This is a genomic window from Nocardia albiluteola (assembly GCF_018860155.1).
GTDB classification, from domain to species: domain Bacteria; phylum Actinomycetota; class Actinomycetes; order Mycobacteriales; family Mycobacteriaceae; genus Nocardia; species Nocardia albiluteola.
In genome coordinates this window covers 1,078,979-1,135,019 of the sequence record NZ_JAHKNI010000001.1, presented here as the reverse complement: position 1 = coordinate 1,135,019, position 56,041 = coordinate 1,078,979, and the positions used below count along the sequence as shown (strand labels likewise).

The 56,041-nt window shown below is 66.5% G+C and carries 54 protein-coding genes, 4 tRNA genes and 3 pseudogenes (2 of these 61 cut by a window edge); 20 read left to right on the top strand and 41 right to left on the bottom strand.

Going from position 1 to position 56,041, the window contains the following annotated elements; all coding sequences use genetic code 11:
• Both KO481_RS05230 and KO481_RS05225 read left to right on the top strand, forming a co-directional pair.
• Positions 1–965: the 3' portion of a polymorphic toxin type 34 domain-containing protein gene (locus KO481_RS05230; RefSeq protein WP_215915703.1), read on the top strand. It extends 292 nt beyond the left edge of the window; the window shows 965 of its 1,257 coding nt (coding positions 293–1,257); its start codon lies off the left edge, out of view; the stop codon is at positions 963–965.
• A 22-nt stretch (positions 966–987) separates the two neighbouring features.
• Positions 988–1,746, top strand: coding sequence for a HEAT repeat domain-containing protein (locus KO481_RS05225; RefSeq protein ID WP_215915702.1), 759 nt, complete (start codon positions 988–990; stop codon positions 1,744–1,746).
• Between the two features lie 7 nt (positions 1,747–1,753).
• Here the strand turns inward: KO481_RS05225 and KO481_RS05220 are convergent, their stop codons facing one another.
• A complete protein-coding gene (locus KO481_RS05220; RefSeq protein ID WP_215915701.1) occupies positions 1,754–2,302 on the bottom strand; it encodes a hypothetical protein in 549 nt (182 codons plus the stop codon).
• Positions 2,303–2,361: 59 nt separating this feature from the next.
• Between KO481_RS05220 and KO481_RS05215 the strand changes: the two genes are divergently transcribed.
• Positions 2,362–3,231 (top strand): alpha/beta fold hydrolase, encoded by an 870-nt coding sequence (locus KO481_RS05215; RefSeq protein ID WP_215915700.1) that lies wholly within the window; start codon positions 2,362–2,364, stop codon positions 3,229–3,231.
• An 18-nt stretch (positions 3,232–3,249) separates the two neighbouring features.
• Here KO481_RS05215 and KO481_RS05210 read toward each other — a convergent pair whose 3' ends face one another.
• Positions 3,250–3,705 (bottom strand): alpha/beta hydrolase, encoded by a 456-nt coding sequence (locus tag KO481_RS05210; protein WP_215915699.1) that lies wholly within the window; start codon positions 3,703–3,705, stop codon positions 3,250–3,252.
• 92 nt (positions 3,706–3,797) lie between these two features.
• On the opposite strand from KO481_RS05210, the gene KO481_RS05205 reads away from it, so the two are divergent.
• Positions 3,798–4,031 carry a hypothetical protein gene (locus tag KO481_RS05205; protein ID WP_215915993.1) on the top strand — a complete coding sequence of 78 codons (234 nt, stop codon included), beginning with the start codon at positions 3,798–3,800 and terminating at the stop codon, positions 4,029–4,031.
• 150 nt (positions 4,032–4,181) lie between these two features.
• Here KO481_RS05205 and KO481_RS44675 read toward each other — a convergent pair.
• The 3 pseudogenes from KO481_RS44675 to KO481_RS44665 all read right to left on the bottom strand — a co-directional run.
• A pseudogene (locus tag KO481_RS44675) lies at positions 4,182–4,295 on the bottom strand (SDR family oxidoreductase); the annotation flags it as partial.
• A 58-nt stretch (positions 4,296–4,353) separates the two neighbouring features.
• Positions 4,354–4,584, bottom strand: a pseudogene (locus KO481_RS44670) (SDR family oxidoreductase); the annotation flags it as partial.
• A 112-nt stretch (positions 4,585–4,696) separates the two neighbouring features.
• Positions 4,697–4,816, bottom strand: a pseudogene (locus KO481_RS44665) (MmyB family transcriptional regulator); the annotation flags it as partial.
• A gap of 401 nt (positions 4,817–5,217) precedes the next feature.
• On the opposite strand from KO481_RS44665, the gene KO481_RS05190 reads away from it, so the two are divergent.
• The 3 genes from KO481_RS05190 to KO481_RS05180 all read left to right on the top strand — a co-directional run bounded on the left by KO481_RS05190 (position 5,218) and on the right by KO481_RS05180 (position 7,102).
• Positions 5,218–5,667: an SRPBCC domain-containing protein gene (locus KO481_RS05190; RefSeq protein ID WP_215915698.1), complete on the top strand. Its 450-nt coding sequence runs from the start codon at positions 5,218–5,220 to the stop codon at positions 5,665–5,667.
• On the top strand, positions 5,664–6,011 hold the full coding sequence (locus KO481_RS05185) for an ArsR/SmtB family transcription factor (RefSeq protein WP_215915697.1): 348 nt from the start codon (positions 5,664–5,666) through the stop codon (positions 6,009–6,011). Before KO481_RS05190 ends, KO481_RS05185 begins: the two co-directional genes overlap by 4 nt.
• Before the next feature lie 287 nt (positions 6,012–6,298).
• The gene (locus tag KO481_RS05180; RefSeq protein WP_215915696.1) at positions 6,299–7,102 is read left to right on the top strand and encodes an SDR family NAD(P)-dependent oxidoreductase; all 804 of its coding nucleotides are present in this window, start codon (positions 6,299–6,301) and stop codon (positions 7,100–7,102) included.
• 91 nt (positions 7,103–7,193) lie between these two features.
• On the opposite strand, the gene KO481_RS05175 is transcribed toward KO481_RS05180, so the two are convergent.
• The 3 genes from KO481_RS05175 to KO481_RS05165 all read right to left on the bottom strand — a co-directional run bounded on the left by KO481_RS05175 (position 7,194) and on the right by KO481_RS05165 (position 10,886).
• Positions 7,194–7,712: a hypothetical protein gene (locus KO481_RS05175; protein WP_215915695.1), complete on the bottom strand. Its 519-nt coding sequence runs from the start codon at positions 7,710–7,712 to the stop codon at positions 7,194–7,196.
• Positions 7,713–8,272: 560 nt separating this feature from the next.
• Entirely contained in the window at positions 8,273–10,186 is a 1,914-nt protein-coding gene (locus KO481_RS05170) for an LpqN/LpqT family lipoprotein (protein ID WP_215915694.1), read from the bottom strand.
• Positions 10,187–10,454: 268 nt separating this feature from the next.
• On the bottom strand, positions 10,455–10,886 hold the full coding sequence (locus tag KO481_RS05165) for a hypothetical protein (RefSeq protein WP_215915693.1): 432 nt from the start codon (positions 10,884–10,886) through the stop codon (positions 10,455–10,457).
• 229 nt (positions 10,887–11,115) lie between these two features.
• Between KO481_RS05165 and KO481_RS05160 the strand changes: the two genes are divergently transcribed.
• On the top strand, positions 11,116–12,237 hold the full coding sequence (locus KO481_RS05160) for an aminotransferase class V-fold PLP-dependent enzyme (RefSeq protein ID WP_215915692.1): 1,122 nt from the start codon (positions 11,116–11,118) through the stop codon (positions 12,235–12,237).
• Here KO481_RS05160 and KO481_RS05155 read toward each other — a convergent pair.
• From KO481_RS05155 to KO481_RS05145, 3 genes are all read right to left on the bottom strand, one after another.
• Positions 12,228–12,752, bottom strand: a complete 525-nt coding sequence (locus KO481_RS05155) for a hypothetical protein (RefSeq protein WP_215915691.1) — start codon at positions 12,750–12,752, stop codon at positions 12,228–12,230. The two genes, KO481_RS05160 and KO481_RS05155, sit on opposite strands and share 10 nt — an antisense overlap.
• A 188-nt stretch (positions 12,753–12,940) precedes the next feature.
• Entirely contained in the window at positions 12,941–13,732 is a 792-nt protein-coding gene (locus KO481_RS05150; protein ID WP_245400269.1) for a dioxygenase family protein, read from the bottom strand.
• A 9-nt stretch (positions 13,733–13,741) separates the two neighbouring features.
• On the bottom strand, positions 13,742–14,365 hold the full coding sequence (locus tag KO481_RS05145; protein ID WP_281066000.1) for a GTP cyclohydrolase II: 624 nt from the start codon (positions 14,363–14,365) through the stop codon (positions 13,742–13,744).
• A 96-nt stretch (positions 14,366–14,461) separates the two neighbouring features.
• Between KO481_RS05145 and KO481_RS05140 the strand changes: the two genes are divergently transcribed.
• Genes KO481_RS05140 through KO481_RS05130 form a run of 3 tightly spaced genes read left to right on the top strand, consistent with a single transcriptional unit; the run spans position 14,462 to position 15,785 of the window.
• The gene (locus tag KO481_RS05140) at positions 14,462–14,923 is read left to right on the top strand and encodes a MarR family winged helix-turn-helix transcriptional regulator (protein WP_215915690.1); all 462 of its coding nucleotides are present in this window, start codon (positions 14,462–14,464) and stop codon (positions 14,921–14,923) included.
• Between the two features lie 52 nt (positions 14,924–14,975).
• Positions 14,976–15,452: a carboxymuconolactone decarboxylase family protein gene (locus KO481_RS05135; protein WP_215915689.1), complete on the top strand. Its 477-nt coding sequence runs from the start codon at positions 14,976–14,978 to the stop codon at positions 15,450–15,452.
• Positions 15,453–15,785: a GNAT family N-acetyltransferase gene (locus tag KO481_RS05130; protein ID WP_245400268.1), complete on the top strand. Its 333-nt coding sequence runs from the start codon at positions 15,453–15,455 to the stop codon at positions 15,783–15,785.
• Here the strand turns inward: KO481_RS05130 and KO481_RS05125 are convergent.
• Positions 15,776–16,636: a helix-turn-helix transcriptional regulator gene (locus KO481_RS05125; protein WP_215915688.1), complete on the bottom strand. Its 861-nt coding sequence runs from the start codon at positions 16,634–16,636 to the stop codon at positions 15,776–15,778. The genes KO481_RS05130 and KO481_RS05125 overlap by 10 nt on opposite strands.
• A 101-nt stretch (positions 16,637–16,737) precedes the next feature.
• Here KO481_RS05125 and KO481_RS05120 point away from each other — a divergent pair, with 101 nt between their 5' ends.
• On the top strand, positions 16,738–17,742 hold the full coding sequence (locus KO481_RS05120) for an aldo/keto reductase (protein ID WP_215915687.1): 1,005 nt from the start codon (positions 16,738–16,740) through the stop codon (positions 17,740–17,742).
• A 132-nt stretch (positions 17,743–17,874) separates the two neighbouring features.
• Positions 17,875–19,386, top strand: coding sequence for a transglycosylase SLT domain-containing protein (locus KO481_RS42750; RefSeq protein ID WP_245400267.1), 1,512 nt, complete (start codon positions 17,875–17,877; stop codon positions 19,384–19,386).
• An 80-nt stretch (positions 19,387–19,466) separates the two neighbouring features.
• Here the strand turns inward: KO481_RS42750 and KO481_RS05110 are convergent, their stop codons facing one another.
• The 26 genes from KO481_RS05110 to KO481_RS04985 all read right to left on the bottom strand — a co-directional run bounded on the left by KO481_RS05110 (position 19,467) and on the right by KO481_RS04985 (position 47,469).
• Complete coding sequence (locus tag KO481_RS05110) at positions 19,467–19,934, bottom strand: PaaI family thioesterase (RefSeq protein ID WP_215915686.1); 468 nt, start codon at positions 19,932–19,934, stop codon at positions 19,467–19,469.
• 326 nt (positions 19,935–20,260) lie between these two features.
• Complete coding sequence (locus KO481_RS05105; protein WP_215915685.1) at positions 20,261–24,214, bottom strand: DNA-directed RNA polymerase subunit beta'; 3,954 nt, start codon at positions 24,212–24,214, stop codon at positions 20,261–20,263.
• Positions 24,215–24,308: 94 nt separating this feature from the next.
• A complete protein-coding gene (gene rpoB / locus KO481_RS05100; protein WP_308166322.1) occupies positions 24,309–27,815 on the bottom strand; it encodes a DNA-directed RNA polymerase subunit beta in 3,507 nt (1,168 codons plus the stop codon).
• A gap of 468 nt (positions 27,816–28,283) precedes the next feature.
• The gene (locus tag KO481_RS05095; RefSeq protein WP_215915683.1) at positions 28,284–28,994 is read right to left on the bottom strand and encodes a hypothetical protein; all 711 of its coding nucleotides are present in this window, start codon (positions 28,992–28,994) and stop codon (positions 28,284–28,286) included.
• Positions 28,995–29,006: 12 nt separating this feature from the next.
• Positions 29,007–30,041 carry an Rv1363c family protein gene (locus KO481_RS05090; RefSeq protein ID WP_215915682.1) on the bottom strand — a complete coding sequence of 345 codons (1,035 nt, stop codon included), beginning with the start codon at positions 30,039–30,041 and terminating at the stop codon, positions 29,007–29,009.
• A 199-nt stretch (positions 30,042–30,240) separates the two neighbouring features.
• A complete protein-coding gene (locus tag KO481_RS05085) occupies positions 30,241–31,482 on the bottom strand; it encodes an MCE family protein (RefSeq protein WP_215915681.1) in 1,242 nt (413 codons plus the stop codon).
• A complete protein-coding gene (locus KO481_RS05080; protein WP_215915680.1) occupies positions 31,479–32,723 on the bottom strand; it encodes an MCE family protein in 1,245 nt (414 codons plus the stop codon). Before KO481_RS05080 ends, KO481_RS05085 begins: the two co-directional genes overlap by 4 nt.
• Positions 32,720–33,958, bottom strand: a complete 1,239-nt coding sequence (locus tag KO481_RS05075) for an MCE family protein (RefSeq protein ID WP_245400499.1) — start codon at positions 33,956–33,958, stop codon at positions 32,720–32,722. Before KO481_RS05075 ends, KO481_RS05080 begins: the two co-directional genes overlap by 4 nt.
• A gap of 440 nt (positions 33,959–34,398) precedes the next feature.
• Complete coding sequence (locus KO481_RS05070) at positions 34,399–35,394, bottom strand: MCE family protein (RefSeq protein ID WP_215915971.1); 996 nt, start codon at positions 35,392–35,394, stop codon at positions 34,399–34,401.
• A gap of 14 nt (positions 35,395–35,408) precedes the next feature.
• Entirely contained in the window at positions 35,409–36,488 is a 1,080-nt protein-coding gene (locus tag KO481_RS05065) for an MCE family protein (protein ID WP_215915970.1), read from the bottom strand.
• 8 nt (positions 36,489–36,496) lie between these two features.
• Entirely contained in the window at positions 36,497–37,849 is a 1,353-nt protein-coding gene (locus tag KO481_RS05060) for an MCE family protein (protein WP_215915679.1), read from the bottom strand.
• Positions 37,850–37,979: 130 nt separating this feature from the next.
• Positions 37,980–38,837 carry an MlaE family ABC transporter permease gene (locus KO481_RS05055; RefSeq protein WP_215915678.1) on the bottom strand — a complete coding sequence of 286 codons (858 nt, stop codon included), beginning with the start codon at positions 38,835–38,837 and terminating at the stop codon, positions 37,980–37,982.
• Between the two features lie 2 nt (positions 38,838–38,839).
• Positions 38,840–39,556: an MlaE family ABC transporter permease gene (locus tag KO481_RS05050; protein WP_245400498.1), complete on the bottom strand. Its 717-nt coding sequence runs from the start codon at positions 39,554–39,556 to the stop codon at positions 38,840–38,842.
• 87 nt (positions 39,557–39,643) lie between these two features.
• The gene (locus tag KO481_RS05045) at positions 39,644–40,720 is read right to left on the bottom strand and encodes an ABC transporter ATP-binding protein (RefSeq protein ID WP_215915969.1); all 1,077 of its coding nucleotides are present in this window, start codon (positions 40,718–40,720) and stop codon (positions 39,644–39,646) included.
• Positions 40,721–41,081: 361 nt separating this feature from the next.
• Complete coding sequence (rplL, locus tag KO481_RS05040) at positions 41,082–41,462, bottom strand: 50S ribosomal protein L7/L12 (protein WP_215915676.1); 381 nt, start codon at positions 41,460–41,462, stop codon at positions 41,082–41,084.
• 60 nt (positions 41,463–41,522) lie between these two features.
• The gene (gene rplJ, locus KO481_RS05035) at positions 41,523–42,086 is read right to left on the bottom strand and encodes a 50S ribosomal protein L10 (RefSeq protein ID WP_215915675.1); all 564 of its coding nucleotides are present in this window, start codon (positions 42,084–42,086) and stop codon (positions 41,523–41,525) included.
• 445 nt (positions 42,087–42,531) lie between these two features.
• On the bottom strand, positions 42,532–43,245 hold the full coding sequence (gene rplA, locus KO481_RS05030; RefSeq protein WP_215915674.1) for a 50S ribosomal protein L1: 714 nt from the start codon (positions 43,243–43,245) through the stop codon (positions 42,532–42,534).
• 72 nt (positions 43,246–43,317) lie between these two features.
• Positions 43,318–43,752, bottom strand: coding sequence for a 50S ribosomal protein L11 (gene rplK / locus KO481_RS05025; RefSeq protein WP_215915673.1), 435 nt, complete (start codon positions 43,750–43,752; stop codon positions 43,318–43,320).
• A 155-nt stretch (positions 43,753–43,907) separates the two neighbouring features.
• Positions 43,908–44,690 carry a transcription termination/antitermination protein NusG gene (gene nusG, locus KO481_RS05020; protein ID WP_215915672.1) on the bottom strand — a complete coding sequence of 261 codons (783 nt, stop codon included), beginning with the start codon at positions 44,688–44,690 and terminating at the stop codon, positions 43,908–43,910.
• Between the two features lie 76 nt (positions 44,691–44,766).
• The gene (secE, locus tag KO481_RS05015) at positions 44,767–45,150 is read right to left on the bottom strand and encodes a preprotein translocase subunit SecE (RefSeq protein WP_308166321.1); all 384 of its coding nucleotides are present in this window, start codon (positions 45,148–45,150) and stop codon (positions 44,767–44,769) included.
• 72 nt (positions 45,151–45,222) lie between these two features.
• Positions 45,223–45,295: transfer RNA gene (locus tag KO481_RS05010), tRNA-Trp, on the bottom strand.
• 208 nt (positions 45,296–45,503) lie between these two features.
• Positions 45,504–46,499: a fused (3R)-hydroxyacyl-ACP dehydratase subunits HadA/HadB gene (locus KO481_RS05005; protein ID WP_215915968.1), complete on the bottom strand. Its 996-nt coding sequence runs from the start codon at positions 46,497–46,499 to the stop codon at positions 45,504–45,506.
• Between the two features lie 274 nt (positions 46,500–46,773).
• Positions 46,774–46,944 (bottom strand): 50S ribosomal protein L33, encoded by a 171-nt coding sequence (rpmG, locus tag KO481_RS05000; protein ID WP_011211653.1) that lies wholly within the window; start codon positions 46,942–46,944, stop codon positions 46,774–46,776.
• Between the two features lie 45 nt (positions 46,945–46,989).
• Positions 46,990–47,062: transfer RNA gene (locus KO481_RS04995), tRNA-Met, on the bottom strand.
• Positions 47,063–47,129: 67 nt separating this feature from the next.
• Positions 47,130–47,202, bottom strand: a tRNA-Thr gene (locus tag KO481_RS04990).
• Between the two features lie 186 nt (positions 47,203–47,388).
• Positions 47,389–47,469: transfer RNA gene (locus KO481_RS04985), tRNA-Tyr, on the bottom strand.
• 206 nt (positions 47,470–47,675) lie between these two features.
• On the opposite strand from KO481_RS04985, the gene KO481_RS04980 reads away from it, so the two are divergent.
• On the top strand, positions 47,676–48,167 hold the full coding sequence (locus tag KO481_RS04980) for a YajQ family cyclic di-GMP-binding protein (protein ID WP_215915670.1): 492 nt from the start codon (positions 47,676–47,678) through the stop codon (positions 48,165–48,167).
• Here the strand turns inward: KO481_RS04980 and htpX are convergent.
• Positions 48,164–49,042, bottom strand: a complete 879-nt coding sequence (htpX, locus tag KO481_RS04975) for a zinc metalloprotease HtpX (RefSeq protein WP_215915669.1) — start codon at positions 49,040–49,042, stop codon at positions 48,164–48,166. The genes KO481_RS04980 and htpX overlap by 4 nt on opposite strands.
• A 260-nt stretch (positions 49,043–49,302) precedes the next feature.
• A complete protein-coding gene (locus tag KO481_RS04970) occupies positions 49,303–50,319 on the bottom strand; it encodes a polyprenyl synthetase family protein (protein WP_443677986.1) in 1,017 nt (338 codons plus the stop codon).
• A gap of 388 nt (positions 50,320–50,707) precedes the next feature.
• On the opposite strand from KO481_RS04970, the gene KO481_RS04965 reads away from it, so the two are divergent.
• The 3 genes from KO481_RS04965 (at position 50,708) to KO481_RS04955 (ending at position 53,176) form a co-directional block, all read left to right on the top strand.
• Entirely contained in the window at positions 50,708–52,045 is a 1,338-nt protein-coding gene (locus tag KO481_RS04965) for a geranylgeranyl reductase family protein (RefSeq protein ID WP_215915667.1), read from the top strand.
• A 186-nt stretch (positions 52,046–52,231) separates the two neighbouring features.
• The gene (locus KO481_RS04960; protein ID WP_215915666.1) at positions 52,232–52,672 is read left to right on the top strand and encodes a helix-turn-helix transcriptional regulator; all 441 of its coding nucleotides are present in this window, start codon (positions 52,232–52,234) and stop codon (positions 52,670–52,672) included.
• Between the two features lie 54 nt (positions 52,673–52,726).
• Positions 52,727–53,176, top strand: a complete 450-nt coding sequence (locus KO481_RS04955) for a VOC family protein (protein ID WP_215915665.1) — start codon at positions 52,727–52,729, stop codon at positions 53,174–53,176.
• A 78-nt stretch (positions 53,177–53,254) separates the two neighbouring features.
• Here the strand turns inward: KO481_RS04955 and KO481_RS04950 are convergent, their stop codons facing one another.
• Entirely contained in the window at positions 53,255–53,761 is a 507-nt protein-coding gene (locus tag KO481_RS04950; RefSeq protein ID WP_215915664.1) for a DUF2505 domain-containing protein, read from the bottom strand.
• A gap of 39 nt (positions 53,762–53,800) precedes the next feature.
• On the opposite strand from KO481_RS04950, the gene KO481_RS04945 reads away from it, so the two are divergent.
• The 3 genes from KO481_RS04945 to KO481_RS04935 all read left to right on the top strand — a co-directional run.
• Positions 53,801–54,277 carry a DUF3592 domain-containing protein gene (locus KO481_RS04945; RefSeq protein WP_215915663.1) on the top strand — a complete coding sequence of 159 codons (477 nt, stop codon included), beginning with the start codon at positions 53,801–53,803 and terminating at the stop codon, positions 54,275–54,277.
• 114 nt (positions 54,278–54,391) lie between these two features.
• On the top strand, positions 54,392–55,531 hold the full coding sequence (locus tag KO481_RS04940) for a glycosyltransferase family 4 protein (protein ID WP_215915662.1): 1,140 nt from the start codon (positions 54,392–54,394) through the stop codon (positions 55,529–55,531).
• Positions 55,532–55,738: 207 nt separating this feature from the next.
• Positions 55,739–56,041: the 5' end (the start) of a serine hydrolase domain-containing protein gene (locus tag KO481_RS04935; protein ID WP_215915661.1), read on the top strand. It continues 1,107 nt past the right edge of the window; only the first 303 of its 1,410 coding nucleotides appear in the window; the start codon lies at positions 55,739–55,741; its stop codon lies beyond the right edge, outside the window.

Here is a 56,041-nt window from a genome sequence, read left to right as displayed (position 1 = left end):
ACAAAGGGGGACCACCGGACAAACCAACCCCATCGGGCCTTCAATACGGCGACGATACCCCGTTTCCATCCTCTGCCTTCGGCGGGAATGCCGTAGGATTGGACACAAAGATACCAGGCCTGCTGGACAAGATAGGATTTGCACTGCCCAACGGCGATACCACCCTTCTGGACGGCGCCGCATCCGCTTGGGAAAAGTTCTCCGGTCACGAGGCTATCACCGGGGCTTCGGGCGAAATCAAATCCATCATGGCCACATTCACAGCCGCTGACGCTAGCTCGCCAGATTTAGAAGATGTAGAGACGCATCTAACGACCCTAAGTAAGGGGGCGGATGCGATAGCGGGCGCATCAAAGGCCTTGGCAGGTCCGGTCAGAGCCCATCAGCAGGCACTGACTTCATTTCGATCCGATCTGAATGATCACGTCGACTCGTTGATGAAGGACCTTTTCTGGATCGCGTTGGGAACAGCAGCAGCAGTTGGATTGACCGAGCTACTGACTGTCGGCGTCGCGACGCTGGGACCAGTCGAAGCAGAAGCCGCAGGAGGGACAGCGGCAGGTGTCACCGCTGTTGGTGAGTCTGCCGAGACGATCGCCAATCTCTGGCGGGTCTGTCGACTGTTGCAGGTGATCGAGATCGGCATTGGTATCGGAGCAGCCGCATCTCAGTTCCAGCCACTGGACATCCAGAAGGATCTGGACGACATCGCATCGCTGGTCGCGGTTTCAGTAGCCGGCGCGATGGTGTCTGTGATGGCGAAGGGCGGGAAGCAGCGAGTCGCCGACAGCGGTATCGAGCAGGAGATGAATGACATGATCAAGAGCGGTGCGGCCGCCAGCGCATGTGAGGCACTCGCTCAACTGTGGGATACGGCAGGTAGCGATGGCAAGCGTCGCCAGCGAATCAAGAAGACTCAGAAGCAATACGGCTGTCGCCACTCGAGTGGTGGCGGCGGTAAATGATCGGGAGAGAGGAGCGATGCAGATGGATCCAGATAGTCGAGTTCAAGCACTCATCGAGATGATCAAAGCCGGGGACGATTCCGCGCTGCCCGAAGTTCTGCGCTCGGTCACCTCCGAGGACCCCGTCGTTCGAAGCGAAGCGGCCCGAGCGGCCGGATATCTTGGCGTGAACCATATTTTCGAGGTCGGCCCAGTGTTGTTGGAATTGCTTGCGGACGCAGACGAGATGGTGCGCAACGAAGCCGTGGAGTCACTGGGCCTGGTGAAGTATGCCCCGGCATCCAGCAAACTTGTGAGAATAATTTTAGAAGATTCCTCTTGGTTGGTGCGCGCCTCCGCTGCGGAGGCTCTCGGTTCCTACCCTGGTCATGAATCCGTACAAACGCTCGAGCGAGTGATAGGCAACGATGACGAGTACGATGAAGTGCGGGCGTACGCAGCTAATACCCTCGGCAGATATGGCGATGCGGAAGTGCTGCCCGCGTTGAACTCCATGATTTCGGATATCACTGACGACCCAATGCTCACTTCGGCCTTGAGGTTGGCAGCATACCGTCTGGGTGGACAGGAACATTTGAGCTGGGTACTGGAATATCTGGTACGAGCGGACCAGGCGGAGACAGCCAGACTCTTGAACGATCTGAGTGAATTAGCGCATGCCCCGACACCACCGACTCTCGATTCCGACGCCGCACGTATCCGATCGGCCCTGACAACCGCCGCCGAACGCTGGCCGCTCTATAATCGGCAGATCTCGGGGATGCTGAACGATTTCTCGTAATCCCGGTTCAGCACATCCACCACGTCACCTTGCCGGTCGTGTCCTCCGCGTCCGGACGCAGGCAGCTGTAACCACCAATTCGATTGTCGCTGAAGCGAATTCCCGAATGTAGTTTGCTGTCAACGCAATACAGCCCGGTCGGATCCATGCGGCACCGCAGACCCGCCACCTCGATCTGGTGCCTGTACTCGAGTACCGGTCCCTGACCGAATTTCTGGAAGTCGCTGGGGTAGCCGTGATGGCCCACCTGCGTGTCCACCTCGTTGCCCGTGTAGTAGACGTACGGTGTCGACGAGGTATCCGAGGTGCTGGTGAGCCTCGTCTGACACGTCAGGTACGGCACGGAGGGCTTGCCCGGCGAGACGGTGAGTTCGGCGAAGCAGGAGAGGTTCGTGCTCGGACTAGTGAAGGCGTGCAGGCCAGGCAATACCTTCGTGCCCGTGCACCTGCTGGTCGCGAAGCCGTACGGGGTCGCGTCGGTGGGCCCGCCTTCGGCGATCCAGGCGGAGAGTGAATTCGACGAGCCGCTCGGCGCGGGAGGCCCGGCGGGGGCCACCGATGAGTTTCGGCGGCGGAGGGAGTCTCCTCGAGAGAGGCAACCGCAAAGGAGTCCCCATGCCGCTTGATGTCGAACGTTCACCCGAGCACATGGTCACCGTAGGTGAGGTCGAGCTGTGCGTAACCACCTTCGGTGACCGGCAGCAACCACCTGTACTGCTGCCGAGCACGTCGAGACTGTTCTGGGAGGACGAGTTCTGCGACCGGCTCGCCGGCGCGGGCCGGTTCGTCCTGCGCTACGACATCCGCGACACCGGCCGATCGACGACCTACCCGACCGGCTCCCCCGGTTACAGCCTGCGCGACCTGGTTTCGGACCTCATCGGACTGCTCGATGCCTTCGAACTTCCGAGAGCCCACCTGGTGGGTTTCTCGGTAGCCGGATGGATCTGCCAACTCGCCGCCCTCGACCACCGCGACCGGGTATCGGCCCTGACCCTGATCAACACCCGCCCCACGCCTCCCGGCCCGCCGGACCCGGATCTGCCCGAACACTCGGACCGGGTCACGAATTTCATCCGCACAGTGCCCCGCCCGGACTGGTCCGACCGAGCTGCGGTGATCGACTACGGAATTGAACAGGCCCGAATGCTTTCGGGTACAAACGGATTCGATGAACAGGAGGCAAGGCGGCGGGCGACTCGGACGGTCGACCGCACGACCGACATCGCATCCAGCATCCTCAACCTCGGGTATGCCGATGCGGGCGACCACTGGCGGGAGCGGCTGCGCGAGCTCACCGCACCGACCCTCGTGGCTCACGGAACCGATGATCCGTTCTTTCCGTACGCCAACGGAGAGGCCTTGGCACGGGAGATCCCCGGCGCCACCCTGCTCCCGCTGCACGGCATCGGCCACGAACTTCCGGGGAGCACCTGGGATCCGCTGCTCACCGCCATGCTGGAACTCCCGGAAATCCGTGAGTAATGACCACGGTGCTTCGGGTTACTCGGACAGGAGCGCGGCCAGTTGTGATGCGGTCTCCAGACTGACCATGTGCGGCGCCTCGCCGATCACATGGAATTGCGCGCCGGGGATGTCGTCGGCCACGGTGCGCATCAGCTCGGGCGGGTAGGCGAGATCCCTGCCGCCCGCGGTCACCCTGGTCGGGACGGTGATGTCGGCAAGTTTGGGCCGGGTCTCGAGGCCGGTCGGCGCACGCGAGGACGCCGCCCACTGCTCGAGGCGGTTGCGGACGACCAGGTCCCGCGCATACCGCACGCACCAGGGATTCTCGGCGAGCGCCGAGGGCGTGAACCAGCGGGTGCGGGTGGGCGCGAGTTGCGCTGGGAGACCGTCGTTTTCGGCCGCCCGCGCGCGATCCTCGAACGCCGGGTTGGGATCTGCCGCCGCGGCGATCAGGTCGAGCCGGGTCAGTCGCCCAGATAGCGGGAGTGACATCTCGGTTGCGCACTCCTCAATCAACGAAACCAGTTCCATCCGTTGGGAATACGGCATATGCTGCTAAGTGGAAGTTCGATGAAAGGACTCTTGTGAAGTACGCACTGGGTAGCTGTGTGGCTGCGGCGGCCATCTTCGCCGGCGGCGTGGCGATGGGCGGCATGGCCTCGGCTGCGGCCGGCATTCCACTGGAGCCCGCACCGAGCATGAACCAGCAGCCGGCCCAAACTGGGCAGCCGATCGTCTTTTCGCCTTTGACCGGATCGGCCGAGTGCTTGCTCGGTATTGCTCCCTGGACCGATCCCTATTGCGCGAGGATAGGTTAAGCGGTCTCCCTGGCGAGGCCGCCGCGGCGCATGGGCGTACCGCACGATGTCCTGCTGTTGGTCGCCCTGTTCGTCGAGAATCTCTTGGATCATGGGTGTGGCGATGACCGTTGACGATCGAGGCGTTACCTGATGCGCGCAGCAGCGCGTTCACTGTGCAGTCCATCCGCCGTCGACGGCTACGAGCGAGCCGGTGATGAAGCTCGCTGCGTCGGAGCACAGGAATGCGACGGTCTCCGCGACCTCCTCGGGTCGCCCGATCCGGCCGAGTGGATGCGCCTACCCGAAGGAGGCGAGCATCTCGCGGCCGTTGTCGACCACGCCCTCTCATGATGTCGGTGTCGATCACGCCGGGCAGCACGGCGTTGGAGCGAATTCCCTTGGGGCCGCCTTCGATCGCCAGTACTCGGGTGATCTGCGCCCGCGCGGCCTTGGACGCGGCATAGGCGGTCTGGGTGGCGAAAGCGACGACGGAGGAGACCGATGCGACCGAGACGATCGCGCCGCCGTTGCCGGACTCGAGCCGACCGAACCGTTCGATGGCCGATTCCATTGTGGCGCGCGCGAATTCCGCATCGGAGACGTCGCCGACGAGCGCGGCCACGTGGTCCGGGTCGCCGGCCTCGAGTTCCCGCACGGCCGTGCGGAGATCGGTGACGATCAGTCGTGCGCACGAAAAGGGCCGTCGCGGCGTTGTTCCACGCGAGGAGATTGGTGTGGTGGCCGACGATGTAGGCGGGCACGTGGTCCATCGCGTCGAGTAGGGCGCGCAGTCCCGGTCGCAAGACGATCGCTCGGCAGCGAGCCCCACGGCCATCGGCACCGTTCCCTCAGGGGCGCTGTCGTAGGCACGCCCCAACGGGCGCCGTGGAGGTAACGGGCGACCATCTGCTCGGCGCGAATCCCCGTGACAGCGGCCTCCGGGGCGGTGGCGGCGTTCGTCGACGTGACGCTGGCGAATCCGATGAACGCCCCGGCAGCAATCCCTGCGGCCGTCGAAGCAGGATCGGCTCGCCGAGCGGGACCATCGAGGCGGCGCGCTGGGCCCCGCCGGGCACGGGGAGCTGACCGGCACACAATTCGCAGTACCGAGCCCGCCCGAATGATTACGCAACAAAACGTTGCACATCCTCGCGACCCATGGCAGAGTAATACGCAACAAATGGTTGCTTATTGGAGGTCTGAGATGGAGTTCGGAAAGCTGGAACGCGAGATTCGCATCGAGGCGGCGCCGGAGATCGTGTTCGATGTGGTGAGTAGTCCCGAACACATCAAGATGTGGTGGCCGGACGACGCGTCGTTCGAACCAGTGCCCGGTGGGGTCGGTGAGCTGGTGTGGGGTGATCGCGCGGAGGTCGCCTCCATTGCGGTCGTCGACGTGGATCCGCCCCGCAGGTTCTCGTTCAGGTGGGTCGCGCCCGATGGCCAGCGGCCCGCGGCGGGCAACTCCCTGCTGGTCGCCTTCGAGCTCGAGGCCTCGGGCGAGGGCACGATTCTGCGACTGACCGAGACCGGCTGGCGGGAGAAGGGTTGGGAGGCCGCGGTATTGGAGGAAGCCTTCCACGATCACGAACGCGGCTGGGACCTGTTCCTGCCCCGGCTGCGGAGCTACGCCCCCACCGTGGTGGCGCGATGATCGACGAGGACCAGCTCTGGTCCGCGATCGGCGACCCGATCCGGCGCCGCCTGCTCGACCAGCTGCTCACGGAGGGTTCCGGCACACCCACCAGCCTGAGCGAACGTCTCCCGATCACCCGCCAGGCCGTCACCAAGCACCTCGGCGTCCTGGATCGTGCCGGGCTCGTGCATGCGACGCCCATGGGCCGCGAACGGCGCTACGAGGTCGACCAGGCCCAGCTGTCGCGCGCGATCCGGCAGCTGAAAGCTGTTGGGGCAGCGTGGGATTTGCGCCTGAACCGCATCAAGCACATCGCGGAGGAGATCCAGCGTCAGCAGCGCGATCGACCGAAGCATCAATGAATAAGAGTGCGGTGCAACAAGACTTGCACATCAATCGCATAAAGACATCGCGGATCGAATTCCCGTCGGCACCGCCACAAAGTTCCGGCATCAATGAGTCGGTTGGAGCATACCGAGACCCGTACCTGAACCGCATCGAGCAGGTCGTCCATGAGATTTGCCGGACATCGCGACCGACCTCGACCAATGAATGAACTTACGGTGCATCGGTACTCGTACCTGAACCCATCCAACACATCGCGGATCAGGCTCCACTGATCTCGCCCATCAATGAAACGGAGTCCGACATGAGCGGATTGATGCTCGAGGGTAAGAACGCCGTAATCTACGGCGGCGGTGGCGCTATCGGCGGCGCCGTTGCGCGGGTATTCGCCCGGGAAGGGGCCCGGGTCTTTCTAGCCGGACGGACGCGGGCGAAACTCGTTGCGGTGGCGCGTGATATCGCCGACGACGGGGGAACGGCCGAGATCGCAGAGGTCGATGTGCTCGATCAACGGGCGGTCGACGAGCATGCCGACGCGGTGGCGGCGAGCGCGGGCGGCATCGATATCGCCCTCAACGCAGTGAGTTTCATGCACGACCAGGGGACGATGCTGGCGGATCTCTCGCTGGAGGAGTTCATGCGACCGATCGACGAATTCCTGCGCGCGCAGTTCATCACGAGCAAGGCCGTGGCGCGACACATGGGACCGGGTGTCATCGTGACGCTCTCCGAGCCGGGCGCGAAATTTGCGGCGGGCGGCATCCTCGGGCACGGCGTGAGTGCGGCGGGTAAGGAGGCGTTTTCGCGATTACTGGCCGCTGAGCTGGCGCCCCGAAACATCCGGGTCGTCGGCATCCGTCCACATGCCGTGATCGATGCACCCGCCGCCGGCTCCTACACCGGGGAGCTCTTCGAACAGTTCGCGGCGGCGGCAGGGCAGTCGGTCCCGGAATTCCTCGAGGACGGCGGGATGGTGCAGGGAACGCTGCTGAAAAGACTGCCCACGCTGTCCGAAGTGGCGGAGACGGCCGCATTCCTGGCCTCGGACCGGGCCGGGGCCATCACGGGCACCATCGTCAATCTGTCCGCCGGCGCCCTGGTCGACTGAGCTATCTCGGCGCGACGCGAGCGTGAGCGCGGCGCGGCCATCAGCGCGGCGCGGCCGCCAACGCAGCCCAGGCGCCAACGCAGTCCAGCCGTCAGCGCGGCCCGGGCGTCAGCGCTTGCATAGGTTCGAAGACAGTGACCAGCACGATCAGGTCCCCGTAGGGTGCGGCCCCGCTCGACAGGCGGTGCGCCATCTTGGCCAGGGAGGTCTGCCAGCGGTATTTCGCCTCGAACGCCGCATGGACGGGCGGCAGCAGGGTGCCGCCGGTAACCACCTGGGCACGGCCCTGCCGCTGCTGCGAGCCGAGGGCAGGATTGCCGCGCCAATCACCGGGCTGGACGAGCACGCGGCCGTCGCGGGCCAGCTGATCGGCCTCGGTGCCGTACGACGACACCCGGAACGCGAGCTGATTCTGCCCGACCGGAACCACCAGACGCGGCGCCGTGACCAGCTCCTGTGGCCCGGTAATGCGGGTGACCACCACCGTTTTCGCACGCTGCCAGATATTCGACGCGTCCGGATGGGCGGGAACCCTGGGCGAGAGCGAGCCCGGATCCGGCTGGGCACGCCGCAGATAGTTGGCTGGAATATCCCCCAGGGTCCCTGGCATTGGTTTCGATCCTTCCGGCCGCTCGCATCACTCACCCGCCCGAGCACCCTTGATCGAACTCCACCCTCGATAGTCCATACATCGTAACGACATGGCAACGCCGCTGGTCAGCCGGGTCCATTGCGGCACAAACATGGGGCCCATCACAGTGACTCGGATCACTGTGCGCCGCACGGTTCATCGAATGCGGGACACAGCATCGACGCCGGCTCCGACCAAGTCCGGCACGGTGGCCCACGATTCGGCGCGGTTTGCGACATGGTGTCGGCGACGGAATGGTGCCTGCTGCCGGATCCGAACGGCTCGACCGAGCTCCCGGTGCTCTAGCGCAGCGATCCCGGTGCCCTAGCCCCCACCGCAGTCGCGCCGAGCGCTCGCAGCCTCGGTAATGATGCGGACGACGATCCGGTCACGGTGCACCCAGCACGCACGAGTCACGCCACGGCCGCCCGCGATCGTCGGCGTAGCGCAGCATGTCGTTGCCGAGGAAGACGCGATGGGCATATGAGCCGACATGATCCCCTGGAGCGAGGGAAGTCGCGTCGGCCCAATCACCGACCTCAGATATGGAAGTCCACGTTCCCAGATCGATGTGCGTCGGCCTCGGGCTCCGGCCCACTCTCGGCCCCCAGCACGGGCAGCAACGCGTCACGCACAACGGGCGGCGGCTCGGATTGCCCTCCGGCAGCGACGGATTCGGACCGAACAACCAGACTCGGCGTCTCCGCCCAAGTCACCGGCGGCTCAGGCTCGGCCGACTCCCCCACATCGGCCTCCTCGTCCTCCTCCACCCATTCCCCCTCATCCTCATCCGACTCGTCCCAGTCATCCTCATCCCCCCACTCCCCCTCGTCGGACGACTCGGACCATGCGCCACCAGCCGATTCCACCTCATTCAGATCCGGCGACTCGGACCAAGCCAACGGCATCGACTCGGACCGCCCCTCGAGATCCGGCGCCTCCGACCAAGCCAACGGCGCCGCCTCCGACCGCCCATCCACATCCGGCGCCTCCGACCAAGCCAACGGCGCCCGCTCCCGAGACCACCCCTCCCCAGCCAACTCCGACCGCACCGCATCGGACCGAACCCCGGCAGCAGATTCGGACCCGCCCACCGCCTCCAGCGGCCCGGTCCACACGGCATCGGATTCGTCGCGCATGGCCGAATCCGCCGAATCCGACCACGCGGCAGCGGATTCAGCACCCGGACGCGAATCCGCCGGCTCCGACCATTCCCCCGCATCGGTCCACTCACCTACGTCGCGCGACGCGAACGACCCACCACCAGCGGACTTGGTCCGGCCGCGCGCATCCGACGACTCGTCCCACTCTCCCTCATCCGCCCACTCGTCCACACCCGGCGACTCGGACCACGCAACAGGAGATTCGTTGCGCGGGAAGGAATCCGACGACTCAGACCACCCGACAGCAGTTTGGGCACCCCGAGGCGATTCCACCGACTCCGGTCGTAACTCGGACGCCAACGAATCCGACCCCACAACCGAATCCAGCGACTCGGACCACACAACGGGAGAATCGGCGCGCCGGACCGAATTCGACGACTCAGACCACGCGACAGCAGTTTCGGCACGCCGAGGCGATTCCACCGACTCCGGTCGTAACTCGGACGCCAACGAATCCGACCCCACAACCGAATCCAGCGACTCGGACCACGCAAGGGGAGATTCGGCGCGCCGGACCGAATCCAGTGGCCCCGACCGCATTTCGGCAGGCGAGTAATCCGATCGCGCAACCGATGCCAAAGGCCCGGAGTGTGCGGCCGATTCGGGTCGCGCGACCGGTTCCGCCTCCGACCATGCGAGCGGTGCGGGCGGCTCGGACTGGAGAGGCGGGACGGCGGGCTCGGGCCGGGTGTGCGGGCCGGATGGTTCGGAGCGTAGGGCGTGGGCCGCGGGTGGGGGCTGCATGATCGGGCTTTGCACGCCCAGGGATCCGGCGATGAAGCGGCCGTCCCGGTCGTCGTAGGCGCGGGTGGTGACGGACAGTTGCAGCAGATACTGGCCGGTGGGGGTGCCTGCCATCAGGTAGCGGGTGGATACCCAAAGGCTCAGTTCGCCAAAGGTGTACGTGCCCGAGATGGCGGCCGAGGGGAAACCGTCGCAGTCCTCGGTCTTCGTGCGGCGCTCCTGCCAGTCGGGCAGGCGCCGCGAATCGGTGAACGCGCACCGCATGACGGCCGCGGGATCGACCGGCCGCGACATCCGCCAGACCATCACCACGGCATTGTCGACCCACCCGGCCTCCTGCGGCGGTGCGTCCTCCTCCGGGGGCAGCGCCCACGCGCCGAACGCCGCCGGCAGGACCTCCCGGATCACCTCGTGCCAGTCGTACGGAATGTCAAGTGACACAACAGGTGCCCCCGGATGCTCGGGATACACCACCTGCGCCGCCACCCCGACGGCACTCAAAAACTCTCCCACAGTAGGCAAAGCCAGTTCTTGGGCAGCTGTCATCGCGCCGAATCCCCTCCTCCTCGTGCGCATCCGACGGTACCGTATGCTCAGGTGCGGTGCCCATCCCCGGCCAGACCTGGCCCCCACCTGCACTTTTCGCCTCGACAGCCCATTTCCGGCCCGATCGACGGCGCGCGGGCGTCGCGAGCGGCTCGCCATCCACGACCAGCTCCCCGCCGGCTCGGCCTCGGCGTCATCACACTCCGCGGTTGCGTGCACGTCGACCGTGCCCGACCGGGAACCTAAGACCAACCCCAGCCAGCTACCCTCAGGTCCGCGCCTTCTCCGTCGACAGCAACGTCGTGACCACCCCGAATACCGCCCCGGCAAAGCCGAAGAACGCGGTCGCGGAGGTTGCGTCGTGGGCGGTGTCCGACCAGAACCCCATGCCCGCGAGCACGGCGAACAGGCCGACCGAGATCATCGCCCGTCCCCAGTAGAACCGGGCGGGACCGACGGACTGCAGTGTGGCGGCAGCGGTTTGGGCCTGCTTATCGGCCTGCTCCGGGGACGGCGGGGTGGTCTTCAGGGCGGTCGCGATCGCACCGGTGAGCCGGGGATCGTTGGAACCGAGCATCTGCATGAGCCGGGCGGCCTCGGCGGCGGCATCGGCCGGCGCCGGATCCAGCAGCGCCTGCCGCATCACGGTCTGAATAACATCCTGTGGCACCGCCGCCGGGTGCTCGAAGAACAACCCCATCCCCCTCGCCCTCCACCACGACTTGTATTCAGCCACATCGTAACTGGCGTCGGACGGCCGCGCCGGTACAACGGCCGACCGCTTACCCAACGTTCACTCTGCGGGCACTTCGACCACCGGTGCTGCGCCGCGGTAGTCCTCATTTCGTCCACACGCAGCCCGCTCGCGCGGTCCACGATCCGGCCGCTGGCTATAGACCGAAAACAGTGCCCGGCGCGATCGTGGATGCATGAACTCCCTGGCGCCTGGCGAATTCGATCCCGATACCACCTACCTCAACACCGCGGCGTACGGCTTGCCACCGGCCCGCACGGTGGCGGCGTTCGAGCAGATCCTCCACGACTGGAGGTCGGGGCGGCGAGCGCCGGACAATCACGACGCCGTGGATCAACTCCGCGCGGCCTACGCCCGGCTTCTCCCGGGAGCGTCGAAAGACGATGTCGCGGTGAGCAATACGGTGGGCAGCCTGATCGGCCCGGTCGCCGCGGGACTACCCGCCGGCGTGGAAGTGCTCTTGGCCGAGGGCGATTTCGCCTCGGTGACCAATCCGTTCCGCTATCGCGGCGATCTCGCCGTCCGCATCGTCCCGCTGGAGCGCCTGGCACAGGAGGTGCGGCCCGAAACCGCCCTGGTCGCGGTCGCTCTCGCCCAGTCCGTCGACGGCCGGACCGTCGACGCTGCCGAGCTGCGCGCAGCCACGAAGGCCCACGACGCCCTGCTCCTGCTCGACGTCTCCCAGGCGGCCGGATGGCTGCCGCTGCGTTTCGCCGACGCGGATTTCTGGGTGGGCGCCACCTACAAATGGCTGCTCGGCGCGCGTAGCACCAGCCTGCTGGCGATCAACCCCGAGGCCGCGCACGCCGCCCGCCCCACCGCCCCCGGCTGGTACGCCGCCGCCGATCGCTGGGCGGAAATGTATGCGCCCCAACGCCTTGCCGACACCGCCCGCCGCCACGACAGCACCCCCGACGGCCTGGGCGTCGTCGCGACCCTGATCGGCCTCGACCTGATCGACGAGCTGACCGTCGAGGCCGTCGGCGCCCATGACCTGGCCTTGGCCCAGCGCTTCCGCTCCGGCCTGGCCGATCTGGGAATTCCCGCATTTCCCGGCGATTCCCCCATAGTGACCATCCTCAACGAGGACGACCGAGCGAACCGCCTCGCGCCCGCGGGAGTCATCGCGACCTCCCGAAACGGACTCCTCCGCTTCGCCTTCCACATCTACAACACCGCCGAGGACGTCGACCGCGCCCTGAAAGTCCTCGGCGACAACCGATCCCGCTCAACTCACCGATTGCGGCGGCACAAGCACACCAGAGGATTACCTGTGCCGCCGAAGTCTCAGTTGTAGCCCTCGGTAAACCCGAAGCTGAAGCTGTGCCCCTGCGAGTTGCACGAAACCTCCGCACGGAACCCGCTGACCGTGCACGTCGCCCCGCCGTAGCTGATGCTCGCATCCGGACCGTAGGCCTGCCCCGGCGCGGGGGCCGGCGGTACGAGCTGGCGACTACCGGCCTGGCCGTGCGTGCCGATCGGGCCGATGGCCGGATGCGCGGGCAGGAACCCCAGATCAATCCCGATATTGGAGACCTGGAAACCGGCCCAATTCTCGGTCTGGGCCAGGTCGCAACCGACCCAGCCATTCGACTGCATGGCGCAATTCCCCAGGTTGGGGGCGGTGAAATACACGGTGTTGCCGACCAGATATCCGGACGGATCCACCGGCACCGCGGTCGCATTCGCAACGCCGGTACCGGCAATCGCGATCGCACCGGTGGCCAGGATCGTCCCGGCGATCGCGGCCCCGATCCGGGACAGCCGCCCGCCCGGAATTCCGCGTCGAATCGTCGTCTGCTGCTTGCTCATAAAGCTCCCTTTCTTCTTCGCCCAAGTCGGCATGCCAAAGCAGAACCGATCCCCACCCCCAACAGAGAGGAATGTCCTGTTCGTGATGATCTGTCCAGGTCGACGCGGTGCGCGACGACCACAACCAGGATTCGCCGAGTATTGAGGCTTTGTTACAGCAGACGGTACAACGCGAATCGAGCCCGCACTCAGCCGAGTTGGATGGAGCGCTTCGCCAGGCCGTACCAGAAACCCTCGATGGGGGTGCGGCGCGAATTCAGGTCGGACTCACCGGCACCCAGGGTCACGAACAACGGCGCGAAGTGTTCGATGCGGGGGTGGGCGCGCTGCGCGGCGGGTGCGGCGTGCCGGAAGTTCAGCAGGGCGTCGATATCCCCCGCGGCCAGGGTTTCCCGGCCCCAGTCGTCGAATTCCCTGGACCACGACGGCGCCTCGTCCGCGGCGGCGCCGGGCGTCATCTCGCGCAGGTTGTGCGTGAAAAACCCGCTGCCGATGAGCAATACGCCCTCCTCGCGCAGCGGCGCGAGGCGACGGCCCAGCTCGAACAGGCCCACCGGATCCAGGGTCGGCATCGACAGCTGCAGCACCGGGATGTCGGCGTCCGGGAACATCTCGACCAGCGGCACGTAGGCGCCGTGATCGAGCCCGCGCTCCGGCGCCTCGTGCACCGAATCACCCAGCAGGGCACGCACTTTCGCCGCCAGCTCAGGAGCGCCCGGGGCGGGATATCGCACGGTGTAATAGTGATCCGGGAATCCCCAGAAGTCGTAGACCAGCGGCACGGTCGTGGTGGCGCCGAGCGTCACCGGTGCGTCCTCCCAGTGCGCGGACACCACGAGAATTGCCTTCGGCCTGGGCAATTCGGCCGACCACGCGGCAAGTTGCCCGGGCCACATCGGATCATCGGCCAGGGGCGGCGCCCCGTGACTCAGATACAGCACCGGCATGCGGGCGGCGGCGGGATTCTCAGTGGTGGACATACGCGCCTCCTAGCCGATCAATCGAATCGTATGCCCCGTGTGCTCGGCCTTGGCACGCAGGTAACGCAGGTTGTTCGGGGTGGCGTGCACTCCGGTCGGCACCGTGGAGCGCACCCGCACACCCAGCGCGCGCAGCTGGCGCGGCTTGTCGGGATTGTTGGTCAGCAGGTCGATCTCGGGCAGGCCCAGCGCGGCGAGCATCTGCGCGGCGGCGGTGTAGTCGCGCCCGTCCTCGGGCAGGCCCAGCGCGGTGTTCGCCTGATAGGTGTCCATGCCCAGGTCCTGCAGTGCATACGCGTCGAGCTTGTTGTACAGCCCGATATCGCGCCCCTCCTGCCGCAGATACAGCAGCACCCCGCCGGTCTCCGCGATCCGCTCCACGGCCTCGCGCAGTTGCGGCCCGCAATCGCAGCGGGCCGAGCCGAACACATCGCCGGTCAGGCATTCCGAATGCAGCCGCACCAGCGGCACCGCGCCGGGTTCGCCCAGCACCAGGGCCAGATGCTCGCGGCCGTCGGCGAGTCCGTCGAAGGTGACCGCCTCGGCGGTGGTCGAGTACCCGTCGCCGAAGGTCAGCGGAATGCGCACGCGGCTGCGCACGGATGCGGCGGCGGTGCCGAGAGTGGATGTCATGGTTGCTCCGGGGTCCGGGGAACTACTTCCGTTCAAATTTGAACAGTGATGCCCGTATCGATATTCCCGGGTGCGCGACGGCGGTAACCTGGGACGATGGGTGGTCCACGCTGGCTGAACGAGCAGGAGACGCGCGCGTGGCTGGCCTTCCTCACCGCCGCCGGCCTGCTCAACCGCCGCCTGGACCAGCAGCTCGAACGCGATGCGGGCCTGTCCCACCTGCAGTACGAGATCCTGGTCCGGCTCGCCGCCGAACCCGAGGGCGAACTGCGGATGAGCGAGCTCGCCGCCGCCCTGCTCAACTCCAAGAGCAAACTCACCTACCAGATCGACCGGCTCGAGCACGCCGGACTCGTCCGCCGCCGCTCCTGCTCCACCGATATGCGCGCGGTCTTCGCCGTGCTGACCGAGGCCGGGCGCGACATGCTCGAGCGCGCAGCTCCGGGCCACGTCGCCGCCGTGCGGGACCTGTTCATCGACGTGCTCACCCCCGAGCAGCTCACCGCGATCGCCGACGGCCTGGACAACGTGAACCGCAGGCTGCGCGGCCAGTGTTGAATGTCTCCCGCACCCGACGCCGGCCCCGGCGCGCGGTTACGATGCGACGGCCATGGATTCTCCCGCAGATGCCCGTGTCTGGATCGATAAGCAGACCCCCGAGGCATTCCACGCCCTGAGCGCCCTCACTCCCGCGATAAGCCATGCCGCCGAGGCGGCGGGTCTGGATCGCTCGCTGATAGAGCTCGTCAACGTGCGGGTCTCGCAGCTCAACGGGTGCCCGTTCTGCCTGAACCTGCACACCCGCGCCGCGGTCACCGCCGGTGTCACCCAGCAGCAACTCGACGTGCTGCCGGCCTGGCGGCGCACCGATCTGTTCACGCCACTGGAACGGGCCGCACTGGGGCTGGCCGAGCTCACCACCGAGCTACCGGATGAACAAACGCTCGAGCGTGGGTATGCTATTGCGCGGCAACAAATGTCGGACGACCAGGTTTCCGTCGTCATCTGGGCCGCGACGACCATCGGTGCATTCAATCGCGTGTCGATCATGAGCAGGCACCCGGTGCGCGCGCGGAAGGAGAGTTGAATGGGCCAGGGCATGACCAACAGCGGTGAGCAGGCGAAACACGCCTCCGTCATCCGGAACGACGCGCAGTTGCGCTACGAGATCTGGTACGACGACAAGCTCGCCGGATTCGCGGAATACCGCGAGCGCGAGGAGGATACGGTCTTCATCCACACCGAGGTCGACACCGAGTACGCGGGCATGGGACTGGGAAACACCCTGGCGCAGGGGGCCGTCGAGGACACGATCGCCCGCGAGCGCACTGTCGTGCCGCGCTGCCCGTTCATCAAGGGCTGGCTGGACAAGCACCCGCAGTACGACGACCACGTGGTGGGCAAGGGGATTCAGCGCTGACCGGAAGCGGATTCGCTCGTCATCGACTGAACCCCGATGACCCGCAGCAGATCCAGCTTCTCCTGCGCGTCGCTGCCCGGCCGCGGATAGTAGACCAGCAGATTCTGGGTGGCGTTGGGCGTGACGAGGGTTTCACAGACCAGGTCGACGATGCCGACCTGGTCGTGGATCACCCGCTTGGAATCCGCGATCCGCACCGCCACTTCGTGTTCGGACCACAGTTGCTCGAATTCGCTACTGGCGGCTCGTAATTGCGTGATCAGCTCGGTCACGTCCGGATCCCCGGCCCGGCGCGCGGCGGTGGCACGTAGATCCGCAACGTGCCTGCGCAGCAGGCCATCCCATTCCTCCGGCGGAAATTTCCTCGGCTGGTCCGACTCGACCAGCCACCGCCACAACAGGTATCGCCGCATGCCGGTGTAGCCGGTTTGCTCACCGTTGAGAAAGATGTGCATCCGGTTCTGCGCCAGGATCTCTCCGAGATCGGACACCACGCAGGCGGGGACGTCCTCGAGCTTGGACAGCAGATACAGCAGCCCGGGGCCGACGTGCGAGCCTCCACCCCCGCGCTGCGGCGCGCCGTGCCCGCACAGATGGTAGAGATGATCACGCTCGTCGTCGGTCAGCCGCAGCGCACGGGCCAGCGCGGCCAGCACCTGGACCGAGGGCCGCGGGCCCCGCGACTGCTCAAGCCGCGTGTAGTAATCCGTGGATATTCCCGCCAGCAGGGACACCTCGTCGCGGCGCAGGCCGGGGGTGCGCCGCCGTAACCCGGGCAGCAGGCCCACGTCCGCGGGTTGCAGCTGCTCGCGGCGGCGGCGCAGGAAATCGGCTAGTTGGTCGCGGTCCATCCCTCGATTTTCCTCGCCGGCGGTCGGCGCAGCCAGGGATCCGCAATCCCCCGATAAACCATCTCTGCCGTGCGCCCGGGACCGGGAGCAGGATTCTCGGTATGACAAGCATCGAGAAAGTTCAGCTCGGATCCACCGGCCCCCAGGTCGGACGCATCGGACTCGGCGGTATGAGCATGTCGGGCTCCTACGGCGCGGCCGACGAGAAGGAATCGATCGCCACCATCCACGCCGCGCTCGACGCGGGCGTCAACCTCATCGACACCGGCGACTTCTACGGCATGGGCCACAACGAGATGCTGATCGGGCGCGCCCTGGCCGACCGCAAGCGCGAGGACTATCTGCTCAGCGTGAAGTTCGGGGCCCTGCGCGGACCGGGCAACCAGTGGGGCGGCGTCGACAGCCGTCCCGAGGCGGTGCGCAACTTCCTCGCGTACTCCCTGCAACGTCTCGGCGTCGATCACATCGACATCTACCGGCCCGCGCGGCAGGACCCGAACGTGCCCATCGAGGACACCGTCGGGGCGATCGCGGAAATGGTGCAGGCCGGATACGTGCGGCACATCGGCCTGTCCGAGGTCGGCGCGGACACCCTGCGCCGCGCGGCCGCCGTGCACCCGATCGCGGACCTGCAGATCGAGTACTCGCTGATCTCCCGCGGCATCGAGGACCGGATCCTGCCCACCGCACGCGAATTGGGCACCGCGATCACCGCGTACGCGGTGCTCTCGCGCGGCCTGCTCAGCGATTCACTGCGCGGCCGAAGGACATTCGCGCCCGACGACTTCCGGGCGTTCAGCCCGCGCTTCCAGGGCGAGAACCTCGAGGCCAACCTGCGGCTGGTCGACGCGCTGGCGCAGATCGGCGACAGGCGCGGGGTGAGCGTGGCGCAGCTGGCCATCGCCTGGGTACTGGCGCAGGGCGCGGACATCGTGCCCGTCATCGGCGCGCGGACCACCGAGCGCGTCTCGGAATCCCTTGGCGCGCTGGATATCACGCTGACCGCCGACGAACTGGCAAGCATCGAGGCCGCCGTGCCGGCCGATCGCGTCGCCGGCGATCGGTACGCCACCGCGCAGATGGCGATGCTCGACAGCGAGCGGTGAACTCCATCCGGCCGCCCTGCGTTCATCTGAATGGGCAGAAGGGTGGCCGGGCCTCGCGGGCCCGGGTATCTTTCAAAAGGCGGACTATCCCGCGGTTTTGGGAGGATGGCACATGGCGATCCGGGAGCAGCGATGAGCGGTACCGACGCGGCCAACCAGGCGCAGTCGACTCCATGGGACACCGTGGACGCCGACGCCCATAACGGCAGCCTGGGGCTCAATCCGATAAATATCGACACCCAACTCTTCACCAAATGCATTGTGGACTGCAAGACCGCGATCGCCCGGCTCGAGTGGTATCAGAAATACATTCGCGACAACAGCCTGGACAATCTCCGGCCGTTCTCCAACGAGCCCGGCGGTACCGCGCTCACCGAAATGTTCAGCGCCCGTGGCCAAGACATCATCGCCGCCATGGCATCCATGCAGAACACCATGGAGAAAATGGGCGACGCCTTCACCACGGCGCTGCGGACCTATCTGGATCACGAGCACATGTCGCGTTCGGATCTGGATCGCATCGGATCGATGTCCAACGTCGCACCGGTGGCGCCGCCGAGCCCTCCGCCGCAGGCCATCACGCCCGCGGCATCCGCCCTGCAAATCATCGACAAGGCCCTGGGCCTGCCGCCGCCGAGTAATTCCGGTGGCGATCTCTACAATTCGATCCGGCCCGCCGCGAGCATGATGTTCGACGATTTCACCGAATTCGGCCGCTCGCTGCAGGGCTCGGATGTGGTCGCGCGGACCGCGGGCACCCAATACTCCTGGATGGCCGATCAGGTTCGCAACGACATGTCGACCCTGCACGACGATCTGGTATTGCTGTCCGACGACGGCTGGACGGGCACGGGCAAGGAGGCCGCGGTGAGCGCCGTGGCCTCCATCCGCGACAACTCCGCGAATTTCGCCGACGAAATGCGTTCGCTGGGTTCGAATTTGCAGGGTTGCGCGAACTGGCTGCTGTCCACGCACAATGCCATGCCCACGAACACCGCACTGGGCTATCTGGCGAGCGGGACCTCCGGGGGCGATCTGCTCGGCTTGCTCAACCAGTACCGGGATGTCTACAACACCACGTACACGCCCGGAATCACCAGCGCCGCATCGGATATGGGTGCGGAGCCACCACCACCCGCCAGCAGCCCCGTCCGCGCCAGCGCAACGCCGGTCAGCGCCGGAGGCGGAGGTGGCGGAGGAGGAGGAGGAGGCGGAGGAGGAGGCGCCCAGGATGCGAATTACGCGGCGCAGAACCAGGCCGCGCTACCGACCGGGCCGATGCCCAGCGGCGATGTCCGCGGGTGGATGGACCAGGCCCGGCAGATACTCCTGCAGATGGGTTACTCACCCAGTCAGCTCGACGACAACGCCATCGCCACCATCATTGCGCACGAATCGGGCGGCAATCCCCAGGCGATCAACCTGACCGACAGCAATGCCGCCGCGGGCCATCCGTCGAAGGGATTGATGCAAACCATCGACAGCACATTCAACGCGTACATGGCGCCCGGCCACGGCGATGTGTGGAATCCCGTCGACAATATCGTCGCCGGGGTGCGCTATGCGATCGCGAGATATGGCTCGCTGGACAATGTCCCCGGCGTTGTGGCTGTGGCGGAGGGCCACGGCTACCAGGGCTACTGACCCGAATTACGCGCGTCGGACGACGGATTGCGCGACGGGGTCGGATCATGCCGAGCCTGATCATGCGCCGCCGCGCCGGCTTACCCCCGGCGGGGCCGGATCACCGCGGTGAAACTCGCTGCGGCAACGGACTTTCCGGTGTTGTCGGTGATATCCACCGGCACCGCGAGCTCAACGGGCTTGCGCGCCTGAATATCCGCGCGCACCTGCTCGAGCAGTTCCGCGGTCAGCTCTGAAGTGGCGCGGATCGGCCCCGCCTCGCCCTTGGCGCGCGCCAGGTATTCGATGCGCCCGTCGCGAGCGACGATGAACGTCTCGCCCATCAAATCCACGATCCCGGAGATCGAGGCGCCCATCGCCGCGGTCTCGGCGAGCCCGAACAGGATCGCCGCGTGCAGGTCACCGTTGTGGTTCAGATGCTCGGGCTTGGGCGCCATCTGCACGACGTTGCGCCCCTCCCGGTACTCGACGCTCTCCATGCCGGTGTACTGCAGAAACCCCAACTTCTGGAACCCTGCCCACACCTGATCGCCCACGGCGCTGTCCATAGTCACTCCCGCTCGCACTGAAACACGTTCTACTTTTCATACAGCGTGCGGGCGATGTTGTCCACGGTTGGCGAACTCGGCGTCACAACCCGGCAGTCACCAGGTAATTTTCGACAGCTCGATATCGATGAACCCATTTGGCTGCGGTATGGGTAGAAACACTGTTCTGCATTCGATCGGGTCGCCGGACCGATTATGCCGCTGGGCTGCGGCCATACCTGAAGCCTACCAATGGATTCGGCGCTGCACAGCTCTCTCCGCACAGCATTCGGCCCCCGCTCCAAACGAAGCGGGGGCCGAATGTCGTCTTCACACCGACGCGGTGATTACCGGTAGTCGCTGAATCCGTAATCGTCCAGCGGGACAGCCGCACCCGTGGTCTGGCCGAAGCCGTCCGGGGTGTAGTAGGTGTCGTCGTAGGACGGCACCGCGTAGGCGGCCGCGCGGGCCTCCTCGGTCGGCTGGACCTGGATGTTGCGGTAGCGGTTGATACCGGTACCGGCCGGGATCAGCTTGCCGATGATCACGTTCTCCTTCAAGCCGATCAGCTTGTCGGAGCGGCAGTTGATCGCGGCATCGGTGAGCACGCGGGTGGTCTCCTGGAAGGAGGCCGCCGACAGCCACGAATCCGTCGCCAGCGACGCCTTCGTGATACCCATCAGCACCGGGCGACCCGAGGCCGGCTCGGCGCCCTCGGACACCACGCGGCGGTTCGAGCCCTCGAACTCCGAGCGCTCCACCAGCGAACCGGGCAGGAACTCCGTCGCACCCGAATCGATGATCGTGACGCGCCGCAGCATCTGCCGGACGATGACCTCGATGTGCTTGTCGTGGATGGACACACCCTGCGACCGGTACACCTCCTGGACCTCGTGGACCAGGTGGACCTGCACCTGACGCGGACCCATCACGCGCAGCACCTCGTGCGGATCGGCCGAACCCTCCAGCAACTGCTGGCCGACCTCGACATGGTCGCCGTCGGTGAGCAGACGCTCGGAACCGTCCTCGTGCTTGAACACCCGCAGCCGCTGACGCTTGGAGAGCTTGTCGTAGACAATCTCGTCCGAGCCGTCGTCCGGGATGATCGTGATCTTGTAGAACCGGTCGTCGTCCTCGAGCCGAATCCGGCCCGAGACCTCCGCGATCGGCGCCTTGCCCTTGGGCACACGAGCCTCGAAGAGCTCCTGCACTCGGGGCAGACCGCCGGTGATGTCGTCACCCGCGACACCACCCTGGTGGAAGGTACGCATCGTCAGCTGGGTACCGGGCTCACCGATGGACTGCGCGGCGACGATACCGACGGCCTCGCCGATGTCGACCAGCTTGCCGGTCGCCATCGAGCGGCCGTAGCAGGTCGCGCAGACGCCGGTGCCGGTGGTGCAGGTCAGCACGGAGCGGACCTTCACCTCGGTGATACCGGCGTCGAGCAGCGCCTCCAGGGCCGGGTCACCGAGATCGTGACCCTTCTCGACGATGACATTGCCCTTGGCGTCGACCGCATCCGAGGCCAGCGTCCGAGCGTAGGTGCTGGTCTCCACATGGGCGTCCCGCACGAGCGAGCCGTCGGCCATCTTCTCCGCGATCGGCACCACGATGCCGCGCTCGGTGCCACAGTCGGTCTCGCGCACGATGACGTCCTGCGACACGTCCACCAGACGACGGGTCAGGTAACCCGAGTCGGCGGTGCGAAGCGCGGTGTCGGCCAGACCCTTTCGCGCACCGTGGGTGTTGATGAAGTACTCCAGAACCGTCAGGCCCTCACGGAACGAGGACTTGATCGGCCGCGGGATGAACTCACCCTTCGGGTTGGTCACCAGACCCTTCATGCCCGCGAGGGTACGAGTCTGGGTGAAGTTACCCGTGGCGCCCGAGTCGACGATCGTGATGATCGGGTTGTCGGACGGGTAGTGCCGCCGCAGCGCCTGGCCGACCTCTTCGGTGGCCTCCTGCCAGATCTTGACCAGGGCGTTGTTGCGCTCCTGGTGATCGAGCGCGCCGCGCTGGTACTTCTTCTCGATGCCGTCGGCCAGGCCCTCGTACCGCTCCATGATGTCGGCCTTCTCCGGCGGAACGAGCACGTCCGACATGGAGACGGTGACACCCGAACGCGTGGCCCAGTAGAAGCCGGCGTCCTTGAGCTTGTCGACGGTCTGCGCGACCACGATCATCGGGTAGCGCTCGGCCAGATCGTTGATGATCGCGGCCTGGCGCTTCTTCGGCATCGGCTCGTCGATGAACGCGTAGTTCGCCGGGAGCAGATCGTTGAACAGCACGCGGCCCAGCGTGGTCTTGATGATCCACGCGTCGCCCCGCTGCCACCCGTCCGGGAACAGCTCGGTCTCGACGTCCTTCGGCGGACGCTGCTCGGTCAGGCGGACCCTGATCAGCGAACGCATGGTCAGCTCGCCGCGGTCGACGGCCATCTGCGCCTCGGCGGGCGAGGAGTAGACGCCGAACTCGGCCTCGTCCTTGGTGGCCGCGCGGTACTCGCCCTTCGCGCCCTCTTCCAGGCGGGTCAGGTAGTACAGGCCGGTCACCATGTCCAGGCGGGGCATGGCCAGCGGGCGGCCGGACGCCGGGGACAGGATGTTGTTCGAGGACAGCATCAGGATGCGGGCCTCGGCCTGCGCCTCCGCGGACAGCGGCAGGTGCACGGCCATCTGGTCACCGTCGAAGTCGGCGTTGAAGGCCTCACACACCAGTGGGTGCAGCTGGATCGCCTTGCCCTCGACCAGCAGCGGCTCGAAGGCCTGGATGCCCAGGCGGTGCAGGGTGGGCGCGCGGTTCAGCAGCACGGGGTGCTCGCCGATGACCTCTTCCAGCACGTCCCACACCTGGGGACGCTGGCGCTCGACCATCCGCTTGGCGGACTTGATGTTCTGCGCGTGGTTGAGATCCACCAGGCGCTTCATCACGAACGGCTTGAACAGCTCGAGCGCCATCAGCTTGGGCAGACCGCACTGGTGCAGCTTGAGCTGCGGGCCGACGACGATGACCGAACGGCCCGAGTAGTCGACGCGCTTACCGAGCAGGTTCTGGCGGAAACGACCCTGCTTGCCCTTGAGCAGATCGCTCAGGGACTTCAGCGGGCGGTTACCCGGACCCGTGACCGGACGGCCGCGACGACCGTTGTCGAACAGCGCGTCCACCGACTCCTGAAGCATGCGCTTCTCGTTGTTCACGATGATCTCGGGCGCGCCCAGATCGATGAGTCGCTTCAACCGGTTGTTGCGGTTGATGACGCGGCGGTACAGGTCGTTCAGGTCGGAGGTCGCGAAGCGGCCACCATCCAGCTGCACCATCGGGCGCAGCTCCGGCGGGATCACCGGCACCGCGTCCAGCACCATGCCCATGGGCGAGTTGCCGTTCGTCTGGAACGCCGCGACGACCTTCAGTCGCTTGAGCGCGCGCAGCTTCTTCTGGCCCTTACCGGTGCGAATGGTCTCGCGCAGGTTCTCGGCCTCGGCGGGAATGTCGAAGTCCTGCATGAGCTTCTGGATCGCCTCGGCGCCCATGGCGCCGATGAAGTACTCGCCGTAGCGGTCCTGCAGCTCGCGGTACAGCACCTCGTCCACGATCAGCTGCTTGGGGGCCAGCTTGGTGAACGTGGTCCAGATCTCGTCGAGCCGGTCCAGCTCGCGCTGGGCGCGGTCGCGCAGCTGACGCATCTCGCGCTCGCCGCCGTCCTTGACCTTGCGGCGCACGTCGCTCTTGGCGCCCTCGGCCTCGAGCTCGGCCAGATCGCCCTCGAGCTTCTGGGCGCGGGCCTCGAGATCGGCGTCGCGCTGATCGGCGACGGCCTTCTTCTCGACCTCCATCTCCGCCTCGAGCGTGGTCAGCTCGTTGTGGCGCAGATCGTTGTCGACGGCGGTGATGACGTAGGCGGCGAAGTAGATGATCTTCTCGAGATCCTTCGGCGCCAGGTCCAGCAGGTAGCCCAGGCGCGACGGGACGCCCTTGAAGTACCAGATGTGGGTGACCGGCGCGGCCAGCTCGATGTGGCCCATCCGCTCGCGGCGCACCTTGGCGCGGGTCACCTCGACGCCACAGCGCTCACAGATGATGCCCTTGAAGCGCACGCGCTTGTACTTGCCGCAGTAGCACTCCCAGTCCCGGGTGGGACCGAAGATCTTCTCGCAGAACAAGCCGTCCTTCTCCGGCTTGAGCGTGCGATAGTTGATGGTCTCCGGCTTCTTGACCTCACCGAAGGACCAGTTGCGAATGTCCTCGGCGGTGGCCAGACCGATCCGGAGTTCATCGAAGAAGTTGACGTCTAGCACGTAACTTCCTTTCCCCTGTTCGGGTTGAGTTTGAGCAAAAGTTCGCTAATTCCGGTGCCCCGCAGCCTCTTTCGAGGCTGCGGGACCAGTCGCTCTACTGCGCCAGGTCGTCGACCGTCGCAGCCTCGTTGCGGGACAGGTTGATTCCGAGGTTCGCCGCGGCCCGCTCGAGGTCCTCGTCGTCGCCGTCGCGCATCTCGATGGCGGCGCCGTCCGAGGACAGCACCTCCACGTTGAGGCACAGGGACTGAAGTTCCTTGAGCAACACCTTGAACGATTCCGGAATGCCGGGCTCGGGGATGTTCTCACCCTTGACGATGGCCTCGTACACCTTCACGCGGCCGACCACGTCGTCGGACTTGATGGTCAGCAGTTCCTGCAGCGTGTAGGCCGCGCCGTAGGCCTGCATGGCCCAGCACTCCATCTCACCGAAGCGCTGACCACCGAACTGCGCCTTACCACCCAGCGGCTGCTGGGTGATCATCGAGTACGGGCCGGTCGAACGCGCGTGGATCTTGTCGTCCACCAGGTGGTGCAGCTTCAGGATGTACATGTAGCCCACCGCCACCGGGTACGGGAACGGCTCACCGGAACGTCCGTCCAGCAGGACCGCCTTACCGTCGGCGTTGACCATGGTCTCGCCGTCGCGGTTCGGCAGGGTCGAGCCGAGCAGACCGGTCAGCTCCTCCTCGCGGGCGCCGTCGAACACCGGGGTGGCGATGTTGGTGTCGGACTCCTGGCCCCACATCTCCTCCGGCAGCGCCTGAACCCACTCGGGCATGGAACCCTGACCCGATTCGGAACCCTCGACATGCCAGCCGGCCTTGGCGATCCAGCCCAGATGGGTCTCGAGCACCTGACCGATGTTCATACGGCGCGGCACGCCGTGCGTGTTCAGGATGATGTCGACCGGGGTGCCGTCGGGCAGGAACGGCATGTCCTCCTTGGGGAGGATCTTGCCGATGACGCCCTTGTTGCCGTGGCGGCCGGCCAGCTTGTCGCCGTCCTGGATCTTGCGCTTCTGCGCGACGTACACGCGCACCAGCTCGTTCACGCCCGGGGGCAGATCGTCGTCGTCGTCGCGCGAGAACACGCGGATGCCGATGACCTTGCCGGACTCACCGTGCGGCACCTTCAGCGAGGTATCGCGCACCTCGCGCGCCTTCTCACCGAAGATCGCACGCAGCAGCCGCTCCTCCGGGGTCAGCTCGGTCTCACCCTTCGGAGTGACCTTGCCGACCAGGATGTCACCGTCGCGGACCTCCGCACCGATGCGCACGATGCCGCGCTCGTCGAGATCGGCCAGGACCTCGTCGGAGACGTTCGGGATGTCCCGGGTGATCTCCTCCGCGCCCAGCTTGGTGTCGCGAGCATCGATCTCGTGCTCCTCGATATGAATCGAGGTCAGCACATCCTCTTCCACGAGGCGCTGCGACAGGATGATCGCGTCCTCGTAGTTGTGACCCTCCCACGGCATGATCGCCACGAGCAGGTTCTTGCCGAGGGCCATCTCACCGTTCTCGGTGCAGGGGCCGTCGGCCAGGACCTGGCCGTGCTCCACGCGCTGGCCCTCGTCCACGATCGGACGCTGGTTCGAGCAGGTGCCCTGGTTGGACCGGTTGAACTTGCGCATCCGGTAGCTGCGGCGGGTGCCGTCGTCGTGCATGACGGTGACGTAGTCGGCCGAAACCTCTTCCACCACACCGGGCTTCTCGTTCACCACGACGTCGCCGGCGTCGACCGCGGCGCGCAGCTCCATGCCGGTGCCGACCAGCGGCGACTCGGAACGGATCAGCGGCACGGCCTGACGCTGCATGTTCGCGCCCATGAGGGCACGGTTGGCGTCGTCGTGCTCGAGGAACGGAATCATGGCCGTCGCGACCGACACCATCTGGCGCGGCGAGACGTCCATGTAGGTGACCTCGGTCGGGGCGACGTACTCCATCTCCTCGTTGCCGCGGCGCGCGAGCACCTTGTCCTCGAGGAAGTTGCCCTGCAGGTCGACCGGCGAGTTCGCCTGGGCGCGGACCTCGCGGTCCTCCTCGTCGGCGGTGAGGTACTTGACCTCATCGGTGACGCGGCCGTCGGTGACCTTGCGGTACGGGGTCTCGATGAAACCGAACGGGTTGACCCGCGCGTACACCGACAGCGAACCGATCAGGCCGATGTTCGGGCCTTCCGGGGTCTCGATCGGGCACATGCGGCCGTAGTGCGAGGGGTGCACGTCGCGCACCTCCAGGCCGGCGCGCTCACGGGACAGACCACCCGGGCCCAGCGCCGACAGGCGGCGCTTGTGGGTCAGGCCCGAGAGCGGGTTGTTCTGGTCCATGAACTGCGAGAGCTGCGAGGTGCCGAAGAACTCCTTGATCGCCGCCACCACGGGGCGGATGTTGATCAGGGTCTGCGGGGTGATCGCCTCGACGTCCTGGGTCGTCATGCGCTCGCGCACAACACGTTCCATGCGCGAGAGGCCCACGCGGATCTGGTTCTGGATCAGCTCGCCGACGGTGCGCAGACGACGGTTGCCGAAGTGGTCGATATCGTCCACGTTCACCGGGACCTCGGCGCCCGCGGGGGCGGTCATGGTCCGATCGCCCTGGTGCAGGCGCACCAGGTACTCGATGGTCGCGACGATGTCTTCCCGGGTCAGCGTCGAGCCGGTGACCGGAACATCGAGGTTCAGGCCAAGCTTCTTGTTGATCTTGTAGCGACCGACGCGCGCCAGGTCGTAGCGCTTGTCCTTGAAGAACAGGTTCTCCAGCAGGGTCTGCGCCGACTCCTTGGTCGGCGGCTCGCCCGGACGCAGCTTGCGGTAGATGTCGAGCAGCGCCTCGTCCTGGCCGGCGGTGTTGTCCTTCTCCAGGGTGGACATCATGATCTCGGAGAAACCGAAACGCTCGGCGATCTCCTCGGTCGTCAGGCCCAGCGCCTTGAGCAGCACGGTGACCGGCTGACGACGCTTGCGGTCGATACGAACGCCGACGGTGTCGCGCTTGTCGACGTCGAACTCCAGCCACGCGCCACGGCTCGGGATGACGCGCACGCTGTGCAGCGTCTTCTCGGTGGTCTTGTCGATGGATTCGTCGAAGTACACACCGGGCGAACGGACCAGCTGCGAGACGACCACACGCTCGGTGCCGTTGATGATGAACGTGCCCTTGTCGGTCATCATCGGGAAATCGCCCATGAAGACCGTCTGAGACTTGATCTCACCGGTGTTGTTGTTGATGAACTCCGCGGTGACGAACAGCGGCGCCGCGTAGGTCATATCCTTGTCCTTGCACTCCTCGATGGAGGCCTTGACCTCTTCGAAGCGCGGATCGGAAAAGGACAGGGACATGGATCCGGAGAAGTCCTCGATCGGCGAGAGCTCCTCGAGCACCTCCTCGAGCCCGCCGAAGGGATTGACGTCACCGCGGGCGACCGCCTTCTCCCGCCACACGGGAGAACCGATCAGCCACGCGAAAGAATCGGTTTGTAGATCAAGTAGTCCCGGAACCTCGAGAGGCTCCCGGATCTTCGCAAAAGACACCCGCTTCGGGGCTCCGGGAATACCGGCCTTGGTCTGGGTGGAGACTGCCAAGATGCGTCCTTCCAGCACCTCACGCGCGCCGCGTGGTAGGTCCGCGACCGTCGCTTGTCTGCTACGTTGTTGAGATTCTCGCTGGTCACAACCCATACGAGCCTCAACACAGCAGACAGCGGAAGTAACACCTGGACGGTGAACTTTCGTCGTGTGCGATCAAGGTATGGACAGGAGGCAGCCAGCGCAAAGTCCAAACGTACACCCAACCAGATAGGGTGTCAACGTACCACCAAGGCCCAGTTCCGGGGGTCTGCCGCGCCGTACCCGGATTTGCTGGCTGCATAGGGGCCGACGGCGGTGCCTGCATCCCGGGGCCTGGACCCTGTGACAGCTGCCGCTGTTGTGAATAGCGTGACGTGTCGGGCGGGCCTCGTCAAGTGGCGGGGCCGCCCCGGATCGTCCGAGATCGCCTGCGCCGCTACGTGATCACCGATCGGTTCGCAGAAGCAGGGCCCTGAGCAGGCACGAAGCCGCAGGTAACGATCAGCGATCGGCGATTTCGCTGGCCATCCAGTGACCGTTGATCTTCTGCATCCGCAGCACGATCGGGCCCGAGGCACTCTCCTGCGGCACGCCGTTCTTGGTCGCGGCGACGGTCAGGTCGACCAGCAGTTCGGCCCGATCGCCGGTGAGCAAGGTCACGCCGACCGGATCCGGGGTCGCCGTCGCGGTCGACTGCGTCTGCTGCACGGCCGAGACGGTGGTGTCGGCAAACTTGTCGAAATCGCCCAGCATCTTGCCGGTGACCACCTTGTGGACCGCGTCCTTGTAGCCGCCGATGGTCTTGATGTCGTATGAGTAGATCGTCTTCAGGGCGTTGTCGGCGGCCGCGGTCACCTCCTGGGTGGCCTTCGTGTCCACGAATGCCTTGTTGCCGTCCTCGACGCCCGGGCGCAGCGCGGCGACCACCGCGACGGCGGTCACCGCGACCGCCGCGACCAGCAGGCCGATGGCCAGTCCCCACGAGGAGGGACCCGAGCGGCCAGCGGACCGGCGCAGCGGGGGCAGGCGGCGGGCGGCCGAATCGCTGGTGATCTTCTCGGTCGGCTCGTCGGTGCGAGCGCCGGACGCCGAGTCGGACGGGCGGGTGCCGCCCTGACCCGCGGTGACGCGGGCGGTGCGGCGGCGGGTGGTGGTATCGCCCGGGCGCAGGCGCGAGGAGGCCTTGTTGACGGGGCGGCGAGGTGAGGTCATGACGGGGTCCTCCTACGAACCCGGGCCAGCGGGCGCGGCGGGCGTAGGCGTGGCGGTGGTCGGGGCGGGCTGGGGCTGTCCGGGCTGCTGGGGCTGCGCGGGCGAGGGCGCCGCGCCGGTGTTGTCGAGCGGAATCAGCTGGCCCAGGGAATTGGCCTGATCGGCCTTCCAGGTGTCGCCGACCTTGGACATGTCCAGGGTCCAGGTCGCCCGGAACGACTGCACCGGCGTGTTCGGCGCGGTCTGGGTCTGCTGCACCACCACGATCGCCGACGCCTTGCTCCGCTCGCTGTCCAGCGAGGTCAGCGAGGCCCCGAGCACCTTGGCCTCGAGCTTGGTCCCGGACTGCTCCGCGGTCTGCTTGATCTTGTCGTGGTTCTGGTTGAACTCGTCGAGCATCTGCCCGGTCATCGACGACTGCATGAGCTTCATCGAGCCGTCGACGTCGTTCGGGTTCATCGAGGTGAGATTCAGCGTCGCCTGCCGCGCCGCGTCCAGCGCGCTGTCGCGGGCCTGCGCGCGGGGGGCATCGGTGAAGAACGCCGCGCGCACCCACCCGACACCGAACCAGGCGCCCGCGATCACGGCGACGATCAGCCAGGCGGCCGCGGCATATGTAATTACGGTGCGCAGGGTCGAGGATCCCGCCTCGGGAGCAGGCTCCGCCGAGGCTGCAGCGGCCTCCGACCTCGGGGGTGCGGCAACCTTCGATTCGCGAGTAGCACCAGCGTCCGTCTCCGGAGTCGCCACAGCGGCGCCCGCCTTCACGGTCGCCTCAGCGTCCACAGCAGCAGTGCCCGCGCCCGCCTTCACCGTCGCGTCAGCGTCGGCAGCGGCGCCGGCGTCCACCTTCACGGTCGCGTCAGCGTCCGCAGCGGTGCCGGCGTCCGCCTTCACGGTCGCGTCGGCCTCCGCCGCAGCGGTGCCGGCGTCCGCCTTCACAGTCGCCTCAGCGTCCGCCTCGGTCGTGGCAGCAACCTCCATTTGGGCGTCGACGGGTGATGTCTCCGCAGCTTGCTCGGGCGGGTTGGGCAGATCAGAACTCACAGCGACACCCTAGCGTCGTCGGTTTTCCGGACACGTGAGCCTTCCAGGTCACCTCGTCGAGGATCGAATGCGAGGTCGACCCCGGGGCCCACGACTGGACGTGCAGGCCACGCCCACCGCGGTCGGTGGACAGTCGGCAACTGCACGCTGGTACACCCTAACGTCGTTGGTTTTCCCGGCTCATCCGCGTTCCTGACCATCAGTGCTTGGGGGTCACTCCGATGAGAGTGGCCAGCTGGGTGGCAACGGGGTTCAGGTTCAGCTTGTCCGGATCGGTCTTGGGGGTGTGGTCCCACGGTTGAGGGACACTGGGATCGGCCAGGTTGGCCCTCGCGCCGCCGCGGACATCGGTCGGATTGCCTTGCGGCGCAGCGCAATGCGCGGCGGTATTGAACGGGAAGTCGTCGCGGGTGTCGTCGAAGTTCGGGTTCTGCGCCTTCATCTGCTTCAACTCCCGCTCGGTGCCCTCGTAGCCGAGGGTGCAGGCGGGCGGGTTGTTGGTCTCGAGCACCAGGCCGAAGTGGGTGGTGCCGTCGCCCGGCGCGGTGGCCGAGGCGCCGACCGACAGCAGCGGCAGCATCGCCAGCAGCGGCTTGAGCGCGAAGTACTTCGGCGAGATCGCCACCAGCAGCGTGCGCAGATTCGTCAGATCCTTCGTCAGCGGATCGCCGCTCTGCTCGAGCAGCTTCCCGACCGCATTACCGGCGTCGGTGCCGGTGCCGATCAGGCGACGGATATCGGGATCATTCGCGCGCAGCTGCGCGGCCACCTTGTCCAGGCCGTCGCTGAACTGGCGGATGTCCCCGCCCTGATCGACCTGGGTCTGCAGCACCGTCTGCGCGTCCTGGATCAGCTGAATCGTCGGCTGTAGATCCTCAACGCCGGTGGTGGAGAACTTGTTCAGCGAGTCGACCAGCACGCGCAGGTTGTCGCCCTGCCCGTCGAAGGCCTTGCCGAGCTCGGTAACGGTGGTGCTCAGATCCTTCAGGTCCGTGGTGGAGGCGAAGTGGTTCACACTCGCGAGCAGATCCTGCACCGGCAGCGGCGTTTGCGCGCCGTCGATGACCGAGCCCTGCTCCAGGTACGGGCCGCCGGCGCGGGTGGGCACCAAATCCACGAACTGCTCACCGATCGCCGAGCGATCCGCGACCACGGCCTTCGCATCGCTGGGCACCTTCGGCTTCGAGGAGTCCATCTGCAGGTAGACCACGACGCCGTCGGGCGTGATGTCCTGTGCGCCAACGGTTCCCACCGGGACGCCGCGGTAGGTGACCTCGGAGCCCTTGGAGATGTTGCCGGTCTGGGCCATCTTCACCTTGACCTGGTACTGGCCGAAGCCCAGCATGTGGTCCAGGTGAACGTATTTGCCGCCGACGAACACGACGCCGAGCACGGCGATCACGACGAAGGCGATCAGCTGATAACGAACCAGCTTGCTCATCTCGGCTTCACTCCCAACTGATCGAGGATCGAGCCGATCGGATCGCCCAGCTTGTTATCGGCCGGGGACACCACGGTCGGCGGCAGCGGCAGCACTCCCAGGAACGGCCGCGGGCCGTTGCCGCGGTAGTACGGATTGGTCGGATTCACCGGGACCGGCGGACCGTACTTCGGCGGGATGTACACCGGATTCGGTTCTCCCACACCGAGATTCTTCAGCGTGGTGCCGATCTGCAGGTCCACCGACAGCCAGGTGTTCACCGAGCCGCCGAATTCGGACTTGATCGCCTCGTCCGGGAACGGGTAGGTCGGGATCAGCGGGAAGGCCGTCACCAGGTCCGGCGCCGAGCGGCCCAGCTCCTGCAGGGTCGGGCGCAGCGAGGTCAGATCGCGAATCAGGTTGTCCTTGGAGCGATCCAGCACGGACACCCCGGCGTCGCCGACCCGGTTCAGCTGCTGCAGCAGCCCGATCAGCTCGGGACGCTGCTGGTCCAGAATGTGGATGCCGGCGGGCAGCTCGTCCAGGATCTTGGCGATCTGGTCGTTCTGCTGGCCGACCCGGACCGACAGCGTGCCCAGGCCGTCCAGCGCGTGCTGAATGTCGGCGACCTGGTCGTTGAGGCCCGTGATGAGCTTGTTGGCCTGATCCAGCAGATCGCGGACCTTGCCCTCGCGACCGGCGAGGGTCTTGTTCAGCTCGGTCACGATCGGCTGCAGCTGGGCCACGCCGCCGCCGTTGAGCAGCAGCGACAGCGCGCCGAGCACCTGCTCCACCTCGGTCGCGTGCTGGGTGTTCTGCACGGGGATGACCGTGCCGTCCGTCAGCGGCTCCGCCGAGGCGCCGCTGGTGGGCGCGTCCAACTCGATGAACTTCTCGCCCAGCAGGTTCGTCTGCTTGACCGCGGCGTGCGCGTTCTGCGGCAGATGCACCGAATTGTTCACCACGACATGCACACTCGCGGTCCAGCCGTCGGGCGCCACATCGATCTTGTCGACGCGGCCGACGGGGACGCCGTTGACCTTGACCGCGGATTGCGGCACCAGATCCAGCACATCGTCGAAGCGGATGTCCAGATGCATGGGGTTGTTGCCCACGCTCGCGCCACCGGGCAGCGGGATGCTGTAGATCCCATCCGAGGCGCAGGAGGTCACCAGGACCGCCGCGACGCCGAGCACCGCTGTGCCCACGTAGATACGTGCGGCCTGGCGCCCGTCCTTACTCCTGAATGCGTTGGCGCTCATCGCGTACCGCCCGGCTTCTGGGAGGGGGGCTGCTGGTTGGACGGCGTGCCCGGCACGGTGCCGGGGACCGGTGCGCGCTGCTCGTTCTCACCCGAGAGGATGCCGAAAGGCAGCACCAGCGACGGGGTTTCGACGCCCGCCTTGAGCTGATCGGAGAGTGTCTTGCACTGGTTCAGGATCGGGGCCATCTGCCGTCCGATCGCCTCGAACTTCGGATCGCCGGGGCGCAGCTTGCCCAGGTCGATCAGCTTGCAGATGGTGCCGAACGGATTCTGCAGATCGGTGAAATTGGCTCGCATATCCAGGGTTCCGGACTCACCGTTGTGCACGTTGATGAGGTTGCTCAGCGCCAGCGGCAGCACCGGCAGGATGTTGGCCACGTCGTTGCGCTGATCCGACAGGGTCTGGGTCAGCTTGGTCAGCGCCTGGGCGTTGCTCGCCACCAGATCCCGGTTGTTGTCGACGAAACGGGCCACATCGCCCAGCGCCAGCGACAGCAGGTTCAGCGCCTGGCCCAGATCCGAGCGCTCCCCGGCCAGGAATCCGGCCAGATCGGCGAGCTGGGAATTGAATTGGCGCACCTGCGCATCGTTCACGGCCAGCGTGTGCACGAAGACCTGCAGGTTTTTGATGGTGCCGAAGATGTCGCCGCGCGCATCGGACAGGTAGCTGGCCGCGCGCGAGAGCTGAGTCAGGCTGTTGGCCAGCGCATCCCCATTGCCGGCCAGGTTCGCCGCGGAGACCTTGACCAGCTGGTTGACCGCGCCGTCCTTGTTGGCGCCGTTGGGGCCCAGCGCATCCGAGAGCTCCGCGATGGACTTGTAGAGCCGGTCCACCTCGACCGGGGTCGCGGTGCGCTCCTTCGGAATGGTGGCGTCGCGGCCCATCTTCGGCCCGCCCTTGTACACCGGCGTGAGCTGGATGTACCGGTCCGACACCACCGACGGGGTGATCTGCGCGGCCGAGGCGTCCGCCGGAATGTCGTACTTGCGATCGACACTCATGACGACCTTGACCTGATCGCCCATCGGGGTGATCGAGTCGACCTTGCCCACCGGCACGCCCAGGATCCGCACGTCCGAACCCTGGTAGATGCCGATCGACTTGTCGAAGTATGCGGTGATCCGTGTGGTGTTGAAGCTGTCGAACACCCACCACAGCACCCCCGCCAGCACGATCGCGGCGACCGTGCCGAGGGCGATGAGAACCTTGACGCCCCGGCCGGATCCGCGCAGCGCGGTCAGGGGGTCGCGATGCGCTGCCGCCGCGGCGGCGCCGGGACCGTCGTCGGTGACGCTGGAGATAGGCCAGCCGCCCGCCGCCGCGCCGGTGGTTGCCAGCGCAGGAATCTGTTCAGTGGACGGATCACCCTGCGGCGCGGCGGCTTCGGGCTTGCCGGACTTCGGCGATTGGGCCGCGAACTGCTGAGTCGGCGCCTCGGCGGCCGAATCACCGTCCGCCGCGGCCGGCTCGGTTGCCTTCGCCGCAGCGGCCGTGTCTGGCTTCTGCACCGGAATCTGCTGCGTGGGAGCCTCATTCGCGCCCGCCGCCGCGGATTCCTTCGACGCCGTCGCTTCGGATGCCTTCGCGCCGGATGCCTTCGCATCGGTAGCGTCGGCCCCGGAGGGCTGCACCGGGAACTGTTCGGTGGGCATATCACCCTTTTCCGATGCCATCAGCGACCTCCCAGAGTCCGGATCGGGGGCCGGTTGCCGGGGATGTCCGGCAGAGCGGGCGGGACCAGGTTGACGATGACCGCGTCGAACCAGCGGCCGTTGCCCAGCACGTTGGCGTACAGGCCGTAGAAGGGCGCGGCCAGCGTCAGCGTCTTGGAGATGTTCTGCTGGTTGTCGTTGAGCATGTCGATGGACTTCTGCAGGTTGGTCAGTGCCGGGCCGATCTGCTGCTCGTTGTCATGCACCAGCGTGATCAGTTCGGCCGCAACGGTTTTAGCACCGCTGAGCAACTGCGCGATGGCCGCCTGGCGAATATTGAGCTCCGCGAGCAGCTGGCCGCCGTTGGCCAGCAGCCGCTCGAATTCGGTATTGCGGTCGGCGAGCACCTGGGTGGTCTTGTTGGCCGCGGCGAACAGCTGCTTGAGCTGGTCGTCACGCTTGGCCAGCGTCTCGGACAGCCGCGCGACGCCGTCGATCGAGCCCCGGATCTCCGGCGGCGTCTGGGAGAACGCGTCGGACAGCACCTGCATGCTCTGCGCGAGCTGCGTGGTGTTGGTCTGCTCGATACTCTGCGCCGCCTGCTCGAACGCCTCGGTCACGTCGTACGGAGACACCGTGCGCGACAACGGGATCCGCTGCGACGGATCCGCCGGCTTGGTCCCCTTCGGGTCCAGCGCCAGGTACTTCTGCCCCAGCAGCGTCTTGATCTGAATCGAGGCGGTGGTCTCGTTCCCGACCCAGGCGTCCTGGGTCCGGAAGCTGATCAGCACGCGGTCGCTGTCGAGGCCGACATCGGTGACGGCACCGACCTTGACCCCGGCGATGCGTACCTCGTCGCCCTTCTTCACCCCGGCGGCCTCGGAGAATTCGGCGACGTACTTCGTGCCGGCGCCGATGATCGGCAGCCGGTCGATGTAGAACACCGACACCGCCACCAGCAGCACCAGGAACAGGCCCAGCGCGCCCATGAACGCGGGGCTGCGCTTGCCCAGCATGGTTCGTTCGTCCATTACTGGCCACCGCCCTTCCCGTGGCACCGCGGCGCGGGATTGGTGTAGATCGGCTGATTCACCGTCGGCATATTCGCGATGGCCGAAGGAATATTCAGGTTCCCCGCGTCCTTCATGCCCGGGCCCGCGACGATGTCGATGCCGCACAGATAGAACTGGAACCAGGAGCCGTAGCTCGCGGCGCGGCCCAGCTTCTCCATCTTGATGGGCAGATTCTTCAGCCCCTCGTTCACCTCGGGCGAGCGATCGTTCAGGGTGCCGGTGAGCTGGTTCAGCCCCGCGATCGAACCCTGCAGCGTCGGCACCGTCGGCACCAGCAGGTCGGCGGTGGCCGAGGCCAGATTGCCCAGCGAGCTGACCGCGGAACCGATCGTGCCGCGCTCGGCGTTCAGGCCGCGCACCAGCGCCTCGGTATTGACGATCAGATCGTTGAGGGCGCCGTCCTTCTGATTGACCGCCTCCAGAACCGCATTGAGGTTCTTCACGATCTCGCCGATCACCGCGTCCTTGTCGGCGATCTTGTTGGTCAGGCTGGCGGTGGTGCCGACCAGATCGGCAATCGTGCCCTTCTCACCCTGGAACACCTGGATGATCTCGTAGGACAGCTTGTTCACGTCATCGGCGGTCAGCGTCTGGAACAGCGGACGGAACCCGTCGAACAGCGTCGTGAGGTTCAGGGCCGGATGGGTGTGAGCCAGATCAATGGTGCCGCCCTTGTTGAGCTTTCGACCCTGCGCGCCGGTGCCCTGCTCCAGCGCGATGTACCGCTGGCCGACCAGGTTGCGGTAGCGGATGGTGGCCGTCACCGAGGCGGGCAGCGAATCACGGTCGCTCAGCTGGAAATCCACCAGCGCCTGATCGCGGTCCACCACCTTGACGTTGGTGACCTTGCCGACGCGGACGCCGGCGATGCGCACCTCATCACCCGTGTTCAGCGACGTCACGTCGCTGAAGCGGGCGTGAAAGGTGGTGCCGCCGCCGGCGTAGTTGGCGATGGTCATGCCCAGGAAAACCGTTGCCACCAAAGTCACCACGACGAAGATGGCGAGTTTGGTCAGCGGACCGCCCAGACCGCGCAATGCACCACTCACTTCACACTCACCTCACTTCCGCGTAGAGCCGGGGCACCGATCCGGGACACCCAGGAGGGCACCGCATCCGGCGAAACCCCGTTCGCCGCACCGTAGATCGCGCCCAGCGCGTGCTCCTCGGACGGCGAGCCCGCCAGCGAGGCCGGGTGGGCGGCACCGTAGACCGAGAACTGGGCCGGGGGCAGCTTGCCGATGTTCTGCTGGCCCGGATTGCGGGACGGCACCTGGTAGGAACCGTCGTTGGCCGGCCCGGTCGGGTACTGACCGGTGTCGACACCGAGCGGGTACTCCGGGAAGCACACCGGCGGACGGGTATCGAACCACCGCGGCTCGTCCTGGTTCGGCAGATACCGGCCGCGGGTGTTGACCAGCTGCACGGTCACGCGCGAGCCGGGCGTATCGGTGCCCTTGCCGAAGATGGCGTCGATGCGCGGCTTCATCGTCGCGAAGTTCTTGATGGCGCAGGCGTAGGACGGCGAATAGTACGCCAGGTCCTCCAGCGCCCCGCGCGAGTCCGCGGCCACGTCGATGATGTTGTCGTGGTTGGCCACCAGGAAATCGGCCGTGCGCGACGAGGTCGGGGTCAGCGTCTTGTACAGCGTGTCGATCTGCGAATGCTTCTGCACGATCGTGGCATTGAGCGTGCGCAGGTCGTTGAAGGCGTCGACCAGCTGCGGCAGCGCGTCGGAGTAGGTATCGGCCACCTTTGCGAAGTTGTGGATGTCGCCCTGCAGGGTCGGCATCACGCCGTTGAGCCCGTGGAAGATCGTGTCCAGGCGATCGACCGTGTGGCCCAGCTCCTCGCCCTGCCCGCCGAGCGCCTGCGACAGTGCGCCCAGCGTGGAGGCCAGATACTGCGGCGGAATGGCCTGCAGCAGCGGCATCACGCTGTCCAGCAGCTGGCTGACCTCGATGGCGTTACCGCTGGAATCCTGGTGCAGGGTCGCCCCCGCCTCCAGGTGCCCGCTGGGCTGCTGCGGCCACACCAGATCGACGTAGCGCTCGCCGAACAGCGTCTTGGGCAGCAGCCGCGCGGTGACGTTGGACGGAATCTCCGTCGCCTTGCCCGGGTCGATGGCCAGGTGCAGGGTGACCTGGTCGCCGGACGACGCGCTGGAGCGCACCTCGCCGACTGTCACGCCGCGCACCTTCACATCGGCGTTGCGCGTCAACGCATTTCCGACGGAATCGGTGATCAGATCGACCCTGACCACCGGGGTGAAGGCTTTGTTGTACATGGCGACCGTGCCGCCGAGGAACAACGCCATCACCACGAAGAACAGCACACCGAGCGTGCGCACACGCAGCTTTTCGGTGGACCGCCAGAACTGAATCCCAGCTGCACTCATGCCTCCGCCTCGCTGGCGCTCGGCTCCGGCATAAGTGCAATGGCAGCTGTGTACATCGTTGCCTCGCTGACGCTCGGCTCCGCCATAAGTGCAATGGCAGCTGTGTACATTGTTCGCTCGCTACGCTCGCTCATCCCGCCACTCGCACGGTAGTAGTCGTTCCCCAGATAGCAAGGCTGAGAAAGAAATCGAGAACGTTGATCAGCACGATGGACGCGCGCACCGCGCGTCCCACCGCCACGCCGACGCCGGCGGGTCCGCCGGTGGCGTTGAACCCGTAATAGCAGTGAATCAGGATGATGACGAATGCGAAGACGAGCACTTTGAGGAATGAATACAGCACATCCTGCGGTGGCAGGAACAGGCCGAAGTAATGGTCGTACGAGCCCGTGGATTGCCCCTCGAACCACACGCTGATCTGGCGCGAGGCGAGGAATGTGCCGAGCAGGCCGACGATGTAGAGCGGGATCACCGCCACGAATCCCGCGATGACGCGGGTGGTCACCAGGAAGGGCACGCCCGGCACCGCCATCACCTCGAGCGCGTCGATCTCCTCGGAGATTCGCATCGCGCCCAGCTGCGCGGTGAAACCACATCCGACGGTCGCCGATAACGCAAGCGCCGCGACCAGCGGCGCCAGCTCCCGGGTGTTGATGTATCCGGTCAGGAATCCGGTCAGGACCGAGGACCCCAGGGAGTCCAGGGCCTTGAAGCCCTGCAGGCCCACCACGACGCCAACCGAGGCCGACATCATCACGACCACGCCGATGGTGCCGCCGATGACCGCCAGTGCGCCCGAGCCGAAGGTCACCTCGGCCAGCAGCCGCATGACCTCCTTGCGGTAGTGCACGAGGGTGCGCGGAATCCACGCGATCGCCTTGGAATAGAACAACATCTGATCGCCGGCGCGGTCGACGACGTCGACAGGCCCCCGCACTACTCTGCCGATCCGGCGCAGGTTCTTGGAGGATCGGTGCGCAACAACCATGGTTAAGAGCCCTTAGAGGGAACGATCTGCAGGTACACCAACGTCAGTACGAGATTGACGAAGAAGAGCACCAGGAAGCTGATAACCACGGATTGGTTCACCGCTTCACCTACTCCTTTCGGTCCCCCCTTGGGATTCAAGCCTTTGTATGCCGCGATAACGCCCGCGAGCAGACCGAACAGCAACGCCTTGATCTCACCGATCCACAGGTCGGGCAGTTGGGCCAGCGCCGAGAAGGATGCCAGATAAGCGCCAGGCGTGCCGCCCTGCAGCATCACGTTGAAGAAATAGCCACCGCAGATTCCGACAACGGACACCAGCCCGTTGAGCAACAGGGCCACGAGCATCATGCCGAGCACTCGCGGAACCACCAGGCGCTGAACGGGATCGATGCCCAGCACCTCCATTGCGTCGATTTCCTCGCGGATGGTGCGGGAGCCCAGATCCGCCGCCACGGCCGAACCCGCGGCGCCGGCGATGATAAGCGCAGTGACGACGGGTGCGGCCTGCTGGACGGTCGCCAGGACGCTCGTTGCGCCGGTGAACGACTCGGCGCCGAGCTGCTTGATCAACGAACCGGTCTGCAACGCCACAACGGCGCCGAACGGGATTGCCACCAGGGCGGAGGGCAAGATCGACACACTCGCGATGAACCACGACTGCTCGATGAACTCGCGCCACTGGAACGGACGGACAAAGGTCTTACGCGCGACACTCATCAGAAGCGCAAAGATGTGTCCAGCCTGGGCAAAACCCGACTCGACCGGGGTGCGCAGCCGCGTCAGGGTTTGATTCACGCGCGTATGTTACCCGTTAGTTGTGTTGTGGCGCACGGTGGTGTCGTACGCGTTGCCGGGGTATTCCGGAGGGTTCCCGGAATAGGCAGGCAGCACTTGTGTATCGCCGTTCTCTTCCATGGATTCCTGGATCGCGACCTGGGCCGCGTGCGGCAGCGTGTGCAGGATCTCCATGACCCGCTGTCGCCGCCGCCCCACCGCCTGGCGAACCGGCATACCGGGTGTGGCTTTCATCTGCGGGATGATGCCCTCGATCTCCTCGGTGCCGTTGTCGTAGTGACCCGCCTCGGCCAGGGCCTGCTCGCGGGCCATCTGGGCCTCGTCCTTCTCCTCGGACATGCCGATCGGACCGACCATGCGGCCGTTGAGGAACTGCTTGACCACGGGCTCCTCGGAGGTCAGCAGCACCTCGCGCGGGCCGAACATCACCAGCTGGCGACGGAACAGCATGCCGATGTTGTCGGGCACGCTGCGCGCGAGGTTGATGTTGTGCGTCACGATCAGGATCGTCGCGTCGATCTGGGCGTTGATGTCGATCAACAGCTGCGACAGATATGTCGTGCGAACGGGATCCAGACCGGAGTCGGGCTCGTCGACGAGGATGATCTGCGGGTCCAGCACCAGCGCACGGGCCAGGCCGGCGCGCTTGCGCATACCACCGGAGATCTCGCCGGGGAGTTTGTTTTCCGCGCCGAGCAGACCGGTCAGCTCGAGCTTCTCCATAACGATCTTCTTGATCTCGGATTCGCTCTTCTTGGTGTGCTCACGCAGCGGGAACGCGGTGTTGTCGAAGAGATTCATCGACCCGAACAGCGCGCCGTCCTGGAACAGCACGCCGAACAGCTTGCGAATCTCGTACAACTCCTTGTTGGAGCATGTCGTGATGTCGGTACCGTCGATGAAGATGGACCCGCGCTCGGGGCGCAGCAGTCCGATCAGCGACTTCAGGAAGACCGATTTACCGGTACCGGAGGGGCCCAGCAGTGCACTGACTTCCCCTGTGGGCAGAGTCAGGGTGACATCCTGCCAAATACGCTGAGAGCCGAAGGATTTCGTGACTCCCTCGGTCCGGACCTCGACGCCCACGCCAACCTCCACATTTCTTGCCAACGAGCATCCCAAACGCCGTGTCACCGACTGGCTGCATCCGATACAGCTCGCGGCTGATACAACGCAGCGCGATGTGACGCGTCGCACTGGGTGCGGCCACTGTAGCGCATGGAAACGTGCAATCCCATCCCTACCTACCGCCGAGTAATGAGTACCGCGATCCTTTTAAAGCGCACCTGCGGGGTGACCAGCAGAAACACGTTCTAATCCGGCCTCCGAAGTGGGAAATCCCATGCCGCGGCGCCGCCGCATTCCTCTAAAAACACGACAGCGGGCGGCTCCCCCAGGGGGAACCGCCCGCTTTTGCGACACGCCGCGTCGCGTGTGTCGAACCGTCTTACTTGACGGAGACCTTGGCGCCGGCCTCTTCCAGCTTCGCCTTGGCGGCCTCGGCGGCATCCTTGGCGACCTTCTCCAGGATCGGCTTCGGGGCGCTCTCGACGAGGTCCTTGGCCTCCTTCAGGCCCAGGCCGGAGACGATCTCGCGCACGACCTTGATGACCTGGATCTTCTTGTCACCAGCGCCCTCGAGGACGACGTCGAACTCGTCCTGCTCCTCGGCGGCCTCGGCGGGGGCAGCGGCACCGGCAACGGCGGCCACGGCGACCGGCGCAGCGGCGGTGACCTCGAACTTCTCCTCGAACTTCTTGACGAAGTCCGACAGCTCGAGCAGGGTCATGCCGCCGATGGTCTCGAGCAGCTCGTCAACGTTGGCCATGATGGCTTCCTTTCAGTGGGGTCATCCCCGCCGAAGCGGGAAAAGTGTTGGGGGGTTTGGTTATTCGGCGTCGGCCGGAGCATCGGCCGGGGCGGCCTCGGCCGGGGCACCGGCACGCTGCTTGTCCTCGAGCGCGGCGAACAGGCGCACGACCTGACCGGCAGGCGCGGCGAACAGGCTCGCGGCCTTGGACAGGTTGCCCTTCATGGCGCCGGCCAGCTTGGACAGCAGCACCTCGCGGGACTCCAGGTCGGCGATCTTCTCGACCTCGGACACGGACAGCGCGGCGCCGTCCATGTATCCGCCCTTGATGATCAGCGCCTTGTTGTCCTTGGCGAAGGTCTTCAGGGCCTTCGCGGCGTCGACCGGCTCACCGTGGATGAAGGTGATGGCGGTCGGCCCGACGAACAACTCATCCAGGCCTTCGACGCCCGCCTTGGCGGCCGCACGCTTGACCAGGGTGTTCTTGGCGACGGAGTAGGTGGCGTTCTCGCCCAGTGCCCGCCGCAGCTCGGTGATCTTACCGACCGACAGGCCACGGTACTCCGTGACCACGGTGGCGGTAGAGCCCTTGAACTGTTCGGCGATCTCCTCGACCGCCTCGACCTTCCAGGTTTTTGCCATACTTCGCCTCCTCTCTGGATGTCGGTTCTGTAGTGGTGTCGTCGTCCCGGCGGACCGGGACCCAGCTACCGATTTCCGAGCGGGGGCGAAATGCGAAGCGCCCCGGACGCAGAGCGTTCCGGGGCGCACAAGAAACATCGCAAACCTCGCGGCTCGCGGCTTCCCGACCTCGGCTCTCCCTGCGTGGGCCGCCAGCGAAATTCGCCGAACCTTCGACTGCCTGCAACTCTCACGAGCTGCGAACAGCGACCAACGGTCTTCGGTAGAACGATTGGGGGTGATCGCTGAACTAGCCAACGACCGTCGTCCAGGATAGCTGAAGGTGCCCTCATCTGCCAAAACGGGGTGCATCGCACTCCTCGTCCCGGGCGGGCCACCCCCCGCGGTCGGCGTGAAACACGAAGGGCCGGTACGAAATTCGTACCGGCCCTTCGAAGTCCTACTGCTACGCGTCCTCTTCGGTGAGGTTGCGGGTGCGGTTCGGGTCCACCGGGATGCCCGGGCCGGTGTTCGTCGAAACCGTCACCTTCTTGACGTAGCGGCCCTTCGCGGTGGAGGGCTTCACGCGCAGGATCTCCTCGAGCGCGGCGCCGTAGTTCTCCACCAGCTTGGTGTCGTCGAAGGATGCCTTGCCGATCACGAAGTGCAGGTTGGCCTGCTTGTCGACGCGGAAGTTGATCTTGCCGCCCTTGATTTCGTTGACGGCCTTGGTCACATCGGGGGTGACCGTGCCCGTCTTCGGGTTCGGCATCAGGCCACGCGGGCCCAGCACGCGGGCGATGCGGCCGACCTTGGCCATCTGGTCCGGGGTGGCGATCGCGGCGTCGAAGTCCAGCCAGCCGCCCTGGATGCGCTCGATCAGATCCTCGGCACCCACGGCGTCCGCACCGGCGGCCTCGGCCTCGGCGGCCTTGTCGCCGACCGCGAACACGATGACGCGGGCGGTCTTACCGGTGCCGTGGGGCAGGTTGACGGTGCCGCGGACCATCTGGTCGGCCTTGCGCGGGTCGACACCCAGGCGCACGGCGACCTCGACGGTGGCGTCGGTCTTCGTGGTGGCGGTCTCCTTGGCCAGCCGCGCGGCGGCCAGCGGGGAGTACAGCTGCGACTGGTCGACCTTGGCAGCCGCCTCGAGATAAGCCTTGCTTCGTTTTGCCATGATTGTCTGTCCTGTTCTGGAGTCAGAAGTGGTAGCGGGACTGGCCGTCCCTCCCACCGAGCCGGGAGGCTCTTAGTCGGCGACGGTGATACCCATCGAGCGAGCGGTGCCCGCGATGATCTTCGCCGCCTGATCGATGTCCTTGGCGTTCAGATCTTCCTGCTTGGTCTTGGCGATCTCCCGGATCTGATCCATGGTGACCTTGGCGACCTTGGTCTTGTGCGGCTCGGCCGAACCCTTCGGCACACCGGCGGCCTTGAGCAGCAACTGGGCGGCGGGCGGGGTCTTCAGCTTGAAGTCGAACGAGCGATCCTCGTAGACCGTGATCTCGACCGGGATGACGTTGCCGCGCTGCGACTCGGTCGCGGCGTTGTACGCCTTGCAGAACTCCATGATGTTGACGCCGTGCTGACCCAGCGCGGGACCAACCGGCGGGGCGGGGTTCGCCGCGCCGGCCTTGATCTGGAGCTTGATGAGCCCAGCGACCTTCTTCTTCTTGGGGGGCATCTTTCTTCCTTGGTTAGGTTTCTTACGGATTCCCGTAAGCCTTTTCCGGACCGCGCCCCGGCATTATCGACCGCACGAGAAATACGGTCGGCCGAGGCGCAACCCAGCAAGTGTAGTCGAGCGACGTCGGGGGCCGTAAATCGCCCCCGACCGCCCTAGATCTTCGCGACCTGAGTGAACGCGAGCTCGACCGGGGTCTCACGGCCGAAGATCGAGACCAGCACCTTGAGCTTCTGCTGCTCGGCGTTGACCTCGGAGATGCTGGCCGGCAGCGTGGCGAACGGGCCGTCCATCACGGTCACCGACTCGCCGACCTCGAAGTCGACCTCGATGGTCGGCTTGATCAGAGTTTCGGTGGCGGTCTCCGCGGCGGCGGCGCCGGCGGCGGCTGCTGCGGGCTTCTTCTGCTGCTGGTCGGCGGGGACCAGGAACTTCACCACGTCGTCGATGGACAGCGGCGAGGGGCGCGAGGTGGCACCGACGAATCCGGTGACACCCGGGGTGTTGCGCACCGCGCCCCACGACTCGTCGTTCAGTTCCATGCGGACCAGGATGTAGCCCGGCAGCACCTTGCGCTGCACGTTCTTGCGCTGGCCGTTCTTGATCTCGGTGACCTGCTCGGTCGGGACCTCGACCTGGAAGATGTAGTCCTCGAGTCCGAGGTTCTGCACGCGGGTCTCGAGGTTGGCCTTCACCTTGTTCTCGTAACCGGCGTACGAGTGGATGACGTACCAGTCGCCGGGCGCGCGGCGCAGCGCCGACTTCATCGCGGCGACCGGATCGATCTCCTCGTCGTCGGACGCGGCGGGTGCCTCCTGCGGCGCGGGCTCCGCGATCGGCGCCGCATCCTCGGACTCCTCGACGTCGGCCGCGGCGAACTCCTCCGCCACGTCCTCGACCGGGAATTCCTCGGTTGTGCCGTTCTCCGGGGTGCTCACTGGGGCACTCGCTTCCTGTGTCGTCACTAACTTCCTCTGCGTGGCCGGCGGTTACCGCCTGGCGCCGAGGCGTCAGCTAGCCGAACAGCCAGCTGACACCCTTGATGAACGCCAGATCCAACCCTGCGATGAACGCGACCGTGAAGATCACGAACACCAAGACCACAGTCGTATAGGTGACCATCTGCTTGCGGTTGGGCCAAATGACCTTGCGCAGCTCCTGGATGACCTCTTTCAGGAACTTCACCAGGCGCTTGAGCGGATTGCCCTTACCCTTCGCGGCGTTCTTCTTGCCGGACGGCTTGGCGGACTTCCGCGATGCCGCGGCATCACGGGAACGATCCCGCTCGATCGTGGCGACCGAGCCGTTCTCGTGATCCGACGATGCGGTACGAGCCCGCCGAGACGACCGCTTGCCGCTCGGACGACTCACCGCGGCGGTGTCATCGTCATCGGACACGTCGATCCTCTCTACGCTTCGTCGCTGGCATTCTCGCACTTTCGAGCGACCTGCAAACAGTCGCTACGGGTGCAGGGGCGACAGGACTTGAACCTGCAACCTGCGGTTTTGGAGACCGCTGCTCTGCCAATTGAGCTACGCCCCTTCGGCTGGATCTGTACTTTCCAGCACCGTGCTATTCAGTTGTACCCGGGTGACCACACAACACGCGCGCCGCCCCTGCGGTTTGCCAGCTCCGGCGAAAGTCGCCCGGAACCAGCCCCTTTCAGAGCAGCGCGCAGCGGCTGGTGACCCCAGAGTCCCGAGTGTACGGTACGCCCCCGCGCACCGCCAATCCGGCCCCTGGGCAGCACCTACGCCAGCTGAACGGTTGCCGTGGCCCGCCCGAAGATCTTCTTGCCCTCGAACCGCGCGGTGATCGCGACGACGGCGGTGCGGGTCTCGGGGTCGACCGACTTGACCTTGCCGGTGTACTCGACCTCGGCAGGCTTGTCCGGGGACACGTAGACCGGGCTGGTGAACCGGACGTTGTACTCCTTGATCGCGCCCGGATCGCCCAGCCACGAGGTCACGAAGCCACCGCCCAGGCCCATGGTGAGCATGCCGTGCGCGACGACGTTGTCCAGATCGGCGAGCTTGACCATCTCGTCGCTCCAGTGGATCGGGTTCGCGTCGCCGGACACACCGGCGTAGTTCACCAGATCGCCGCGCGTGAGGCGCACGAGACGGGCCGGCAGCTCGGCGCCCAGCACGACGTCCTCGAAGCGCAGCGCGCGCCTGCTCGGCGCGATCCTCGGGACGGTGGCGACCCGCCTGGGCGGCTCGGAGCCCGGCGGCGTGGTGCGCGGATGAGTTCCGGGCGCCTCCTCGCCGATGCCGTGCATCAGCACGTTGCGCACGGCCTTGTCGATGTTCGGGTCGATATCGCCGCCGCTGCGCCCGACCAGGGTGGTGTAGGTGGTCAGGACCAGCTCGTCGCGCGAGGTGACGATGTTCTTGGTGACGATGATGTCGCCGCCGAAGGCCTGCCGGAACGAGTGCAGGTACACATCGCAGATCAGCTGATCGCCGACCCGGATCGGGCGGTGGAATTCCAGGATCTGGTCGGTCTGCATGATCTGACTCAGGTCGTAACCCGTGACGACCTGCTCGAACAGCTTGCGCTGGGCCAGAATTCCGACCAGGGAGATGAAGGTCACCGGGGCCAGCAGCCCGTCGTAGCCGAATTCGGCCGCGACATCCTCGTCCCAGTGCGCCGGGTGGTAGTCCTGCACGGCGCGCGCGTACTCGCGCACCTTCTCGCGGCCGACCTCGTAGTAGTCGTCGACGCGATAGTGGTGCCCGACCATAGCCAGCGCATGGGCGGCCGGATCGGAACCTTGCGCCGGTGCGACGGTTTCGATTTCGGAGATTGTCACGAAAGCTGTCCCTATCTGACCCCGCTACCGGGATCGGCCGGAGCGCTGACTGCCGGGTGAGACGCCAAATGCCGGAGCGGGTTAAACCCTGCTCCGGCAATGAAGGCTGATTCTGACAGCGACGTACTCCGGGACCCGGCGGTAACGCAAGCTTCCCTCCCGGTCCGTCAGTGACGTCGCGCGCGGCAGCAGCACGCGTGGAGTACTAGCGAGATTCGCGGTGGGCCCGGTGGGTGCCGCAGTTCGGGCAGAACTTCTTCAGCTCCAGCCGATCCGGGTCGTTACGCCGGTTCTTCTTGGTGATGTAGTTACGGTGCTTGCACTGCTCGCAGGCCAAGGTGATCTTTGGCCGGACATCAGTGGACTTCGCGGCCACGATATGCCTTCTTTCGGGTCAACCTGACGGAGGTTTCGGTCTTTGTAGCGATGGCCGGACTTGAACCGGCGACACAACGATTATGAGTCGTTTGCTCTACCGACTGAGCTACACCGCCATAGGGTCGGCTTGCGATGGTGCCGGGGCCCTATGAGATGCCGTCGGCCACCACCGGCAATCCGGCGAGCCCCCTAACGGAATCGAACCGTTGACCTTTTCCTTACCATGGAAACGCTCTGCCGACTGAGCTAAGGGGGCATGACTACCTGCGCTCCTGATTGCGATCGCTCGCACCCGGGGCGCCGAAGCCTTGAACGAGGTTACACACTCCACCCCGATCTCACCAAACCGTGAGGTCAAGCCGGGTTTCCGCGCTCATCGCCGCGGGCGCGGGGCCCGCGAACGAACGAACCCCCATGGAGTGATTCCACGGGGGTTCGGTTGTGGCGGATGAAGGATTCGAACCTCCGAAGCTTGCGCGGCTGATTTACAGTCAGCTCCCTTTGGCCGCTCGGGCAATCCGCCAAAACACGCTCTTCAGCGCGCTGAGCAGAATACAACGACGGCACCCCGTCTACGCAAACTGGCTGGTGGCAGGGGTACTGTCAGGCCTCCCACAGCCGATTCGCCGCGCCGGAGAGCGACGGCGACACCGCGACCGAAGACGCTGGCGCCGCACCCCCGCGCGCCAGTAGCGTCGGAGCAGAACCCCAGCGAGACAGGAGCACAGTGTGGCCGATTCCTCATTCGATGTCGTCAGCAAGGTCGATCACCAGGAGGTCGACAATGCCCTCAACCAGGCAGCCAAGGAGCTGACGACCCGCTACGACTTCCGCGGCACCGGCGCGAGCATCGAATGGTCGGGCGAGGAGAAGATCGTGCTGTCCGCCGAGTCCGAAGACCGGGTCAAGGCCGCGTTGGATGTGTTCAAGGAGAAGCTCATCCGCCGCGACATCTCCCTGAAGGCCTTCGACGCGGGCGACCCGCAGGCCTCGGGCAAGGTGTACAAGATCACAGGTTCACTGGTGCAGGGCATCTCCACCGAGAACGCGAAGAAGATCTCCAAGAAGATCCGCGACGAGGGCCCCAAGGGCGTCAAGGCCCAGATCCAGGGCGAGGAACTGCGCGTGAGCAGCAAGAAGCGCGACGACCTGCAGGCCGTGATCGCCCTGCTGAAGAACACCGACCTCGATATTGCCCTGCAGTTCGTGAACTACCGCTAGCGCCGCGGGCCGCCCGCCATGGCCTCCAGGCGGGCGATGCGGTCCGCCATCGGCGGGTGGGTGGAGAACCAGCGGGCCATGCGGTCACCGGCCCGGAACGGGTTGGCGATCATCAGGTGCGACTGCGCGGTCAGCTGCGGCTCCGGTGGCAGCGGGGCCGCGGCCACGCCGCGCTCGAGCTTGCGCAGCGCCGAGGCCAGGGCCAGCGGGTCGCCGGTGAGCGCGGCGCCGTCCTGGTCGGCCTGGTACTCCCGCGAGCGCGAGACGGCCAGCTTGATCAGCGAGGCCGCGATCGGACCGAGCAGCGAAACCAGCAGCACGCCAATGATATTCGGGCCCTCGTCGCGATCGCTGCCGCCGCCGAACATGCCCGCGAAGAAGGCCAGATTGGCCAGGCCGGAGATCACCGCGGCCAGCGCTCCGGCCACCGAGGAGATCAGGATGTCGCGGTTGTACACGTGCGACAGCTCGTGCCCCAGCACCGCGCGCAGCTCGCGCTCGTCCAAGATCTGCAGGATGCCGCTGGTGCAGCAGACCGCGGCGTGGCGCGGGTTGCGGCCGGTGGCGAAGGCGTTCGGGGCCGCGGTCGGACTGATGTAGAGCCGGGGCATCGGCTGGCGCGCGGCAGTGGCCAGCTCGCGCACGATCCGGTAGATCACCGGCGCCTCGAGCTCGGACACCGGCTGGGCGTGCATGGCCTTCAAGGCGAGCCGATCGCTGCTGAAATAGGCGTAGGCGTTCATTCCGACGGCCAGCACGATCGCGACGACCAGGATCGCCGGGTTGTGGAACAGCGCGCCGATCAGCACGATCAGCGCCGACATGCCGACCATGAGCCCGAAGGTCTTCAGGCCGTTCGCGTACCCACCGTGCATCTGTCCCCGACCGCCTCTCCACGCCCCGTTCGACTATTACACCAGGTCAACGTAGGAAGCAGCAGAAAAGGTTCCGGCTCCCCCGCCTCCCCGGAACTTCAGCGTGCCGTTGCTTGCCCGGAGACTTGCTCGTCGGGCCCGCGGATGAGGGCCCGCTTCAGGTGGGCCCGTCCCCGGCGAGTTACCCATGTGCACAGGAAATCAGTTGTCACGGTGGCATCGCGCAGGAGAGTGCAGCGAGATTCGAGTCGGCGGCGAACCTATCCGACGCGTTCGATGGTGTAGCGGACCAGGCGCTCCAAAGCCTCGTTCGCGGGGCCGGACGGCAGGGCCGAGAGCTCGGCGTGCGCGATGTCCGCATAGCCCTGCAGCTTCTCCTTGGCCAGCACCATGCCGCGCGAGCGCGAGAGCAGATCCAGGGCCTCGGTGACCTCGTCGTCGGACTCGAGTGGATGCGCCAGGAGCTTGCGCAGGCGGTCGCCCTCGGCGCCCTCGTCGCGCAGCGCGTACAGCACCGGCAGGGTGTGCACGCCCTCGCGCAGATCGGTGCCCGGGGTCTTGCCGGACTGCTCGGACGCCGAGGAGATGTCGATGATGTCGTCGGAGATCTGGAAGGCCGTGCCGACCGCGTCGCCCAGGCGAGCCAGCCGCTCCACGTGGTCGCGATCGCCGCCGGAGAACGTGCCGCCGAACCGGCCCGAGGCCGCGATCAGCGATCCGGTCTTCTCCCACACCACCCGCAGGTAGTGCTCGACGGGATCCTGGGATTGCTTGGCGCCCAGCGTCTCTCGCATCTGCCCGGTGACGAGCTCGGCGAAGGTCTCGGCAATGATCCGCACCGCGTCCGGGCCCAGGGTGGACACCAGCCGGGAGGCGTGCGCGAACAGGTAGTCGCCGGACAGAATGGCGACGCTGTTGCCCCAGCGCGAGTTCACGCTCACCGCGCCGCGGCGCATCGGCGCCTCGTCCATCACGTCGTCGTGGTACAGCGTGGCGAGGTGGACGAGCTCGATGACGGTGCCTGCGGTGATCAGATCGGGATCGGCCGGGCGCGGGCCCAACTGCCCGGTGAGGATGGTGAACAGCGGCCGGAACCGCTTACCGCCGGCGCGCGCGAGGTGCAGCGCCGCCTCCTGAAGAAATTCCTCCCCGTCGGACAGTTCGGCGATCAGTAGCTTCTCGACCTCGGCCAGGCCGTTGCGCACGGTCGAAGCGAGCTCGGGTTCACCGAGGTCGACCCCGGCAACCACCGTGCTCTCGTCCCTAGCCGTCATCATCTCTCCCACTGCCGCGTCTGTCCCCACACCCCAAGAACCTAGCCTGTCGGGTCTCCGGCTCCCATGAACACCGTCACAACATCGCCAATGTGGGACGAATCAGACACTCGAGCACGTGTCGGAGCAGGTCGGCGCAGCACCCGTCCGCACCCCGGGGCGCCGCACCCGAACAGCCCCGAACCCACGGCGCGATCGTGGCCACGGCCGCCGAATCGACCGTCTCGCAGGCGCGGCGAGGCCCGGGCCCGGCCCCGCCGCACCGCGGCCCGAGAGGTCGCCGCGCCGGCGGCCCGGCGACGCGCCGAACCACATCGGGACCGAGCGCCGCGATGGGCGGCCGTGCCCGCCGCGTCGACACCGTCCGAACGGGACTGCCAGTATTGAGCGCATGGGTTCACCCGACGCCTCACCGCTCCCGCCCGAACACGCCGGCGACGTTCGCGAGGCGCCGAGCGATGCCGCCGCGTCCCCGGACGCACCCGGGCGCGGCGCCCGGCGCCCCCCGGCACATGCCGACGTGCTGATCGTGGGCGCGGGCCCCGCGGGTTCGGCGGCTGCCGCGTGGGCAGCCAAGTCCGGGCGCGATGTGCTGCTCACCGATGCCGCGGTCTTCCCGCGCGACAAGACCTGCGGCGACGGGCTGACCCCGCGCGCCACCGCGGAGATGGAGCATCTCGGCCTGGGCGAGTGGCTGCGGGCGCACACGGTCAATCGCGGGCTGCGGATGGCCGGGTTCGGCCGCGAAGCGCTGCTGCCGTGGCCGGGCGGGTCGTTCCCGGCGTACGGAAGCGCGGTGCCGCGCATGGAACTCGATGACAAGCTGCGCGAGACGGCCGTGAAGTGGGGCGCGCGGATGGCCGAGGGAACGCGCGTGGTGGACGTGGCCCGCGACGGAGACCGGGTCACCGGGGTGAGCGTGAAGACCGGCGACGGTGTGCACGAGATCACCTGCCGCACACTGATCGTCGCCGACGGCGTGCGCTCGCCGGTCGGAAAGCTACTGGGCCGCACCTGGCATCGGCGTTACGCGTACGGCGTCGCCGCCCGGGCTTACATGACCTCGGCGCGCAGCGACGACGAATGGATCACCTCGCATCTGGAGCTGCGCGATGCCGAGGGCACGCTGGTGCCCGGGTACGGCTGGGTGTTCCCGCTCGGCAATGGCGAGGTGAACATCGGCGTCGGCTCCCTGGCCACCGAGGCGCGGCCCTCGCACATCTCACTGAAACCGCTGCTGCAACATTATATTTCGCAGCGAAGCGCGGAATGGGAGTTCCAGGGTTCGGCCCGCGCGGTGGCCTCGGCGCTGCTGCCGATGGGCGGCGCGGTCTCGAATGTGGCCGGGCGCAACTGGGCGCTGGTGGGCGACGCCGCGGGCTGCGTGAACCCGCTCAACGGCGAGGGCATCGACTACGGCCTCGAGGGCGGGCATCTGCTCGCCGCACTGCTCGACGAGCCGGATCTGACGACGCTGTGGCCGGATCTGCTGCGGGCCCGCTACGGCCGCACCTTCTCCGTCGCCCGCCGGATCGCCGGTATGGCCACCCACCCGCGCATGGTGCCGACCGGCGGGCCGCCGATGATGCGCTCGAAGCTGTTGCAGCACACCGCTGTTCGCGTTATGGGGAATCTGGTCACCGAGGAGGACGCGGATCTCACCGCCCGCCTGTGGCGCGCGGCGGGCAGGACCTCGATGCGATTCGACGAACTCGTGCCGTTCAGCTGATGAACGCGCCCCGCCGAGCCCCCGACAGTCGATGCCGCACCGTAGCGGCCGCGCGGAGACCGGCCGGAGCAGCCGGGCCGGGCCGCATCGCACGGTCGTCGCCGATGCGCCCCGGGCGATGCGCCGACCACGGGACGGAGCCGGGCACTCACTCAGGCCAACGCCGAACGCAGGCCAGGTACCCCGGTGAGTAAACGCACCGAAGGAGGGTCGCGGCGCGAGCGGACGCAGGTTCCCGAGAACCTGCTTCCGCACCTGAGGCGGGCCAAGGACCTGGCCGATCGTCATTACTCCGAGCCCCTCGACCTGGACGGGCTCGCGGCGGAAGCAGGGGTGTCGAAGTATCACTTCCTGCGGTGCTTCGCGGCGACCTACGGCAAGACACCGGCGCTGTACCTGGCCGAGCGGCGCATCGAGCGGGCGCAGGACCTGCTGCGGGCGACCAACGTCACGGTCACCGAGGCGTGCATGCTGGTCGGGTACACCAGCCTGGGGTCGTTCAGCCGCAAGTTCACCGAGCTGGTCGGCATGTCCCCGTCGGCGTATCAGGCGAAGTTCGTTGCCGAGGGGGCGCCGCATATCCCCGGCTGCTACGTGTTCATGCACGGACTGTCCGATCGCCTCTGATTTCCCGCAATTTCGGAGAAGCGCGGCCGGAACGCGGTCTCATAGCCTTGTCATATGACGACGATCACAAACATCTCCCTGGTCACCGTGTTCGTGACCGATCAGACCGAGTCCAAGAACTGGTACGTCGAGAAGCTGGGCTTCGTCGAGACGGCCGATGTCACCATGGGCGAGAACGGATTCCGCTGGGTGACGGTCGCCCATCCGGACCACATGGAGCTGAATATCACCCTCATGGTGCCCGGGCCGCCGCTCGACGAGACACTGGCCGAGGCGATTCGCCGCTCGCTGGCCAATGGCACGCACGGGGCGCTGGGGCTGCAGACCGACGACTGCCGCAAGAGCTACGAGGAGCTCACCGCCAAGGGCGTGGAATTCGTGCAGCCACCGTCGGATCGGCCCTACGGGGTGGAGGCGATCATGCGGGACAATTCCGGGAACTGGCTGGTCCTGGTCCAGCAGAAGCCGTACGAAGGGGGCGATTTCGGTCCGGGCGCGCAATAGCGCCCCGCGGCACGGCGGCGAGACCTTGCGCGCGAGCCGCGAATTCGGCTCACGCGCAAGGCATTCGTCGGATTCGGGCTAGGCCTCGGCCTTGGCGGCCAGCCACTTCTCGATGAACTTGTGCTCGCTCTCGACCACCCGATGCTGCAGCTGCTCGGCTATCGTTTCGATGGCCCCGCCCACCAGCGGCACCTTGACCGAGACGGTGCCGGCCACCTCGATCTGCGAACCCTCCGCGGTCGAACGCATTTCGTAGGTGCCCGACATGGCGCTGGTGATGCCCTGGGAGGACCCGGTGAATTCACCCCGGGCCACGTCACCCTCGAGCGGGCCCCAGTCGTCGGTGCGCTCGAGCACCAGATCGTTCTTGAGGACCTTGCGCACGAGCGCGGGAATCTTTTCCGGCCTTGCCTTTTCGCTCATGTGAATGCGGATGGTGCCGGGACCGGCGGGATGGGTCAGATCCAGGGTGGCGGTCTGCGCGCCGGAGAAGCGCGACTGCCACAGCTCGTCATTGGTGAACGCCCGGTGGAGCTCCTCGACCGGGACACTGTAAGACACGGTGAAGCTGAATTTTCGGGACATGGACGCAACGCTATCGGACCGATGCAATAGCCTGAAGCGGTGTCGGAAGCCAGCCAGTCTGATCACCGGCGTTCGATCCGCCTGCGGCGGACCCGGATCGGTGTCCTCGTCACCGCGACGGCGCTGAGTGTGCTGGCGGTGCTACTGGTGCTGGCGGCCTGGCGCGACGATATGACGATCAATTCGGATATGGGTGCGACCAGCGCCGAGGTGCTCTCGGCCGGGCGGCTGCGCTCCGCAGTGACTTTCGTCACCCCCGACGGCGTGACGCACAACCCTCGCCTCGGCATCCTGTATCCGACCAAGCTGACGGTGGGCGAGCACATCAACGTCGAGTATCAGCGCGCCGATCCGGATCTGGTACGGGTGGCCGGGCGCGATGCGCGGGTCGCGATCGTCCCGGCGCTGTCGGTGATCGTGGTGGTGTGGGCTGTCGCGCTGCCGATCCTGTGGTTGCTACGCCGCATGCGCCTGCGCGGGCCGCGCACGGCGGACAAGACCCCGCAATCGGCCTGAGTTCGCCCACCGAGCCGGTGGGGAGCAGCAGCGAACGGAAATGTTCGCTCGAACTTCGTATCCATGTCATGTGTGCGTGACGGCCTCGCGCCGCGCGTTGATCACACTCGAAGTGTGCGCGTAGCGATCGTCTCGGAGTCGTTTCTCCCGAATATGAACGGCGTCGTGAACTCCGTGCTGCAGGTGCTGGGGCATCTGGACCGGCACGGTCACGACGCGCTGATCATTGCCCCCGACACCCCGCGCGGGCAGCCGTCGGCCCCCCGCATCCATGGCCGCTTTCCGGTGCTGCGGGTGCCGGCGGTGATGGTGCCCAAGATCAGCTCACTGCCGGTCGGGCTGCCGCAGCCGGGCATCACCGCCGCGATCGAGCGATTCGATGCCGACGTCGTCCACCTGGCCTCGCCGTTCCTGCTGGGGGCGGGCGGCATGGCCGCGGCGCTGCGGCTGGATCTGCCCGCGGTGGCGGTGTACCAGACCGATGTCGCCGGCTTCGCACAGAGCTACGGCCTGGGTCCCGCGCGGCGCGCGGCATGGGCCTGGACCCGCAAGATTCACGAGCGCGCGGCGCGCACCCTGGCACCCTCCTCGGCGGCCGTGGAAGATCTTGCGCGGCACGGGATTCCCCGGGTGCACCGGTGGGCGCGCGGGGTGGATCTGGCCCGCTTCGACCCCGCGGCGCGAGATGCGGAGCTGCACGCGGACTGGTCGGCGGAGCGCAAGCTGGTGGTCGGCTTCGTCGGCCGGTTGGCGCCGGAGAAGCACGTGGAGCGGCTCGCGGTGCTGGACGCCGACCCGGATGTGCAGCTGGTCATCGTGGGTGACGGTCCACAGCGCGACGCGCTGGCCCGGCTGATGCCCTCGGCCGTCTTCACTGGCGAACTGGGCGGCCAGGAGCTGGCCCGGGCGTATGCCAGCCTCGATGTGATGGTGCACGCCGGGGAGCACGAGACGTTCTGTCAGGGTGTGCAGGAGGCCCTGGCCAGCGGGGTGCCGGTGATCGGCCCCGCCGCGGGCGGTCCGCGCGATCTGATCTCGCACTGCCGCAACGGATATCTGCTGCCGGTAGATCGCTTCAGCGAACTGCTGCCCAGTGCCGTTGCCTCCCTGCAGGATCCGGCGCATCGGTCCAAATTCGCCGCCGCCGCACGCAAATCGGTCCAGCACCGGACCTGGCCCGCCATCTGCACCGAGCTGATGGGGCACTACGCGGACGTCATCGGGAGCTCGGGGCAGATCTCCCGCACCGCCTGAGGTGATGCCGTCGCCGTGCGGTCCGCCCGGACGATAGTCGCCTGACCAGGGCTTTTCCGTACACTGTCAGTCGCCGACAATCTCGCGGGCTGGCTGTCGGTGAACTGTCGGTGAGCTGTCAGCGACGCCCGACAAAGTCATTGCCATACCGGATGCACGAGGAACCGGAAACCCCCGGATCGTGCAGGAACTTGGAAGGCAAAGACCATGTCGAACACCGCACACACCGACGCCGCACTCTCCGACTTCGTCGCCCGCACCGCCACCGAATACAACATTCCCGGCGTATCGGTCGGCATCTGGGCCGACGGCCGGGAGATCTTCGCCGCGCACGGCGTGACCAGCATCGAGAACCCGCTGCCGGTCACCGAGAACACGCTGTTCTGCCTGGGCTCGATCGCCAAGACGTTCACCTCGACCACCGTGATGCACCTGGTCGCGCAGGGCAAGATCGACCTGGACGCGCCGGTGCGCCGCTACGTGCCCGAGCTGGTGCTTGCCGATGCGCGG

Bases quoted from the DNA above. Each gene is read 5' to 3' on its own strand.
- KO481_RS05225 (WP_215915702.1), top strand. From the start codon at position 988: ATGGATCCAGATAGTCGAGTTCAAGCACTCATCGAGATGATCAAAGCC.
- KO481_RS05215 (WP_215915700.1), top strand. From the start codon at position 2,362: ATGCCGCTTGATGTCGAACGTTCACCCGAGCACATGGTCACCGTAGGT.
- KO481_RS05210 (WP_215915699.1), bottom strand. From the start codon at position 3,705: ATGTCACTCCCGCTATCTGGGCGACTGACCCGGCTCGACCTGATCGCC.
- KO481_RS05190 (WP_215915698.1), top strand. From the start codon at position 5,218: ATGGAGTTCGGAAAGCTGGAACGCGAGATTCGCATCGAGGCGGCGCCG.
- KO481_RS05185 (WP_215915697.1), top strand. From the start codon at position 5,664: ATGATCGACGAGGACCAGCTCTGGTCCGCGATCGGCGACCCGATCCGG.
- KO481_RS05180 (WP_215915696.1), top strand. From the start codon at position 6,299: ATGAGCGGATTGATGCTCGAGGGTAAGAACGCCGTAATCTACGGCGGC.
- KO481_RS05175 (WP_215915695.1), bottom strand. From the start codon at position 7,712: ATGCCAGGGACCCTGGGGGATATTCCAGCCAACTATCTGCGGCGTGCC.
- KO481_RS05170 (WP_215915694.1), bottom strand. From the start codon at position 10,186: ATGACAGCTGCCCAAGAACTGGCTTTGCCTACTGTGGGAGAGTTTTTG.
- KO481_RS05165 (WP_215915693.1), bottom strand. From the start codon at position 10,886: ATGGGGTTGTTCTTCGAGCACCCGGCGGCGGTGCCACAGGATGTTATT.
- KO481_RS05160 (WP_215915692.1), top strand. From the start codon at position 11,116: ATGAACTCCCTGGCGCCTGGCGAATTCGATCCCGATACCACCTACCTC.
- KO481_RS05155 (WP_215915691.1), bottom strand. From the start codon at position 12,752: ATGAGCAAGCAGCAGACGACGATTCGACGCGGAATTCCGGGCGGGCGG.
- KO481_RS05150 (WP_245400269.1), bottom strand. From the start codon at position 13,732: ATGTCCACCACTGAGAATCCCGCCGCCGCCCGCATGCCGGTGCTGTAT.
- KO481_RS05145 (WP_281066000.1), bottom strand. From the start codon at position 14,365: ATGACATCCACTCTCGGCACCGCCGCCGCATCCGTGCGCAGCCGCGTG.
- KO481_RS05140 (WP_215915690.1), top strand. From the start codon at position 14,462: ATGGGTGGTCCACGCTGGCTGAACGAGCAGGAGACGCGCGCGTGGCTG.
- KO481_RS05135 (WP_215915689.1), top strand. From the start codon at position 14,976: ATGGATTCTCCCGCAGATGCCCGTGTCTGGATCGATAAGCAGACCCCC.
- KO481_RS05130 (WP_245400268.1), top strand. From the start codon at position 15,453: ATGGGCCAGGGCATGACCAACAGCGGTGAGCAGGCGAAACACGCCTCC.
- KO481_RS05125 (WP_215915688.1), bottom strand. From the start codon at position 16,636: ATGGACCGCGACCAACTAGCCGATTTCCTGCGCCGCCGCCGCGAGCAG.
- KO481_RS05120 (WP_215915687.1), top strand. From the start codon at position 16,738: ATGACAAGCATCGAGAAAGTTCAGCTCGGATCCACCGGCCCCCAGGTC.
- KO481_RS42750 (WP_245400267.1), top strand. From the start codon at position 17,875: ATGAGCGGTACCGACGCGGCCAACCAGGCGCAGTCGACTCCATGGGAC.
- KO481_RS05110 (WP_215915686.1), bottom strand. From the start codon at position 19,934: ATGGACAGCGCCGTGGGCGATCAGGTGTGGGCAGGGTTCCAGAAGTTG.
- KO481_RS05095 (WP_215915683.1), bottom strand. From the start codon at position 28,994: ATGACCTCACCTCGCCGCCCCGTCAACAAGGCCTCCTCGCGCCTGCGC.
- KO481_RS05085 (WP_215915681.1), bottom strand. From the start codon at position 31,482: ATGAGCAAGCTGGTTCGTTATCAGCTGATCGCCTTCGTCGTGATCGCC.
- KO481_RS05080 (WP_215915680.1), bottom strand. From the start codon at position 32,723: ATGAGCGCCAACGCATTCAGGAGTAAGGACGGGCGCCAGGCCGCACGT.
- KO481_RS05070 (WP_215915971.1), bottom strand. From the start codon at position 35,394: ATGCTGGGCAAGCGCAGCCCCGCGTTCATGGGCGCGCTGGGCCTGTTC.
- KO481_RS05060 (WP_215915679.1), bottom strand. From the start codon at position 37,849: ATGAGTGCAGCTGGGATTCAGTTCTGGCGGTCCACCGAAAAGCTGCGT.
- KO481_RS05055 (WP_215915678.1), bottom strand. From the start codon at position 38,837: ATGGTTGTTGCGCACCGATCCTCCAAGAACCTGCGCCGGATCGGCAGA.
- KO481_RS05050 (WP_245400498.1), bottom strand. From the start codon at position 39,556: ATGAGTGTCGCGCGTAAGACCTTTGTCCGTCCGTTCCAGTGGCGCGAG.
- rplL (WP_215915676.1), bottom strand. From the start codon at position 41,462: ATGGCCAACGTTGACGAGCTGCTCGAGACCATCGGCGGCATGACCCTG.
- rplJ (WP_215915675.1), bottom strand. From the start codon at position 42,086: ATGGCAAAAACCTGGAAGGTCGAGGCGGTCGAGGAGATCGCCGAACAG.
- rplA (WP_215915674.1), bottom strand. From the start codon at position 43,245: ATGGCAAAACGAAGCAAGGCTTATCTCGAGGCGGCTGCCAAGGTCGAC.
- rplK (WP_215915673.1), bottom strand. From the start codon at position 43,752: ATGCCCCCCAAGAAGAAGAAGGTCGCTGGGCTCATCAAGCTCCAGATC.
- KO481_RS05005 (WP_215915968.1), bottom strand. From the start codon at position 46,499: ATGGTCGGGCACCACTATCGCGTCGACGACTACTACGAGGTCGGCCGC.
- htpX (WP_215915669.1), bottom strand. From the start codon at position 49,042: ATGCACGGTGGGTACGCGAACGGCCTGAAGACCTTCGGGCTCATGGTC.
- KO481_RS04970 (WP_443677986.1), bottom strand. From the start codon at position 50,319: ATGATGACGGCTAGGGACGAGAGCACGGTGGTTGCCGGGGTCGACCTC.
- KO481_RS04965 (WP_215915667.1), top strand. From the start codon at position 50,708: ATGGGTTCACCCGACGCCTCACCGCTCCCGCCCGAACACGCCGGCGAC.
- KO481_RS04955 (WP_215915665.1), top strand. From the start codon at position 52,727: ATGACGACGATCACAAACATCTCCCTGGTCACCGTGTTCGTGACCGAT.
- KO481_RS04950 (WP_215915664.1), bottom strand. From the start codon at position 53,761: ATGTCCCGAAAATTCAGCTTCACCGTGTCTTACAGTGTCCCGGTCGAG.